Source organism: Streptomyces sp. NPDC005775 (assembly GCF_042871565.1).
Taxonomy (GTDB): Bacteria; Actinomycetota; Actinomycetes; order Streptomycetales; family Streptomycetaceae; genus Streptomyces.
Genome location: NZ_JBIAIU010000001.1, coordinates 223297 through 280967, shown reverse-complemented (window position 1 = coordinate 280967; position 57671 = coordinate 223297). Strand labels below are relative to the sequence as shown.

The window sequence follows — 57671 nt, the reverse complement described above, 5'->3', positions numbered from 1 at the left end:
CGGGCACCGGCCACATGCTCGGTCTGGACGTCCATGACTGCGCGCAGGCCCGGCACGAGGAGTACGTCGGCGGCGCCCTGGAGCCCGGCATGGTGCTCACCGTCGAGCCCGGCCTGTACTTCCAGCCCGACGACCTCACCGTCCCCGAGGAGTGGCGCGGCATCGGTGTCCGGATCGAGGACGACCTGCTCGTGACCGCGGACGGCCACGAGAACCTGTCGGCCGGCCTGCCGCGCTCGGCCGAGGACGTCGAGGCGTGGATGGCCCGGTTCGCGGGCTGAGCAGGGGCACGACCCCCGCCCGCGCCGACGGATCTGTTCGCCGGCGCGGCCGGGCCCCTCGTACGCTGTGTCCCGTGTCAGCCTCCCGTCTTCACCGCACCGCCGTCCTCGTCCTGGAGGGCGCGAAGCCGCTCGATGTCGGGATCCCCGCGCAGGTGTTCACCACGCGCGCGAGCATGCCGTACGAGGTACGGGTGTGCGGCGCCGCGCCCGGCCTCGTGACCGGCGGTGACGGGCTGTCGTACCACGTCGCCGACGGTCTCGACGCGTTGGAGTGGGCCGACATCGTCTTCATCCCCGGCTACCGCTTTCCGGACCGCGACGACCCGCCGCAGGCCGTCGTCGACGCACTCGTCGCCGCCCACGACCGGGGCGCGCGGCTCGCGGCCATCTCCACCGGGGCCTTCGCGCTCGCCGCCACGGGCCTGCTCGACGGCAGGCGGGCGACGACGCACTGGCACTACGCGCGGGCGCTCGCGGCGAAGCACCCCCTCGTCCAGGTCGACGAGAACGTCCTGTTCGTCGACGAGGGCAGCGTCCTGACCTCCGCCGGCGCCGCCTCCGGGATCGACCTGTGCCTGCACATCCTGCGCGGCGACCTCGGCGTGGCCGCGGCCAATCACGCCGCCCGGCGCCTGGTGGCGGCGCCCTACCGCAGCGGCGGCCAGGCGCAGTACGTGCCGCGCAGCGTGCCCGAACCACTCGGCGAACGGTTCGCCGCCACCCGCGAGTGGGCGCTGCACCGCCTCGGTGAGCCGCTCACCCTCGACGCGCTCGCCCGGCACGCCGCGGTCTCGCCGCGCACACTCTCGCGGCGCTTCGTCGAGGACACCGGCTACACGCCGATGCAGTGGGTCATGCGGGCCCGCGTCGACATGGCCCGCGAGCTGCTGGAGCGTTCGGAGCAGAGCATCGAGCAGATCGCCGCGGAGACCGGACTCGGTACGGGGACCAATCTGCGGCTCCACTTCCAGCGCATTCTCGGCACCACACCGAGCGAGTACCGGCGCACGTTCGCCCGTGCCGGGTAGCCCCGCGCCCGGTGGCGTGATCCTTTCGAACCGTGGCGCTCACGCCGCTGCCACGACAGGGGTGCGGCGAGCGAACCTTGGTGGCGAACCGCAGGGACGAAGGGACACCCCATGACTCGCATCGCCATCAACGGATTCGGCCGCATCGGACGCAACGTGCTGCGCGCACTGCTGGAGCGCGACAGCGACCTCGAAGTCGTCGCCGTCAACGACCTCACCGAGCCCGCCGCCCTGGCGCGGCTGCTCGCGTTCGACTCGACCGCCGGCCGGCTGGGCCGCCCGGTGACACTCGAGGGGGACGTCCTCGTCGTCGACGGCCGCCGCGTCAAGGTGGTCGCCGAGCGCGATCCGGCGCGGCTTCCCTGGGCCGAGCTCGACGTCGACATCGTGCTGGAGGCCACCGGCCGTTTCACGTCCGCGAAGGCCGCTCGCGCCCACATCGACGCCGGCGCGAAGAAGGTGCTCGTCAGCGCGCCGTCCGACGGTGCCGACGTCACGCTCGCGTTCGGGGTCAACACCGACGCGTACGACCCGGCCCTGCACACGATCGTCTCGAACGCCTCGTGCACGACCAACGCCCTCGCGCCGCTGGCCCAGGTGCTCGACGAACTCGCCGGGATCGAACACGGTTTCATGACGACGGTGCACGCCTACACGCAGGAGCAGAACCTGCAGGACGGCCCGCACCGCGACGCCCGCCGTGCCCGCGCCGCCGGTGTGAACATCGTGCCGACCACGACCGGCGCCGCCAAGGCGATCGGCCTGGTGCTGCCCAACCTCGAGGGCAAGCTGTCGGGCGACTCGATCCGCGTACCCGTGCCGGTGGGCTCGATCGTCGAGCTCAACACGACGGTGGCCCGCGACGTCTCGCGCGAGGACGTGCTCGCGGCCTACCGCGCCGCGGCGGACGGGCCGCTCGCCGGGGTCCTGGAGTACTCCGAGGACGCACTCGTCTCGTCCGACATCACGGGCAACCCGGCCTCGTCGATCTTCGACTCGGAGCTCACCCGGGTCGAGGGCCGGCACATCAAGGTCGTCGCCTGGTACGACAACGAGTGGGGCTTCTCGAACCGTGTCATCGACACGCTCCAGCTCCTCGCCAACGGCTGACCCGCAGCGGGGCCCCGGGCAGGCGCTGAGCGCCGCCCGGGGCCCCGGCCCGTTCGTGGAGGACGCTCAGGAAGCGATCGCCATGTCGAAGAGGTGGACGTTCCCGTTCGCCGGCAGCACCACGAAGTCCACCGTCCTGGACGGGTCCAGTGCGATGGAGTGGGCGAACACGCTGTACTTCACGGTCTCGTTGCCGTACCCGTCGGGCCGGTTGCGGCCGTCCGTCGACTTCACCGGAGTCGCGCCGTGGGCGTCGAGCGCGTCGAACGACCAGTTGGGGAAGCCGAACGACCCCGTGGTCGAGGTGCCGTCGGTGTAGAAGACGGTGGCCGTGCCCGTGGCGCCGCTGCCGACCCCGGAGCCGAGGAACACCAGCTCGGAGCCCTGGCCGGCCAGCGACACGGCCTGCCCCGCGCTCGCCACGTTGTCCTTGGTACCGGCCGGCACGTCCGGCCACGTGAGGGTGGCGCCCAGCGCGTCGACCTTCGCTCCGGGTGTCAGGCCGACCGCGGCGAGCTTCTGCGCCGAGAAGCTGTTGCCCTCGCCGTCGTAGTTCCCCGGCGTCGTGGCGGACTCGTCGGTGATCGCCACCCCGTTGTACGCCGCCGCGAGGTTCGCCTGCGGTGAGCCGGAGCGGTCGGTCCGGGTGCCGGTGGCCGTGTTGAGGCCGTCGCCTCCCTGGTACGTCGCCGTCGCGGTGAACGTACGGATCACGAAACCGGACCGCTTCTCCGGCACCTGGATGCGGAACGTCACGGAGGCCGAGGCGCCCGTCGCGAAGGACCCGGACACGCTCTGCACGGAGGGCTGGACCGCCCATCCGACGGGGCCGGCGAACGCCACCTTGAGTGAACGCAGGCGCTGCGGTGCGGAGTTCTTGACGGTGACCTTCACCGTGGAGATGACCGGTCCGTCGAGGTCCACGGGAGAGACGGTCACCTCGGTCAGCGACGTGGCGGCCGCGGCCGGCGGGGCGGGCGCCGCCGATGCGCCCTGCGCGGGAACGAGCAGGACCGCTGCCGCCACGGCGGCGGCTCTGAGCGGGTTGATCAGTCGGGCCGTTCTCATGGCGTGCTCCTTGCGGTGGGAGGTCGTCAGGCGACGGGGGGCATCTCGGTGGTGCGCGAGTCGAGTCCCATGCGCAGGTTGACCCAGGAGCCGCGGGTGAAGTCGGGGATCTCCACCGGACGCCCCTTGGCGGCGAGGGACATGACGCTCAGCGGCACCGGCGCGCACCACGAGGCGGAGTCGTACACGTCGATGTCGGGCACCAGCCCCGCCCGCATCAGCTGGACCGTCCGCCACTGCAGGACGTAGTCCATGCCACCGTGACCGCCGTTGTTCTCGGCGTCGTCACCGATCGTCTTCCACAGCCAGTGGTCGAACTCCTTGCGGTACGTCTCGAAGTCGCGCCAGGTGTCGCCGCTGTGGTCCGGCTCGAAGTAGACACGCGCGTCGGTGGAAGAGGTGCCCGCGTAGTCCTCGAAGATGCCGCGGCTGCCGACGAGCGAGTTGATCCGGCTGTACGGGCGAGGCGCGCTCACCGCGTGCTCGGCCCGGATCGTCCGGCCGTTCGCCGTCCGGATCTGGCAGGTGACCAGGTCGCCGTTGATGTACGTCTCGTTCCAGGACGGATGCGACTTCGGCATGAAGCGCTCGCGGTAGTCGGCGAGTCCCCTGGGCGCCGTCGCGGTCGCCGTCAGCGTGGTCATCCGGTCGCCGCGGTTGATGTCCATGGCGGCGGCGATGGGGGCCAGACCGTGCATGGCGTAGAAGGACGCGGTGGAGCGGGTGTGCCACTGCCGACGCCAGGTGTCGGTGTAGTAGGTGTCGGAGAACAACAGGGAGCGCAGGTCGTGGAGGTAGCCGCCGTGACCGTTGGTGAGGTCGCCGAACACGCCCTCGTGGGCCATCTTGAGCATGGCCAGCTCGTTGCGGCCGTAGCTGCAGTTCTCGGACAGCATCAGGTTCTTGCGGGTGCGCTCCGAGGTGTCCACGAGGTCCCAGAGCTCGTCGAGCTCCGTCGCGACGGGAAGCTCGACGACCACGTGCTTGCCGGCCAGGAGTGATGCCTTGCCCTGCTCGTAATGGAACTCCCAGGGCGTCGCTATGTAGACGAGGTCGATGTCATCGCGCTCGAGCATCTTGGCGTAGCTGTCGGCGGAGCCTCCGAACTCCGCCGGACGCGGCCTGCCGGCCGCCTCCAGCCCGTCGGCGGTGCGCTTGGCACGGTCCGCGCGGATGTCGCAGACCGCGGTCACGACGCAGCCGGGGACGGCGGCCCAGCCCGGGGTCATGCCGGAGCCCCGGTTGCCGAGCCCGATCACCGCGACCCGGACCGTCGCGTGGGGCTCGAAGGCGACGTTGACCATGGACTTCTGGCCCGCCCGCCGACGGGGAACGGCTGTTGCGGTGAGTACGGAAGCCGCGGCGGAACCCGGGGCCGCCGAGGCGGGTGCGGCCGCCCCGAGCCCGACGGCGAGCGCCCCCGTGGCCAGCGATCCTCCCAGAACCGAACGGCGTGAGACTGCAGGGATTTCAGGCATGCGACAACGCTCCTCGCTACGCGACCGGCATCACTGGCGGGGACGACTCTCGCGGGAATGGCAGTGGCATGTCAAGAGTTGTTCGTCATCGCCGACTTTCGAGCATTAGCGAGCAAGTGATCGTGGTGGAGCCGGGGCCGGGAATCCGAACTGCCCGGAAGTCGACAGTGGTTCGTCGCAATCAGGGCTCGCGCAGGGGTTCGTTCGTACCGTCCGACTGCCTCAAGAGGCAGCGCCGGATGCCCCGGGCCCGTCGGGGGCGGGCTGGACGGGGCAGGGAAACCGGCGCGAAGGTGGGGGCCCGGTAGGGGCGGACCACCGCGGTTGCGCGCGGTGCGGCCCCATTGCGGTGCGGTCAGGGAGACGACGATGAACGCACAGGACCACGACCATGAGCACGAACACGATCCCGAACGGGACCACCACACTCCGCCGGGGGAGAGCGAACACGGCCCCCACCGGCCGCACGGGGGGCACGCGCACGGCGAGGCTTCCGTCGCCCAGAGGGTGCCGGAGACCCATGAGACCGGAGCGGACACGCACCACCTCTTCCGGGCGGCGGCCACCGGCCGGGCGGATGTGGTGGGGACAGCCGGCATGGGTGTACTCCAGCGGAGTGTCGGCAATGCCGCGCTCGGCCCGATGATCCAGAGGTCCAGGGCCAGCACGGCGGAGCGGACCGAGGACGAGCAGCGGTCGCCCGTCCACGACGTCGTCTCCTCCGGCACGGGCTCGCCCCTGGACACCGAGACCCGCACGGATCTCGAGAGCCGTATGGGAGCCGACTTCTCCGACGTGCGCATCCACAACGACTCCTCCGCGCACGAGTCGGCCAAGGGTGTCGGCGCGCACGCCTATACCGTGGGCAACAACGTGGTCTTCCAGCGCGACGCGTACGACCCGTCGTCACCGCAGGGCCGCACGACGCTGGCGCACGAGCTGACGCACGTGATCCAGCAGCGCAGCGGGCCGGTGGACGGCACGGAGGCTCCCGGTGGCATCCGGGTCAGCGACCCGTCGGACCGCTTCGAGCGGGAGGCCGTGGCGAACGCGGACCGGGTGCTGTCGGACCCGGAGCCGGCGCCTGCGCCGGCCTCGTCCCCGTCTGTCACCGCCCCGGCCGCGCCCGCGGTGCAGCGGGCGGCCACGGAGGACGAGGACGAGCAGCCGGCCGATGTGCAGGGCTCGTTCGTGCAACGGGCCGAGGAGAAGAACCCGGAGGAGGACGAAGAGGCCCCGCCGGCCTGAGGTGCCGGCTTACGGGCGCGTGCCGGACTGGCACGCGCCCGGCCCTGACTGGTCAGTCCGTGGAGTCGGGACGCATCGTGCCGCCGAGGAACAGCGACTCCGAGCATCGCGAAGGCGTGCGCGCGCCGACCGGCTTGCCGATCTTCCGGCAGTCGATCGTCATGGTGACCCTGCCGCCCGCCGGGACGAGGATCGGCGTCACGAAGTGGTAGTCGGAGTCACGGAAGTTCTCCAGCCCGAGGCTCAGCACACTCCTGTTCGCGCCCGCCGAGATGACGACGGTTCCGGCGTCACCCTGCGGGTTCTGCACCACGATGTCGGTCAGCTGGAAGGTGTGGCCCTTCGGCACCGTGAGGGCGGTCCCCGTATTCGTTCCGCCTCCCACCGAGTCCCTGACCCGGACCTGCGCACTCGTCGGAGTGGCCGCCGCGTCGCCCGCCCCGGCTCCCGGGCTCGCACTCGCCTCGGGCTCCGCCGCCGCGGAAGGGCTCGGCGTCGGCTTCGACGCGCCGGCGCCGGCGTCCGCCCCGGCGGTGTCTCCGGTCCCGGCGGTGGCGCCCGCCGTAGCGCCCCGGTCCGGTGCGCTGCTCCTGTCGGCGGCGGCCGCGGAGCGTACCGCCTCGGGCGTGATCGCCTCCCGCGCCGCGGACTTCACGGCTGGACGCAGCAACGCGTACCAGACCCCGGCCAGGGCGATCAGCAGCACGGCGGCCGTGATCAGTGCCCGGGGCAGCCAGCGCGGCAGGAGGGGTTCCTGCTGGTAGGAACCATCGACGAGGACCGGTGCCACCGGTTCCCCGCCCTCGGCCACCTGGGTGGCGGCGAAGACCTGGAAGGGGTGCGTCACCGGCGTACCGCGCCACATCCGCTTCGCGGGCCGGACCCGCAGGCTCCCGAACTCCGCTTGGCCGGGCGCGACCCGGAGCTCGGTCACCGCGAAGGCGACACGTGCGAGCTCGCTTCCCGGCTGGGCGCCCAGCCGGACCGTGACCGGTGTGTTGCCCCGGTTGTCCACGGCCAGCTGGTGCCGTCCACGCAGGGGGCCGTGCGAGCTGCGCGGGACCAGCTCCGCCGTCGTCGCGGTGAACGGCAGCACGGTCACCCGCCCCTCCGGCACCACCGTTCCGTCCTGCTCACCGGTGGGCACCACCCGGACCCCGAACGGCGTCTCACCCGCCGGAACAGTCGCATCGCGCGGCGGGCGCAGCATGAGCGAAACGGTCCGGGAGTCACCGGGGTACAGCGAGAGGACCGGCGGTTCCACCGACGACCAGGCGGCGCACGCACCGACCACCTCGAAGCGGTACTCCTCGACGGTCGCGCCGGAGTTGCGGACCTGGAGCGGGACAGCCGTCTCCTCGCCCGGTGCGGCGCTGACGGACGTTGCGTCGAGACTTGCCGTGAGACTCATAGGGCGGACCGTAGAGTCGTCGCGGAGGGCGGACATCGGCCTCGAAGGAACACTTTCGGGCAGATCCGCTGCCCCTGACACCCTTTTAGTTTCCTTGTCGGTAAACAAGGGAATCTTCCGTCCGCCTCATAACCAATGAGGCGGACGAGCACGGCTGCGAGGCGTGTGTCTGTAGTGGCCTTCCAGCTGTTGCCCAGGGGGGAGCATCGGCATGGAACGGATGGAACGTACGACGGTCGCGTTACGGGCCCAGGACCCGATTTCGCAGGCGGGGGTGTCCAGCCAGTTACGGGCCCGCCCCGAAGTGAACGTCGTGGAGTGGGGCGAGGACGAGACGGCGCCCGAGGTCGTCGTCATGGTGGTGGACACGGTCGACGAGGACGTGCTGAGGACGCTGCGCCGCATTCAGCGCACCAGCGAGTCCCGCGCCGTGCTGGTCACCACGGAGATCGACGAGCAGAAGCTGGTGAGCGCGGCGGAGTGCGGCGTCGTCGGTGTGATCAGGCGCGCGCAGTCGACGCCGGAACACCTGGTGCAGGTCATAGAGACGGTGGCGCGCGGCGAGGGGCACCTCCCCTCCGATCTGCTCGGCAGGCTCCTCGCGGAGGTGGGCCGGCTCCAGGGGCAGGTGCTCGGGCCGCGCGGGCTGCACTTCACCGGACTCGCGGCCCGCGAGGTGGACGTGCTGAGGCTGGTGGCGGAGGGGTACGACACGGCGGACATCGCCACGAAACTGGCCTACTCCGAACGTACGATCAAGAACGTGCTCCACTCGGTGATGACCCGGCTGCAACTGCGCAACCGCTCTCACGCGGTGGCGTACGCGATGCGGCAGGGCCTGATCTGATAACTCGCTCGGCCATCGCACGGTCTCGGGGCGCACCTTCCCGGCGGCGGCCGGGTGTGCTGTGGTGCGGGGTTGCCCCAAAGGGCAGTTCCGCCTTCCCGGGGAAGTGACTCGTCTCCCGCTGCGGCGGTTCCGTGCCCGCGCGATCGTGTGGGCGCTGTTCTTTCGGTGGGAGTTCCGGGTGCGGGGGAGAGAGTCGGTGCGGTGGATGCGGTCGGCGAAACGGTCACGTGGACTCACGGGTGCGCGCCGTTCGGCGGCGCTCGTCCTGCTGTTGCTGGCCGCCGGTCTCGGCCCTGCCTCGGCAGGGGCGGGCACGGCCACGGCCGTCCCCGTGCCCCCGGACCCGTGGGTCACTCCGGCGAGCCTGCACGAGGCGCTCGACCCGGGCGGGTCGACAGGGGTGGACAAGGCGGTGCGTACACCGGCCATTCCGCCGAAGCCGGATGTGGTGCTGCTGGTGGACGGGACAGGCAGCATGGGTGTCCCCATCGACGATGTGAAGACCGGCCTGAAGGACATCACCGCCACGGTCCGCGCGGAGCAACCGGACTCCTGGTTCGCCGTGGCTACCTACGGCGACGAGAAGGACGACCCCACGGCGGAGTTCAAGGTACTCCAGGGACTGACGGACGATCTGGACGCGGTGCAGAAGCAGGGCGTCAACGAACTGGACACCTCACGCGGGTTCAAGAGCAGTGGACCGTCGGAGGACTGGATCTACGCCCTGTGGAAGTTGGCCGACGGTGCGAATGGGGAGACGGTGTTCCGGGAGGGCTCCAGCCCGGTCATCGTCCTCGTCGGAGACGCGTCGAGTCACAACCCCAGTAACGGGATCTCGTACGAGGAAGCGGTCTTCGCGCTCCAGGACAAGGGCGTGCGGATCATCGCCGTCGACGTGACGACCGAGAACGGCGACGGTCTCAACGGCTTCGGCTACAAGAGCCCCACTTACGAGGACCCGTATCACGAGCCGGACCAGGCCAAACGGATGGTCGCAGCCACCAATGGCCGCATGCTGAACGGCATTCCCGGCAACGGAGTGACGGACGCGATCGTTGAGGGCTTGAAGAACCTCCCCACCTCCGTCGGATACCGCCTCGACAACTGCGACCCCCACCTCACCGTCTCCCTCGACCCACCCACCCGTCAGCTGACCAGCGGCGAGACCGCTCACTTCGCGGAGAACATCGACGTTTCCGCCGACGCCCCGCAGGGCACCACGCTCACCTGCACGGTGCAGTTCCTGCTCGGCACCCAGGTGCCGGGGACGGACACGATAGGGCCCGCCGCAGCAGCCGACCCCGACTTCCAGCAGCAGATCACCGTCGACGTGAACGACATCGAAGCCCCCGTCGTCACCGTCGACGACCGCATCGCCAGGCCGGACAACGACGACGGCGCGCGGATCAGGTACACGGCGACGGCGATCGACGCGGAGGACGGCTCACTGCCCGTGACCTGCACCCCCGCGACCGGTTCCTTCTTCCCCGTCGGAACGACCACGGTCACCTGCTCGGCCACGGACGCGGCGGGCAACACCGGAACGGACACCGCGCACTTCGAAGTACTGGCGCCACCGCCGCCGTCCGGACCCCCGGCACCACCGGGCCCGATGCCACCCCTGTCGGAGGTCGCGGTCAAGGTCGACGTCAGCCCGGACCGTACGTACGTCACCCGCCCGGCTCACGCGCGTATCACCGTCACCAACGCGGGCCCGGACACCGCCAGGGATGTCGTCATCGGTACGTCCTGGCCGGCCCCGTCCTCGTCGAAGGACCGCAGCCTGCAACCTCTCACCCGCTGCACGGCGGCCAAGCCGTGCACCATACCGCCAGGCGGTCGGATCGAGGTGACACAGACGGCGACGTACCGCGCTGCCATCACCGGAGACGTACACGCCACGGCGCGCGGCACGGTCCCGGACCGCAGCACGGCCGACAACCAGGACAGGGACCGGCTGCGCGTGCTGAAACCCTCCCTCACCGTCACCCCGCAGGTCGCCAAGCCGGGGCAGCCCGTACTGGCCCGCGGCAAGGACTACCCGCCCGGCGAAACCGTGACCCTCACCTGGAACGTCGGGCTCACGGCGGACCGGTCGGGCGTGCGGGTGGGCCGCGACGGCACGTTCGAGGTACAGATGCTGGTCCTGCGCAAGGACACCCTCGGCCCCCGCGTGCTGCGCGCCGGCATTCGCGGCCTTCCCCGGCTCCAGAAACCGGTCCTGGTGGTCCAACGCAATCTGCAGCCACCTGACTTCAAGGGCCGGACGTGAGAGGGGCGACCAGCGGATGATCCATGAGGTGGACGACGTACTGCGCTCCCTGATCCGGGCGGAGGTGCTCGAGGGCGGCCAGATCGCGGTGGTCTTCGACGCCCCGACCCGGGAATGGGCGGCCAAGGTGAACGCCCCGATGGTCAACCTCTACCTCTACGACATCCGGGAGGACATGCGGCGCCGGGAGCGCGGACTGCACAATCAGTACGACGAGCGTGGCACCGTCGTCGCGCGACGCCGCCCGCCCCGCTACTTCAAGCTGTCGTACCTGATCACCGCCTGGACGAAGCGCCCGGAGGACGAACACCGGCTGCTGTCGTCCCTGCTCGCCTGCCTGCTGGCGTACGAGGCACTGCCTCAGGAACGACTGGCCGGGACACTCGCCGAGATCGGGGCCGCCGTTCCGATGTCGATCGCTCTCCCACCGCCGGAGGACCGCTCGTTCGCCGACGTGTGGAGTGCGCTGGGCGGTGAGCTGAAGCCCTCGCTGGACCTGGTGGTCAGCGTCCCCGTGACCGCCTCGCCGACGTACACGGCGGGACCGCCGGTCGGCGAGGAAGGGCTGCGGGCGCACTTCGCAGACGTACCGCCCCCCGCCGAACCGCAGCGCGATCCGATGCCGGGACGCGGCGGCCTGCCGGTGTACGGCAGCCGCCCGGGGCGCCCCGCGCCCGAGAGAGTTCCCGGCTCCGACGAGCCCCGCCGGGGCCTCGCCCTCCGCATCACCGAGAACCGGCGCCCCCCGGACGGCCGTACGGAGGACAGCACCGCATGACACCCCCGGGCCACCCTGACGACGACCCGAACCTGCGCCACCTGCTCGCCCGTGCGATCGGCGTCGAGCAGCGCGTCCGCCACGCGGTCGAGGTGCGGCAGCGCACGGATCCGGACCCGGAGAACGAGTTCCGGGGGCTGTACCTCGCGGACGAGAACATCGCGCGGCTGCTGGACGAGGACGGGGCGCGGGGCTTTCCCGCACCGGTGCCCGGGGAAGGTGACCCGGTGGAGGTCCCCGCATCCCGACTCACCGCCCTCCAGGCCGACTTCGGACTCACCGCGCTCGACATCGAGATCCTGCTCATCGCGCTCGTCCCGGATCTGGACGACCGGTTCGAGGCGTTCTACGGCTACCTCAACGACGACGTGACCCGCCGCCGCCCGTCCGTCGGCCTGGCGCTCGGCCTCTGCGGGCTGTCACCGGCCGACGCGGTGGCACGGGGCCGGCTGGCCGCGCGCGCCCCGCTCCGTCACACGGGCCTGCTCCTGGCCGAGGACCTCGACCGCCCCTTCCTGAGCCGAGCGCTGCGCGTCCCGGACCGCGTCACCGCCCACCTCCTGGGCGACGACACCGGCGACCCACGCCTCGCCGACCTGCTGGCACCCTGGCACGCGGTGGCGGGCGTCGGTGACCCCGAGCCGCTGGGACGAGTCCTCGCCGGCGGGCTACAACTGGCCTACCTGAGCGAGGACCAGGGCGGGGCGGGCACGGCCCTCGCCGCATCGGCGCTCACCCGGGCCGGCCGCACGGTCCTGGGGCTGGACCTGGCCCGCCTGGCGGAGGACCCGGCGCCGGCCGATGCCGTACGTTCCCTGGTCCGCGAGGCCCGGCTGACACACGCGGGCCTGGTCTGCGCCCCGCTGGACGCGCTGTCCCGCGAACACCCGCACCTGCTGAGGCTGCTCACGGCCACTCCCGTACCGACGGTCATGGTGGGCAGAGTGCCGTGGGACGCGTCCTGGTCGACGACCCCGCCCCTGCTCCTGCACGCCCCGCGGGTGGAGCCTTCGGCGCGCGGCGCGCTGTGGAGCGACGCGTACGAGCACACGACCTCGGCCCCCCTCCCTGCCACGATCGACCCGGACCACCTGCTCGCCCCCTTCCTCCTCACCCCGGAACAGGTCACCGGCGCGGCCCGCAGTGCGGCCCAGACGGCGCAGCTCGACGGCGGAACCCTCACCCCCGCCCACGTACGCCAGGGAGCGCGTGCCCAGAACGCGGCCGGTCTGGACCGCCTGGCCCGGCGCATCGAGCCCGCGGTGACATGGCACGACCTGGTCCTGCCACCCGACGCCCACGCCCAGCTCCGCGAACTCACCGCCCGGGCCCGCCACCGCGACCGGGTCCTGGGGGAGTGGGGCATGCGCCCGGGAGGAGGCCGGGGCCGGGGCGTGTCGGCCCTCTTCGCGGGCGACTCCGGCACCGGCAAGACGATGTCGGCGGAAGTGATCGCGGCGGACCTCGGTCTGGACCTCTACACGGTCGACCTGGCCACGGTCATCGACAAGTACGTGGGCGAGACCGAGAAGAACCTGGAGCGCATCTTCACCGAAGCGGCGGGCGTGAACGGCGTCCTGCTCTTCGACGAGGCGGACGCGATCTTCGGCAAGCGCTCGGACGTGAAGGACGCGCACGACCGCTACGCGAACGTCGAGAGCGCGTACCTCCTCCAACGCATGGAGTCCTTCGACGGCCTGGCCATCCTCGCCACCAACCTCCGCGCCAACCTGGACGACGCCTTCACCCGCCGCCTGGACCTGGTCATCGACTTCCCCGTGCCGGACCCGGAGCAGCGCCTGCTGCTCTGGGAACGCTGCCTGGGCCCGCTGCTCCCACGCGGCACGGACCTCGACCTCGCCTTCTGCGCCGAGAACTTCGAGCTGGCGGGCGGCAACATCCGCTCGATCGCGGTGACGGCGGCGTACCTGGCGGCGGACACGGGGGGCGCGGTGACGATGACCACCCTCATCCACGCGATCCAGCGCGAGTACCAGAAGCTGGGACGACTGACGCTGGCTTCGGAGTTCGGGCCGTACCTGGGACTGGTCCAGGGGTGAGTGGCCTGCCCCCCGGCCGACTGCGCGAGGCCCCGTGTGTGCTCTTGCGCGGACCGACGGTTGGCGCCACCGTGGGGGGCGGGCTGCTGACCTGACCGCCAGATCACCGCCGTACCGTGACAGGAGCCAGCGTGACCGCATTGTCCGTACTGCCTCATACCCTGCACGGCGACGGCCCCCACAAGGTGATCGCGGTACACGGCTGGCTCGCCGACCGTTCCGCATACGGCCCGGTGCTGCGCGACCTCGACGCCGAATCGTTCCAGTACGCGGTGGTAGACCTGCGGGGATACGGCGAGGCGAGGGACGCGGACGGCGCGTACACCACGGCCGAGGGCGCCGCGGACGTGCTCGCGCTGGCCGACCGGCTCGGCTGGGACCGGTTCTCCCTGATCGGCCACTCGATGGGCGGCTCCGTCATCCAGCGGACGCTGGCCGCCGCGCCGCAGCGGGTGCGCAGAATCGTCGGTGTGTCGCCGGTCCCCGCATCCGGCCTGCCGCTGCCGCCCGAGCAGTGGGAGCTGTTCGCCGGGGCTGCGCAGAACCCGGACAACCGCCGGGTCATCCACGACATCACGACCGGCGGCCGGCGCCCCGCGGCCTGGCTGGACCGCATGGTGCGCCGCTCGGTCGAGTGCAGCGACGCGAAGGCCTTCCGCGCCTGGCTCGATTCCTGGGCGGGCGAGGACTTCCACGACCGGATCGAGGGTTCGCCGGTGCCGGCCCTGGCGGTCGTGGGGGCGCTGGACCCGGCGCTCTCCGCCGACCTACAACGGGCCACCTGGATGCGCTGGTTCCCGCGCGCAGAACTGGTGGAGCTGCCCTCGTGCGGCCACTACGCCATGGATGAGGCCCCGCTCGATCTGATCCGGGTGGTGGAGGACTTCCTGCGGGCGGACGTGGAGGGCGACGAGGCGAAAGCGTGAGCGTGGTGCCGGATGTGTTCGACCCCAGGCAGTACGGGCGGGGCCTCCCGCACGACAGCTACCGCTTCCTGCGCGACCACCACCCGGTGGCCTGGCAGGAGGAGCCGGAGGTGCTGGGCTGGCCGGCGGGCCCCGGTTTCTGGGCGGTCACCCGGCACGAGGACGTGGCCCGGGTCCTGAAGGACTCGTCCACGTACTCCTCGTACCTCGGAGCCACCCAGATCCGCGACCCGGACCCCGCCGACCTGCCGTTCATCCGCCGCATGATGCTCAATCAGGACCCGCCGCACCACCGACGGCTGCGTACGCTGGTCAGCCGCGCGTTCACCCCGAAACGGATGGACCGCTTCGAGACGGTCGTACGGGGGCGGGCCCGCGCCCTGCTCACCCGTGCCGTCACCGAGGCGCGGGCAGGCGACGGCACCTGCGATCTGGTCACCCAGGTCACCGACGACTACGCCGTGCTCAACCTCGCCGATCTGCTGGGCGTACCGGACACCGACCGTGCACTCCTGCTGCACTGGACCCGACGCGTCATCGGTTACCAGGACCCCGACGAGGCCGGTACGCCGGCCCTCGGCCCGGACGGCAAGCCGGTCAACCCGCGCTCCCCGGCGTCGCTGCGCGACATGTTCGACTACGCACATGACTTGGCGGCCCACAAGCGCGAACGCCCCGCCGACGACGTGATGACGGCCCTCGCCACCGACCCCGAACTGACAGCGCCGGAACTGGAGATGTTCTTCTTCCTGCTGGTGGTGGCGGGCAACGACACGGTACGCAGCGCGGCCCCCGGCGGCCTGCACCTGCTGGCCCAGCACCCCGATGCGTACGACCGCCTGCGCAACGGTGAGGTGGGGTTCACCACCGCAGTGGACGAACTGCTCCGCCGCCACCCACCGGTCCTGGCCTTCCGCCGCACGGCGACCGAGAACACGGACCTGGCCGGCACGCGCATCCGTACGGGCGACAAGGTGGTCGTCTTCCACGCCTCGGCCAACCACGACGAACGCGTCTTCCCCGACCCGTTCACCCTGGACCTCACCCGCTCCCCGAACCCGCATGTCTCGTTCGGGGACGGCCCTCATGTCTGCCTGGGCGCGCACTTCGCGCGGTTGCAGTTGCGTGCGTTGTACGAGGAGGCGTGCCGCGTACTCCCACCAGGCCCGTTCCGTCCCTCGGCCCCGCCACGTCGACTGGTGTCGAACTTCATCAACGGACTGAAGTCGCTGCCGGTGCGGGTGGCCGATGAGTGACGTCGGATGCCTCCCCGGCCCCCCACCGGACGCGCGTCCGTGTCGCACGTCCGCCGCCGGGACTCTCTGCGTGCGTGGTGTGATCGACGCTCAGGGATTTGCCAACGTAGGTACAAGGTCCTTGCGTTCGAAGATGCCAGCCAGAGCCTCGTGATCGTCTGTCACCATCCGGCTCAGTTCATCAGGGCCGATCTTGATGTGGTCCGCCTCAGGCATGTCGGTCAGACTCAGGCCTGGCCGGGACAGGCGGTGGCTGTCGCCCATCTGGTAGTAGGAGTAGGGAAACCCGATGCTCCGCATGCGGAGCATCAGATCGCGCTCCTGAATTGCGGGGACCACCAAATTTACACCCCGCCGCCTAAGTTCCGGGAGGGCGTCTCGATACGTCGCGTCCGAGAGAGGGTTACCCCGGACATCCAAACTCTGCAGTTGAGGGCATCCCAGCAGCGGAGAAAGGTCCTCGATGAAGTTCCGTGGAAGATCCACGGTGTGCAGTCCCTGTGCCACTTCGATTCCATCGACTGTGCGAACGTCGCTGTCGGAGACGCCGAGTTGAACCAGACTGCGATGCGTGTCAAGCGGAGGAAGCATGGATGTGCTGCACCCGACCAGAATGAGAAATCTGAGCGCCCGGCACTCCTCCAGGCCGTTGTATGTGCGTGCATGTCTCACTTTCAGGTAAGAAATGTCGGTGACTCCGAGCGTTTCAAGTGAAATAGCTCGTGCGATCTGTGGGTCGGGGGTCTCGCTCATCATCCCTCCCGTTCCGTCTTCTCTATTTTGGTCTTGACGGTTATGAACGAATCACGTATTTCATTGAAGGCTTGCTCCTGTCGGTCGGCGAGATCGCCGAGTTCCAGTTCCCGTAAATCCCCTCGTCCGGCTCGAAATCGGGCTCCGAGTTGTTGATCCCTGGAGAGGCCGGTGATGTTTCCGGACCACAGTAGTCGGACGTTGCCTGGTAAAGCGTTCTTGTCTTTGTCGAGGATACCTATGAGGATCGCGACGAAATCGGAAGCTTTCCCGCTTTTGTGTTCATCGTACAGTTTTCGCAAGTTGTCATGAAAGGCGACGGTCCCGTCCGTGAATGCGGCCTTACCCTTTTCATCGTAGAACGTGCCCACGTGCGCGCCGGGCGAAAGGCGACCCTGTCCATCGACTATGCGCCAGATCACGCGATTCGTACTCGATCGAAGCGCATGATGCAGTGCAAGCCAGGCAAGTGCGTCGTTCGTTCCGTCGCGCACGGTGGACTTCATGTGGTGAGTGATGGCACTCTCCAGTACGTCTTTGATCTGGTCGGTCGGAATCCACTCGTGCATACCATCACTTACGCTTCGAAATCTGTTCTTGACAAAGTCTCGACTCGCACTGTCGTTGTCCCAGAGTTCGACAAACGTCTCCCAGTTGACCTTTTCGACGTTCTCGTGCAGAACCATATTGCGAAGAAAGTTGAGAATCTGCGGTTTCTCTTGTTCGTTGATTGCCGCGACCAGATCGGCATCTGCATCCTTCTCCGTGGAAGGGAATGGATCCCAGATCCCGTACGGGGCGTGCGTGCGAGAAGCTGGGTGGAAATCCATCTCCTCAAGCGTAGATAGTAGTTCTGCATCCTCCTTGACTTCAGGCTTTCCGGTCACGGCCTTCAGTTGGGGTAGGGCCCCTTCTGTCCCCCCTGCCAGTCGTAAAAATTCCTGTCGAACTCGACCCTGTGTGCCGAATAGATACTGCCAGAAAACCGAGTCGTAGGAGCTATTCGGCTTGGCCTGGGGATGCTTTTTCCTGAACCCCTTCGCGAGGGAGGCGGCGTCCCCCTTAAGGGATTCAATGGCCGTTTCCTCGGTCCCGTTCAGAATGGTGGAACTCCAGAGCTTCCCTGACCCCAGGCTTGGCTTATCAATCAAGCGGGACCAGGCTGGATGAACGAAGTTTGAGATGAATATGTGACCCACCTCGGGAATTGCCTGAGTGATGTCTTCGGGAAGCGGCTCTCTCTTCGTCTCATCCTCGGATTGGTCGGCGACCGGTGCCGACGTTCCCTGCTGATCTGTGGGGTTAACCTCGCCGCGTACCGCCCAATACTGTCCGGTCGGCACGGGCGACAGGCTCTTGAGCCCGTACCTGCGTCGGATAACTGCAAGAACTGAGTTCAGTGCAGCACGCCCGACGGGGCGATCCTTGAACTTTCCCAGAGCCGTTACAGCAGCGCGCATCGCCTTGTCGAGCCGCTGTTGCTTGCCCGCTGGGGAGTCGTCACCTCCGTGCCTCTTGTTCTTGAGCTTCGACCACAGGTCCTTTCCCTTCTTCGCGATGAAGCCCACGATCTTGTCGATCGCCCGGTTCACCGGCCGCGCCACCGCATGGAAAACGCTCTTGACCTTGTTGGCCAGGCTGCCGATGCCCAGCAGCGACGCCAGGAACCCGATCAGGAGTGGCACACTCGCCGCCAACGCGACCTCGACCATCTTCGGGACGCCTGCCTGACCGCCGTTGGCTATCGCCACCACCGCGTCCAGTACCGAGTTGACGAACTCCACGATCTGGGCGCCCTGGGTCACCACGAACGTGACGATGTCGATGATTCCCTTGACCGCGCGGATGAACGCCGACGCCGGGTTGAGCAGGGAGAGGATCCAGGTGATGCCCGCGATGATCACCGTCGGGATCAGGTAGCTCGTCAGTTTCTGCAGGATGGTGGCCTTGAGGTCACCGGCCTCTGCCTGGATTTCCTTGGCCGCGCCGGCCGGGCCCTCACGGGCGATGTTCTTCGCGACCGGGACCGACGTTTCGACCGCCGCCATCGCCTCGTCCGGGACACCCTTGCGGGTGACGCGGGCCTTGATGTTGTCCCAGGTGAGGCCCAGCAGTGAGCCGATGAGCTGGATGATGCCCTTCATGTCGAACTTCTGGGGGAGTTCGAGGCCCGCCTTGACGGCCGTGCCGAGCAGCCAGGAGACGACGCCTGTTTTGAGGTGCTCGGCTATGTTCGTGATGAAGAGGTTCAGACCCGCGCCCACCGCGCGCACCAGGTTCCCCAGGAAGCCGATGGGGTCCTTGATGATCTTCATGATCGCGCCGGCGGCCTTGGCGAGGATGCCGAGGAGGAGGTTCTTCAGTTCGTTGATCGTCTTGATGACGCCGACAATCGCGTCCTTCGCCTTGGCGATCAGGCCCTTGTTGGCTTCCTGGAGCTTCTTGATCTCCTCGTCGATCTTGTTCAGGGCTGCCGTGTACTTCGACGCCAGGTCCTGGACCAGTTGTTCCGACTTCTCGTTGACCGTGGCTTCCAGATCGTCGAACTTGCCCGCGAAGTCCTTCGCCGCCTCCTCGCCGAACTGCTTCAGGTCCGCGGGGAGTCTGTCGACCTCCGTCTTGAGTTCCTTGCGGCCCTTGGCGATGCGGGCCTTCGCCTTGCCGAGTTCCGCGCCGATGAGGTCGGCGACCGACGAGATCACTGTCTGCATCTGGGAGACGTAGAGCTTGCGGGCCTCCTGGTAGAGGTCGTTCGCCGCCTTCGGGAGGCCGGCGAACTTGTCCTTCACCCAGCGGGCCTTCCCGGTGAAGCCCGAGTAGCGCTTGCCCTTGTACTTCTTCATCCGGCGCTTGTGGTCCGCCGTGAACGCGTCCCGGGCCGACTTCTCGCCCGCCGTGAACGCCGTGTCGACCTTCTTGTCCAGGTCGGAGAGCGTCGTCTCGACGTCCTTCTTCGTGCCGTCGTAGACCTTCTGGAGCTTGGCCGTTACCTCGGCGCGCTTCTTCTCGTCCTTCGACTTCGTTTCACCCTTGCCGCCGTCCACCTTCTGGCCCGCCTGCGTGCGGGTCGCTGTGAGGGCGGTCATGGCGGCGGCGCCGGAGGCTGCCGCGCCCGCCTTGGCTGTGGTGAGTTGTCGGCTCTCGGCGGACCTGCCCTTCTCGGGGGCCTTCTCGGAGTCCGTTTCGGCTGTCTTCTTCGCCGACAGTGCCTCGTTGAAGTCCGGCTCGTTGCTCTTGGCCAGTTGCTCCTCGGTGACCTCGGCGTCCGCCATCTCCTTGTCGTTGGCGGCCGGTCCCTCGGAGAAGTCCGTGACGGCAGGCGGCTGCTTCGCCGGGATCGCGTCCGCTGCCGAAGGGGCGCCCGGGTTGCCGGGTGGCTGGTCCGGGGTGAGGGGGGTGACCGGCTTGTCCTTGGCGGCCGAGGTGTCCGGCGGGGCCTTAGTGGCCGTGTCGATGTCCTTGGCCGACGACTCCTTGCCGTCCGAGACCTTGCCGTCGACCTCCGCCTTGACCTTCTCCGCCCTGCCGGACTTGGAGAACTTGTCGGCCTCGTCGAGGTTCTTCGGCGCCTGCGCGTCGATCGCCTTGTTCACCGCGTCGACGAACGCCCTCTTGTCGAACTCGCCGGGCTTCGCCGCGTTCATCTTTTCGGCGTTGGCCGCTTTGCCCTGAGCTTCCTTGTCGTCAGGGGGTGCGACCGCCGCGTCCTGGGACGCCTTGGACTCCGCGGCGGCGGGAGGGTGGACAGCGATCCGGGTCTTCTTCGCCGCCACGGTCGCCTTCATGTCGCGGAAGGCGGGAGCCTGGGCGGGCGACGGCTTGACCGGGGCCGTGTAGCGCTGGGCCACCAGGCGGGAGACCGCCGCGTTGCCGGCCGCCCGTTGCAGGCGTTGGATGCTTCGGCGGTCCGGGGCCGGAGCGGAGGGAACGGGTGCGGGTGCGGCCTCGTCCGTGCGGGGGGTGGCGTCGGTGCGGGTCGGCGCGGTGGGAGCCTTCTCCGGAACCGCCTTCATCCGCCCCTCCCACCAGCCATGCATCCGCCCGGACGTGGTGTGTCAGGCTGCCGCGCGCGGTACGGGCGGGTGGAGCGTGAGCAGGACGTGGCAGGGGCACGTTCGCGTGGGGCGTGCGGCGCTGTCGGATTGCCTCTTCGGGCAGCCGCCGGTGCACGGCGGGGCGGCCGAGTATCCGTTCCCGGTGATCGCGCCAGTGGCGAGAATTGCCCGCGTTCCCCGGCCTGGAACGGGGCGAGGAGCACGTCGAGGAGCGCGTCAAGGAGAGGCTCATATGCCGTCGTACCTGTCCCCGGGCGTCTACGTCGAAGAGGTCGAGTCCGGGTCCCGGCCGATCGAAGGGGTGGGCACCTCGGTTGCCGCCTTCGTCGGCTTCGCCCAGCAGGGCCCGTTCGACGAGCCGACACTCATCACGAACTGGAGCCAGTTCGTCAGCACCTTCGGCGACTTCGTCGACGGTACGTACCTGGCGTCCTCGGTCTACGGCTTCTTCGCCAACGGGGGCGGCATCTGCTACGTCGTGCGCATCGCCGAGGGAGCGGATGCCGAGGCCGGGGACCTGGCCGCCGGGGCCGAGGTCCAGATCGGGCCGTACGCCGTCAAGCCCCGGGCGGGCGTCGTCGGAGAGATCAGCGTCGAGATCGCGGCGGCCGAGGGCGACGACCCGCCCTCCGACGTGTTCCAGCTGATCGTGAAGCGGGACGGGCAGGTCGCGGAGACGTACCCCTCCGTCACCACCAAGCGCAGCAAGGAGAACGTCGCCACCCGGGTCAACGCGAAGTCCGAGCTGATCGAGATACGGGAGACGGGGCGCGGCGCCGCTCCGGCCAAACCCGATGTCCAGTCGGTCGCGCTCGCTCCCGCCGCACCCGTCGCAGGCGGCGCCGGTGCGCTCGCACCGGAGGTGTACGTCGGTGACGCCGACCGGCGCACGGGGCTCGCCGGTCTCGAAGCCGTGGACGAGGTCACGATGATCGCCGTGCCCGATCTGATGGGCGCGTACCAACGCGGTCTGCTCGACCTGGAGTCGGTCATCGCCGTCCAGCAAGGGCTCATCAGTCATTGCGAGTTGATGGGCGACCGCGTCGCCGTCCTCGACCCGCCGCCGGGCCTCTCGCCGCAGCAGATCAGGGGCTGGCGCATGGACCGCGCCAACTTCGACTCCAAGTACGCCACTCTCTACTACCCCTGGATCAGCGTCGCGGATCCGGCCTCCGGCCGCGCCACCCTCGTCCCGCCGAGCGGGCACGTCGCGGGGATCTGGGCGCGCAATGACGACACGCGCGGGGTGCACAAGGCGCCGGCCAACGAGGTGGTGCGCGGGGCCGTGGCGCTCCAGACGCAGCTCACCAAGAGCGAGCACGATCTGCTCAATCCCATCGGGCTGAACTGCATCCGCTCCTTCCCCGGGCGCGGCATCCGGGTCTGGGGCGCGCGGACGCTCGCGTCGGATCCGGCCTGGCGTTACCTGAACGTCCGGCGGCTCTTCAACTACCTGGAGGAGTCGATCCTCGCCGGCACGCAGTGGGTCGTCTTCGAGCCGAACGACGACGCGCTGTGGGCGCGTATCCGGCGTACGGTCTCGGCTTTCTTGGTGAACGAGTGGCGCAAGGGTTCGCTGTTCGGGCTCACACCGGACGAGGCGTTCTACGTGAAGTGCGACCGCGAGACCAACCCTCCCGAGAGCGTCGACGCGGGACAGGTCATCTGCGAGATCGGCGTCGCGCCCGTCAAGCCCGCGGAGTTCGTCGTGTTCCGGCTCTCCCAGCTGACCGGCGGCACCGGAGGTGTCGACGAGTGACCGGGGCGCAGGCAGTGCCGGTACTCCGATCAGTGACCCGCCCGTCCTCGAACCTGGCGTAAGGAGCCTGTTGTGCCGCTTCCCGATCTTGACAGTTCCGTCGGGCATTCCTTCGGCCTGGAGTTCGACAGCGTCATCATCAAGCAGATCACCGAGGTCAGTGGTCTGAAGATGGAGCAGGACGTCATCGAGCTGAAGCAGAACACCGCCGACGGCAAGTACGCCATCAAGAAGCTGCCCGGCCGGCCGAAGGCCGGCGAGGTCACCGTCACGCGCGGCCTCACGGAGGACAACAGCTTCGAACGCTGGATCAAGGACTCCCGCTTCGGCCGCATGATGAGCGCCCGGCGCAACGGAGCGGTCATCGTCTACGACTACGAGGGCCTGCCCATCAAGCGGTACAAGCTGATCAACGCCTGGCCGAAGTCCCTGGAGATCGGCACGCTCAAGGCCGGCGACACCTCGGTCCTGACGGAGAAGCTGTCGATCACGTACGAGAGCATGGAGCTCGACTGATGCGGCGTTCGGTCCAGTTCCAGCCTCCACAGGGGGAGCTGGGGGAGCGGGAAGGCTCAGGCCGGCCCGAGCCGTTGCGTACGGAGTTCGCGTTCGACCTGCCGCGCGGGTACGTCGACGAATCGGGCACCGTACACCGCTCCGGGGTCATGCGGCTCGCGACCGCCCGCGACGAACTCGTGCCGTTGCGCGACGACCGGGTACGGGAGAACTCCGCGTACCTTTCGGTCGTGCTGATCTCCCGGGTGGTGACCCGCATCGGAACGGTCGAGGACATCCACCCGGGAGTCATCGAAGACCTGTTCGCTTCCGACCTGGCGTTCCTCCAGGACTTCTACCGCCGGATCAACGCGGAGGGGCACACCCGCGCCGCCGTCTCGTGTCCGTCCTGCAAGGAGGAGTTCGCGGTGGATCTCGCCGGCGGTCGCCTGGGGGAATCCTGACGTACGCGACCGACCTGCTCTACGAGGAGGTCGCGTACCTCGCCTACCACTTCCACTGGCCACTGGACGACCTGCTCGACCTGGAACATCCGGAACGACTGAAGTTCGTCGCACAGATCGCTCGCCTCAACGGGCAGTAGCGAGGAGCGCGGAGAGGGCGGGAGATCCATGGGGCTGATGTCCTGGCTGCGAGGTGGTCGCTCCACGAGCAGCGCCCCGTCTCCGGTGCCTGCGGCGGCCCCGGGGCCGCGGGACCGAGGCGACCGCGTCGATGTGAGTCGCCTGGAACCCGTCCAACGATCTGTGACCGGGCAGGACCTCGTCATCGACCCCGGTGGTTTCCAGGCCGGGCTGACCACACGGCAGGAGACGGCACTCGGTACGCCGCTGGGGCATCTGGTCAGCCCGGACGCCCCCGCCGGGCTGGTGCACGGCGTCGCGCTCGCAGCGCCGGGCAGCCCCGCCCCCGCGGTCCAGCGAGCCGTCGACATGCCGCTGCGCCCCCGGAGCGGGACCGCCCCGGCGGCTGTTCAGCGTGCGTACGGGGGTGGCGCACCGGCCCTCACGTCGGCAGGGGGATCGCCGGCCGCGGCCGCGCTGCCCGTACGTCGACTGGTCGGCGAGCAGCCGCTCGTCCAGCGGGTGGAGCCCCCGGAGGAGAGCGGTGCCCGGGCGGGCGCGGATGCGCAGGCGTTGCCGGACGCGGTACAGCGCACAGGCGCGCCACCTCCGCCGCGGCCGGCCCCGCGCACGCCTGGACTCGGGGCGCCGCTGGCCGGCCTGCCGCCGAGCGCTCAGCGGCAGACCACTCAGCGGCAGACCGATCGGTCGCCGGCCGCGCAGCCACCCGCAGCCATGCCCCCGCCGGTGCAGAGAGAAAGCTCCCCCGTGGTGCCGGCGGGCCATCCGCCCGCTCCGTCGGAGGGCGGGACGCCGGTAATTCCTGAGGTCCCGGAGACGTCTGCCGTGTATGAAGGGGCCGAAGTAGCCGAAGCCGCGCAGGTGGAGACCGTGGCCGAGCCCGTCGCCCCGCTGCTCGGTGATGCCCCGTTGGCGGGGACGCAGGCGGAGAGCGTGACCGCGGAATCCAGGGCTTCGACGGCTCAGGAGTCAACCGCCCCCGTGCAGCGCTCGGTGTACGCCCCGGGCCCCACCCCCGTACCGCCGCCAGCCCCCGGCCCCACCGCGCCCCTCCTCGGCGAGCGACCGCTGTCCCTCCGCAACGCCACCGGCCCGGCCGATCCGGGACCTGCGGGCGAGGCGGTCATCCAGCGCACGTCCGGCGGTGGCGACGGGGCTCGGCGGACGCCTCCGCCCGGCGGCCCGTCCAATGCTCCGCCCCACGCGGAGCCCGTACGCTGGATCACCCCCGACCCGGGAATGCCGTCCGGCCTTCCGCCCGCAGCACCGCTCCAGCGCACGGTGCCGCCCGTACAGCGGCAGAGCGGCGGAGCGCCGCCCGTACCCCGCTCCGTGTCCCGCCCCACCGGCCGCGCCGCCTTCCCCACAGCCGGGTCCGTCGCCGTGGCGGCCGGGGTGGCCCAGCGGATGGCCGACGGGAGCGTGGTGTTCGGGGCAGCGCCCCCGCACGGCACGTCACGGCCGGTCATCCAGCGGGACGCGGAGATCGCCGAGGAGCCGCCTCCGCTACCGGAACCCGAACCGCCCCCCGTAACGGAAGGGGAACCGGTACCCGAAGAGGCGGAGGGGCCGGGGTCCGCGCCCGCGGCCCCTGACGCGCAGAACCGTGCGGGATCAATGACGGGGCAGGGGGGCCCGCCCGTGACGGACGAGCTCGTCCGGGCGCTCTACGGACCCCTCAGCCGGCTCCTCAAGGCCGATCTCCGGCTCGAACGCGAACGCGCCGGCTTCCTGATCAACACCCGCCACTGATGCCCCGCCCCGCTCCTGAGTCACCGATCGAGAGGCATGTGCGATGGCCACCTCCCCGGACGACGACCCCGCCGTCAGCGTCTGCTTCGTCGTGACGATCGACGACATCGAGCTCGGCTCGTTCAACACCTGCGACGGGCTGGGCTGCGAAGTCGTACTGGAGACCAGGGAGGAGGGCGGCAACAACGGCCACCTGTGGCAGCTGCCCACCCGGTTGAAGTACTCCAACGTCAAGCTGTCCCGCCCGCTCACCCGGGAGACGGAGAAGGTCGCGCGCTGGTTCGCCACCATGACGACCGGCTTCAGCCGCAAGACGGCGCACATCGAGGCACGGACCGGCGACGGGCGGAAGGTGGCCCAGTGGGGGCTGCTGGAGGTGGTGCCTGTGCGCTGGACCGGCCCCTCGTTCACTCCCGAGTCGCCCAAGGTCGCGATGGAGACGATCGAGATCGCCCACCACGGCTATGTGATGGAGGGCTGAGCGGCGTGAGCGGCGCGGGACCCATCGCCTTCAGTGCCGCCGGTACGTCCGGGGTGGCGTCCGCGGCGAAGGGCGGCTCGGCCAGGCCCAAGCTCGAGCACGCCTACCTGGAGCTGCGGACGCCGCCCACCGGTGGCGGGCTCACGCCCGGTGGCCCGTGCGGGCGGATCGACTTCCAGTTCAATCCCAAGGAGCTGAGCCTGACCAAGGCCGCGTCCTGGAAGCGCACCCCGGCCAAGGGCGCGAAGAGTTCGGGCCCTCCGGAGTACCAGGGCTCGCAGCCCAGCAAGCTCACCGTCGAGATGTTCTTCGACGCCAGCGACACCCAGGACACCCGGGTGGTGACCTCGGTGGAGCAGCTGTTCGCGTGCTGTGTACCGACGAACGAGACCCGGCAGCAGCAGCGCTCGTCACCACCGTGGGTGGTCTTCCACTGGGGCGGGCTCACCGGTTTTCCCGGGTACGTCAGCCAAGTGGCCGCCAAATACACCCTGTTCACGACGTCCGGGGTGCCGATCCGGGCCGTCTGCCAGGTCACGATGGAGGAGATCAGCGGCGAGACGCCCGGCCAGAACCCCACCTCCGGGGCGTTGGCCGCCCGGCGTGTGCACCGGGTGGCGTCAGGGGACTCGCTTCCGTCACTCGCCCACCGGGAGTACGGGGACGCCGGCGCCTGGCGGGTCATCGCCGAGGCGAACCGCATCGACGACCCGCTGCGACTCGCGCCCGGGACGACGCTGCTGCTGCCCGCCCTCGACGAGCTGAGCAGGCTGGACGACGACAGGGAGCGGGGGCCGCGCCGATGAGTCACCAGGGCGTCGCCACCGCGCTGGTGCTGGAGTTCAACGGCACCCCGCTCCCCGCGAAGTTCGTGAACACCCTGGTCGAGGGGTACGTCGACGACAGCCGTACGCTCCCCGACCTGTTCCTGCTGCGGTTCCGGGACCCGGAACGCGTCCTGCTGGCACAGACCGGGCTGAAGATCGGCAGCGAGGCCCGGCTGCTGGCCAGGGCCGGCGGTGACACGGCTCCCGAGCCGCTGCTCGAAGGAGTGGTCACGGCGCTCGAGGTGGAACTCGACGAAACCGGGACGTTCACCGTCGTACGCGGTCTCGACGAGTCGCACCGGCTGCTGCGGGGGCGCAGGGTCGCCAGCTACCAGAACATGACGCTCGCGGACATCTGCGGCCAGGTCGCCCAGCGGGCCGGACTGAAGCCCGGAACGGTGGACGTGGCCGGACCCGTGATCGAGCACATCGCCCAGCCCAACGTCACCGACTGGGAGTTCGTGCGCGGGCTCGCCGAGGAGGCCGGCGCGCAGGCGTACGTACGTGACGGGCAGCTGCACATCACCCGCCCCTCCGAGGCGAGCGGGGCGCCGGACGGATCAGCGCGCGCCGACCGCGACCCGCTCGTCCTCGAACTGGGCGACAACCTGCTGCGCTGCCGCGCCGGGGTCTCGGCAGCCGAGCAGGTGTCCGAGGTGGAGGTGCGCGGCTGGGATGTCGGGGCGAAAGCGCCGGTGGTGGGCAGGGCCCCGGCCGGCACGTCCTCCACGCTGGAACTCGGGGTGACGGCCGGGGAGGTCTCCGCCCCGTTCGGCGAAGCACGGTACGTGGTCACCGACGCCGCGTACGGGGCGCAGGCCGAGGTCGACCGCGCGGCGAAGGCGCTGGCGGAGCGGATCGCCGGGTCGTTCGCGGAGCTGGAAGCGGTGATCCGGGGAAACCCGGCGGTCAGGGCGGGCAGCGCGGTGGCGCTGAACGCGGTCGGCGCCCCCTTCGAGGGCCGGTACACCGTCACGTCCTCGCGGCACGTCTTCGATGCCGTACGCGGGTACGAGACCTGGATCACCGTGTCCGGACAGCAGGAACGGTCGTTGTTCGGGCTCACCGGAGGCGGCGGACAGGGGCCGGTGGGCGCGTCCGGCCGATGCGCCGGGCTGGTCAGCGGGACGGTGACGGACACGCACGATCCGCAGGGGTCGGGCCGGGTGAAGGTCCGGTTCCCCTGGTTGTCGGACGAGTACGCGAGCGACTGGGCGCGTACGGCCCAGTCCGGGGGGACGGGCGGTGGCGAGGCCTTCATCCCGGAGGTCGGGGACGAGGTGCTGGTCGGCTTCGAGCACGGACACCTGGACCGGCCGTACGTGCTGGCCGGGCTGTACAACGGGAAGGACCGGCCGGGGGGAGGCGGCACCACGGCCCCCGCCGGAACTGCGGGCGCCGGCACGCCCGCTGACGGCGGCGACCTCGTCGATCCCACCACGGGAGCGGTGAACCGTCGCGCCTTCGCGTCCAAGAGCGGAAACCAACTGGAACTGCTGGACGCGGCCGACGGCCCCCAGGGGGTCAGGCTCCGCACCGGCGACGGAAAGCTCACGATCGACCTGGACCGGCGGGGCACGGCCGTCGTCATCAACAGCGACGGCAGCGTGACGATCGAGGCCAAGGAGAAGGTCTCCGTCAAGGCGGCCCGGGGCGTCGCGCTGGACGCCGGACGCGGGGCGCTGGAACTCACCGGCGACAGCGTCACGGTGACGTCCCGCAGCGGCGTCGCACTCGACGGCGGGAACGGCAGGGTCGCCCTCTCCACCGGCGGCGCGGTCGAGGTCCAGGGCGGCCAGGTCACGGTCAACGGCACCCAGCGCACGGATGTCCGAAGTGGTGGCTCGGTGGCCGTCAACGCACCGATGATCACGCTCAACTGACATACAGGACAGGCGGGACAGGCAGACAGGCCAGTCCGGCCAGGAGAGGACCGAGGACCGCATGCCGTCAGCAGCATCCGCAGCCGCCCGGGTCACCGACCCCACCGGACATCCCGGCATGGTCGGCCCGCCCGGGGTGCCGTCGGTCCTGATCGGCGGGAAGCCCGCCGCCACGGTGGGCACCGCGCACCAGTGCGCGTCCCCCCTCGCCCACCCGCCGTCCACGATCGCACCACCCGGCAGCTCCACCGTGCGGTTCGGCGGCCGCCCCGCCGCCCGCGTCGGCGACCGGAGCGGCTGCGGATCGCCGATCGTGTCGGGGTGCCACACCGTGCTGATCGGAGGCTGAAGCGGGATGGGACAGCAGTTCATCGGAGCCGGCTGGGCCTTTCCGCCCCGCACGGACGCCACCGGGTCCATCGCGCTGGTGCGCGGCGAGCGGGAACTGGAGGAGTCGATCCGGCTGATCCTGGCGACCTCCCCCGGCGAGCGGCCGATGCGGCCGGAGTTCGGCTGCGCCGTCAACGACTACGTGTTCGCCCCCGCGGACGCGGGGACGGCCGGCCAACTCGCCTACGAGGTACGGCTGGCGCTGGAGCGCTGGGAGCCCCGGATCGAGGTCGCCGAGGTCACCGTGCGGTTCGACGAGGCAGACGACGGAGTCCTCTACATCGACATCGGCTACGCGGTACGCGGCTCCAACGACCCCCGCAATCTCGTCTTCCCGTTCTACGTGATCCCGCAGCACGCCCAGGAGACGAGCCCCGACGACGAGGAGGCCGGCGCGTGACGCTGCCCAGTCCCCATCTGGACGACCGCCGCTTCCAGGGCCTGGTGGACGAGGCCAAGCGCCTGGTCCAGCAACGCTGCCCGGAGTGGACCGACCACAACGTGTCGGATCCGGGCGTCACCCTCATCGAGGCGTTCGCCACCATGGTCGACCAGCTCGTCTACCGCGTGAACCGGGTGCCGGAGAAGAGCTACCTCACCTTCCTCGACCTGATCGGGGTCCGGCTGCACCCGCCCACGGCCGCGCACACCGACGTGACGTTCCGGCTCTCCGCGCCCCGGCCCGACCCGGTCGTGGTGCGGGCCGGGACGGAGGTCGCCACCGTGCGTACGGAGACGGAGGAGGCCGTCGTCTTCACGACCGCCGAGCAGCTGACGATCACCCCCTGCGCCTTCGCCCATCTCGCCACCTGGCCGGTGTCGGGGGAGGCGGCGGACCGTACGGAGGAGCTGGCGATCGGGCGGGACGTGACGTGCTTCGGGGCGACGCCCGCGCCCGGCGACTGCCTCTATGTCGGCCTGTCGGCCGCGGTGCCGGCCGGCGTCGTCGCCCTGCGGCTCGACTGCAGGGTCGAGGGAGTCGGGGTCGATCCGCTGCGGCCGCCATTGGTCTGGGAAGCCTGGGACGGCAACGTCTGGACGGCCTGCGAGGTCGAGAAGGACGACACCGGAGGCTTCAACCGGTCCGGCGAGCTGATCCTCCACCTGCCGAGGACGCACACCCCGGCGGCCCTCGTGCGACGCACCGGGGGCTGGCTGCGCTGCCGCCTCATCGAGGCGGAGGACGGCAGACCGACCTACCTGGCACCGCCGGTCGTCCGCCGGATCACCGCCTTCACCATCGGCGCCACCGTGGCCGCCGAGCACGCCGAGACCATCACGGACGAGGTGCTGGGCGCGGCGGAAGGGGTTCCCGGACAGACGTTCGTGCTGGCCCGTCCGCCCGTGGTGCCGGGCGACTTCGTGGTCGAGGTGGCCGACCCCGCCGGCGGACCGGACCCGGAGTACACCCGGTGGAGCAGGGTCGACGACTTCGCGCACTCCGGACCGGAGGACCACCACATCACCCTCGACCCGAACACCGGCCGGGTCGAGTTCGGCCCCGCCGTACGGGAACGGGACGGCTCCGTACGCCACTACGGCGCGGTCCCCGCGAAGGGCGCCACCGTCCGGGTCCGGTCCTACCGCACGGGCGGCGGACTGCGCGGCAACGTGGCCAGGTCGACGCTGAAGGTGCTCCGCAGCGCGATCCCGTACGTGGCACGGGTGGAGAACCGCCGGCCGGCCCTCGGCGGAGTCGACGGCGAAAGCGTCGACAGCGCCCGGGTGCGCGGGCCGATGACACTCCGCACCCTGCACCGTGCAGTCGTCCCGCACGACTACGAACTCCTCGCCCGCGACATCGCGCCCGACGCCGCCCGCGTGCACTGCATCCGCGCCGGCGGGAGCGAGGACGGGGACGATGACGACGGCTCCGCCCAGGGGGTGCGGCTGCTCGTCGTCCCGGCCGGACGCAGCGACGAGCAGGGCAGGATCGAGTTCGACGAACTCGTCCCTCCCGCGCACACGCTGCGCCTCATCGCCGGGCATCTGGAGGCCCGCCGCCCGATCGGGGCCCGGCTCGTCGTCGAGCCGCCGTTCTACCAGGGAGTCACCGTCGTCGCCTCGGTGCAGGCCGAGCGCGGCGCGGTCGCGGAACGCGTACGGGAGGCGGCGCTGGCCGCGCTGTACGGGTACTTCAACGCGCTGTCCGGCGGGCCCGGCGGACAGGGCTGGCCGTTCGGGCGGCCGGTCCAGTCGGGCGAGGCGTTCGCCGTGCTCCAGCGAGTGCCCGGGGTGGACCTCGTGGAGGATGTACGTCTCTACCGCGCCGATCCGGTCACCGGTGAACGCACCGACGCCACCGCCAAGATCCCACTGGACCGGCACGCGCTGGTCTTCAGCTACGAGCACCAGCTCCGGGTGAGGGGAGCCTAGGCCCATGCGTACAGGTGTCACCGGACTTCCGACCCCGCACCCGTTGATCGACCAACTGCCCGCCGTCTACCTGGAGCAGGACTTCCTCCGGCGGTTCCTCGCCGCGCTGGACGACGTGCTCGCGCCGGTCCTGCTCACCATCGACAACCTGCCCGCCCATCTGGACCCGCGCAGCGCCCCCGAGGACTTCCTCGCGTGGCTGGCCCAGTGGGTCGCGGTGGAGCCGCACGAGGACAGTCCGGTCGAGCGGCGGCGGGACACGGTACGCGGGGCGGTCGCCCGTCATGCCCGGCGCGGGACCGCGGCCGGTCTGGCCGACGCCGTACGGCTGGAGACGGGCGCGGAAGCCGAGATCAGCGAGAGCGGCGGGACGGCGTGGTCCACCGGTCCGCACACGGTGCTGCCCGGCCGGGCACGCCCCTGGGTGACGATCCGGGTCAGGGAACGGCCGGGGCAGGGGATCGACCGGGTGCGGCTGGAGGAACTCATCGGCACCGAGGTCCCGGCCCACGTGGGTTACACGCTGGAGATCCTGCCTCCGGCCGGAAACGCGGGAGGCGGTGCGCAGTGATCTGCGAGACGTGTGGTCACCGGAACGCGGCGGGGAGGGAGTTCTGCGCCTCCTGCGAGGCGTTCCTGGCGTGGGAGCCGGATGGGACGGACGGGGCGCAGCCCGGCCCGGCGGGCCCGGGCAGACCCGAGCCCGTGGCGCCGGCGGGCGGCCGACAACCCGCTCCGCCGACCGCTGTTCCGCCGACCGCCCTTCCCGTCGCCCCCTCTGCCGCCGCTCCGGCACCCGGTCCCGTACGGAACCCCACCGCACCGGCCACTCCAGCGCCCTCTCTGCCACGGCCCTCTCCGCCGCCCCCTCCTCAGCCGGCGACGGCCGCTCCACGGCGACCCGGGGACGCCCCGGACGGGCCCGCCCCCGGCCCCGACGCGTGGGCGCCCGGGCAGGAACCCGGCGCTCCCGGCCCCCCGGGCCCGTCGCCCGGCGCCCCCGTGGTCTGCCCCAACTGCCACGCCGAGAACGCCCCGGAGCGCGCCCTCTGCGTACGCTGCGCGCTGCTCCTCGACCCGGGGGCTCCTCCCGGCATCCGCCCTCCGTGGTGGCGCAGGATCCTGCGCCGGGGGCCGGGGAAGGTCCATGCCGCCGGCGCGCGGCCACGGCGGGGGCGGCGCAGGCCGCGGGTCGCCCTGCCGATCGTCGCCCTTCTCCTGCTGGCCGGAATCTGGTTCGCGCTCCCGCACCTCTCCGGCCTGCTCGGCTTCGCCAAGGAGGAGACGGGGGCCCCGGAGGCGGTCGTCCCCTCCACCTTCCTGAGCTCCAGCGCGGCTTCGGGGCACCCGGCGAGTTCGGCCTTCGACGGGTTCAACAACCGGTACTGGGCCCCGCGGGAGAGCGGCGACGGCGTGGGCGAGTACCTGGAGTGCGCGTTCCAGCAGCCGGTCCGGCTGATGAAGATGGTGGTGTTCTCCGGCACCTCGGCGCGGAAGGACGAATTCCTCACACAGGCCAGGCCGGCGCGGATCACGGTCGTCCTCACCTCGAAGGACGGCGAGGAGACGAAACGGTCGATCCGGCTGGCGGACCAGGCGGGTCAGCAGACCTTCGACGTGCGGGGATCGGAAACGGTCGGCGTGCGGCTCACGGTCGATGCCGCGTACGGCGCCGGCAAGGGGCGCCGGGTGGCCGTGGCGGAGGTCGAGTTCTTCGGCCACGAGTCCTGACGCCCGGGGTGCGGCCCCGACCGCGGTAGCGGTGCCGTCAGGGACGGTTCGCGTCGGTCCGGCCTGCCGGATGCCGGACGAGGCGGCACAGGCGCAGGAGCAGCTCGTCGTCGCCGAAGCCACCCGCCTTGATGAGGACGGGGAGTGAGTGCGGCACGGCCGGGGTTCCGCGGGCGACACCGGGCTCGGGTTCGTCGAGCAGGTCCACACGGTCGATGCCGATGGCCTGGAGCACGGTCGTGGCGGTCTCACCGCCGGTCACGACGAGCGCGTCGACCAGCCGCTCCTCCGCCAGAGCTCGTACGACTGCGGCCAGGGAACGGGCGAGCGCTCGCGCGGTTCGTGGCGTCCGGCGTTCGTCGGGTGTCTGCAGAGTGAGGACGGGGGACGTCAGGGCGCGCAGTGCTTCCACCGTCGGCGCGGGGTCGTCGCCGACAGTGAGACCCCGCACGTCGGCCTGCGCCCGGAGCGCGGCCAGTTGGCGCCGCGTCGCAGGGTTGGCGCTGCCGACGACGACGAGGGGGCGGCGAGCCGGTGCGGGTGTGCGGACCATCGCTCGGTCACTGCGTGCGCACCGTCGTGCCAGGGCGGCCGCCAGCCCCGGGGAGCCGACCCACAGCACGTCGTCGAGGTGCGGGACGGCCGCCACGAGGCGGTCGAGGTCACCGTCCGTCGCCGCCGAGCACACGATCAGGGCGCCTCGGTCGATCAGTCCGGGCAGTGCGGCCGCCCGTTCCGGTCCGAGCGGAACGGCGTCCGGGAACACCGCGGTGAGATCCGCGCACCGCACCGGATGCACGGGGTCACGGGAGAACTCGCTCTCGTGGACCGGTACACCCCACACGTACTGGACCGCTTCCCGCGTCACCCTGCCCTCCGCGGGGAAGGCGGGAGCGATGACGACGGCTCGTCGCCGCGATCCCGCCCACGCGGCCCGGACCTCGGCCGCGACATGGCCGCGCAGGGTCGAGTCCACCGTCTTGAACAGGAGCGCGGAGCCGGCGAACAGACGGGCGGCCTGCCCGGTACGCGTTGCGGCGGAGGACTCGTCCAGCAGCCGGGTCCCGAGGTCGACAGCGGTCACGCCCGGGGCCTGCGGGAGTGCAGTCGCCGGGGTGGACAGGAGGATCCGCGCCTCATGGCCGGTCCGGCGGAACGGGGCGGCACCGTCCCCGGCGCTGGTGAGATCGTCCGCGAGGATGCCGATGTCCTGCCGGGCGGCCTTGCCGGATGTCATGCCGTACCTCTCCGTCGACCACTGATGTGTGCATGGTCGATGACATCGAGGGCGCGGGGCAATCGCTTCGGCAGACGGGACTCGGTGCCGCAGCGAACTGACCAGCACCGGCCGCGGTGCACCCGTGCCCGCCGTGTGGCGCGGACCGCGCTTGCGGCGGCGGTGCGGTCACGGCAGGGTTCCGGGTGTGGCTACCTTGTTGATCGTGCACCACACGCCCTCGCCGAACTGCCAGGCACTGTTCGAAGCCGTCGTCTCCGGCGCGACCACGGACGAGATCGAGGGCGTCCGGGTCGTACGGCGCGCCGCGCTCGCCGCGACGGCGTCCGACGTGCTCGCCGCCGACGGCGTTCTGCTCGGGACCCCGGCGAACCTCGGCTACATGTCGGGCGCCCTCAAGCACTTCTTCGACCAGGTCTACTACCCGTGTCTGGACGCCACGCAGGGCCGCCCCTTCGGGTACTACGTACACGGCGGCAACGACGTCACCGGCGCGGTGCGGGCCATAGAGTCGATCACGACGGGTCTGGGCTGGCGCCGTGCGGCCGACGCCGTGACCGTCACCGGTGAACCCGCCAGGTCCGACATCGAGGCGTGCTGGGAGCTCGGGGCGACCCTCGCCGCCGGTCTGACGGATTGATGGTCCGAACGCGTTCCCTCCCTCTGCGTTCTGAGCATCGAGACCCGGCACCGCGGCCTTCGTCGGCTCGGCGGCCGCCGTCTCCCCGGACGATGAGCGGGCGGCGTTGCTCAGTGGCCTCGGCCTTCCGGAACAGCCGCTGGCCGAACTCTTCGCGATGACGCAGCCGGAACAGCACCTGGAACGGGCACTCGCGGCGGGCGAAGCGGCGCTCGACGATGGCCCATGCGAAGGTGCGACGGTCCTGCTGGATACGATCGCCAAGGCGGCGAAGGCGTGCAACCCGCTGTCCGCTCGGGCGAGATGGGCCACGGCCAGGCGAGGGGGACGGCTCGTGAGACGCCCGGGCCGGCCGATTCATCCGACGCACTGTGACGAGGATCAGCCCATGGGAAACAGCACCAGGATCCGCCTGATCGACCCCGGCGATGCCGCCGCGATCGCCGCGCACCGGGTGCGGGACTTCGAGGCCTTCCGGCGGTGGGAGCCGGCGCAGCCGGCCGAGTTCTTCACCGAACAGGGCCAGGCGACCCGGATCGACAGCCTGCTGGCCGGATACCGGGCGGGCACGCTCTGGCCGGGCGTGGTGCTCGCCGACGACCAGGTGATCGGACAGATCACCGTCGGAGGCATCCTGCCGCAGCCGCACCTGCGCCGCGCTTCCCTCGGCTACTGGATCACCGGTCCCGCCCAGGGCCGAGGGCACGCAGGGCGCGCCGTCGGGCTCGCAGTCCGGGTGATGACGGACGACCTCGGGCTTCACCGCGCCGAGGCGTCGACCAATCTGGAGAACCTGCCGTCGCAGCGGGTGCTGCGCCGCAACGGGTTCAGCCCGTACGGCGTCGCGCACGCCGCGATCCTCCTCGACGGGAGCTGGCGGGACGGGCTGCTGTGGGAGCGGATCCTCAGCGACTGAGGAGGGGCACACCGATGCTCCGGGGGGTGGGGGAAGGGCCGCGCGAAAACACCTGGCGAGCACGGGGGCGGGCCGCTAGGCTGCCTCGCGATGACGACACACACGAATCACAGATCGGGGGGACCCGTCCGCGCAAGGTGAGTGCTGATGCTCACTGAGAACGCGAATCGGGACCCTTTCCTCTCCTTCTGGCTGCGCGTGCGCGAGTTCGCCGTGCCGCCCTCCATGATCGAGACCGCGACCGCCCGCCGCCACACCGGCGACTGGGCAGGTGCCTGCGCTGCCGCGCGCATCGACGTCGATCTCCCATTGCGCTCGCTGGCGCGCACCCACGGCCGGGAACTCAGCGCCCGGGTACGGGCCGACCTGCGGCACCTGGTGCCGGATCTGCTGCGATGGCACCTGCCGAGGATCGCTCCGCACGGGCTGCTGCGCCCCGGGCTGACGATCGCTCTGGCACGGTACGACGCCGGAGAACCGGACGCCCCCGGCCACCCCGTGCATCTGGTGGTGCGGACCCCGCCCGCCTGGGCCGACGCCGGACAGCGGATCAGCCTCGCCCTCTGGGACGGAACCCGCTCCGAGGCGGGCACCCGCCGCCATCCGCACCCCCGCCCCAGCCGGCGCTTCCGCCTCGACCTGCATCGCCACCTGTGGGACGCGCGCCGGACGGGCGAACTGCTCGCCCGGTCCGGAGGGGACGGCCCCCGCGCCGACGCCGTCGACCCGGCCGTGTGGGACCAGGTGCCGCCGGGGCGCCGTTGCGCCGCCGGACGATGGGCGGCCGAGGCGGCCCTGCTGCTGGAGGACGGGGGGCCGGCCGCCGGAACCTTCGTCGTGCGGCTCGGGGGCCGGCACCGGCTGCTCCTCGAACTGGACGCGGACGGCGACGGCCCCGGCCCGCCCGCGCTGCGGATCGCGGAGGCGTCCGCGGAGGGCGCCGGTTCCGTGCTGCCGGTTCTGCCCGACGCCGCGACCTGGGCGCTGCCCGACCTGGAGCTGATCCGTAGCGGGGTGTTCGAGGCCGACCGGCTGCACCCGCTGGTCGTCCGGGCGTTGCTCCCGGAACATGTGCCGGCCGGGCCCGCACCGGTTCCCGACGCGGCCGGACAACCACGCCTCGTGGAGTGCCGTGGCGCGCGGCACCGGATCGGCCTCGTCGACGGGGCGCTGGCCCCACTCGACCACGACCCGGCCGAGCTCCGACGCGAGGAACTGCTCGCCGCCCTGACCGGCACACCCATGCCCTGCCTCCAGGCCATCGACGAGGCCCACCGCCGCCCGGACTGCCTCGCCGGTGTCCGTGAACGCCTGGACCACGGCGACATCGCAGGTGCGCTGGCTGTCGTCGAAGGCCTGCTGGGCCCCGGTGCGATCCTGCGCGGAGGCCCGCTGCGGGACGAGCTGGAAACCGCGGCGCGGCGGCGGATCTCCTACGGACTGTTCCGGGCGGACCTCGCCGGGTCCGGGGCCCGTCAGCCCCGTCCGCAGCTCCGGCGCTCCCGGGACCGCCGCCCGTTCCGGCGTCCGTCGCACGCGACCGTCCGCTGACTTCAGAACGCCTCCATCCACGTGTTCTTCCGCTGACCCGGGGGCCGTCGTCCCCGCGCTCCAGGCCGTACCCACGCTCGTACCGAGACCCTCAGGTGATCACACATGCCCACACGCACCCTTCCCGCCCCCGCCCACGGTCCGGCTTCCCCGCTGGACGTCGCCGGCCAGCTGATGGCCCTCCTGCGGGACACCACCACCGAACCGCGCCCCGACACCCAGCTGGAAGCACTCACCCTGGCCGTCGCCGCCGACCTCCCCGTACTCCTGTGGGGCGAGCCGGGTATCGGCAAGAGCGCGGCCCTCACCCAGCTCGCCGAGTCGCTGGAACTTCCGCTGACCACGGTCATCGCCAGCGTCCACGAGCCGTCCGACTTCTCGGGGCTGCCCATCGTCGGTGACGATCCGGCGGAACAGGGTGTCCCGATGGCACCGCCGGACTGGGCGGTGCGCCTGGTGCGGGCCGGCCGTGGGCTGCTGTTCCTCGATGAACTGTCCACCGCCCCGCCCGCCGTACAGGCAGCCCTGCTCCGTCTCGTGCTGGAGCGACGGATCGGCGCGCTCCAGCTCCCGCCGGGTGTGCGCATCGTGGCAGCCGCCAACCCCCGCTCGTCGGCGGCCGACGGCTGGGAGCTGAGTCCGCCGCTCGCCAACCGGTTCGTGCATCTCCAATGGGTCCACGACCACGACGTCGTGGTCCGCGGCCTGGGCGGGACGTGGCCGCGGGCGACGCTGCCGCGGCTAGCCCCCGAACGGCTGGCGCAGGCCGTGGACTTCGCCCGCCGGGCGGTGTGCGGCCTGCTCGCCGCGCGCCCCGCACTCGTCCACCGGCTGCCCAGCGGGGAGACGCGCCGGGGCGGAGCCTGGCCCTCGCCTCGGAGCTGGGAGATGACGCTGCGCCTGATCGCGTTCGCGACGGCGGCCGACGTCTCGCGCGACGTGCTCTCCCTGCTGGTCAGGGGCACGGTGGGGGACGGGCCGGGGCTGGAGTTGCTCGCGAGCCTGGACCGGATGGACCTGCCGGACCCGGAGGCCCTGCTCGCCGACCCGGCGGGCTCCGACCTGCCCGAACGGGGGGATCTGCGCCAGGCCGTGCTCGACGGCGTGGTGGCGGCGGTCCGCCGGACGCCGGAGAAGCCGCGCTGGGACGCGGCGTGGGCCCTGCTGGTCAGGGCGCTGGAGACCGGGGCACCGGATCTGGTCGTCGTCCCCGCGATGACACTCGCCTCCCTGCGGCAGCAGGACTGGGACGTGCCGGAGGCGATCGAGGCCCTCGCCGGAACGGTGTCGCTCTCCCGGCGCGCCGAGCAGGCGGCGGCCCGTGCCGCGGTCGCCACCAAGGCCGGCCGGTGACCCGGGGCGCACCCGGGGCACTGGACCTCGACAAGCTCTTCGCCGCCCGGCTGCAGGCGGCCCGGGCCCGTCCCTACCTGGCGACCGCGTTGTACGCCCTGCACACCGTGGAGTCCCGGCGGGTTCCGACGATGGGCGTCGACCGGCACTGGCGGTGCTACGTCTCGCCCGCCTTCGTGGACCGGACACCGGTGGAGGAACTCGCCGGCGTATGGGTGCACGAGGTGTCGCACCTCCTGCGCGACCACCACGGGCGCAGCGACCGCTTCGTACGGGCACACGGTCCGGCCGGTCCGGCTGAGCGGCTGCGGATGAACATCGCCGCCGACTGCGAGATCAACGACGACGTGTTCGGTGACGGACTGGTCCGGCCCGCAGGGGCCGTGGAGCCGCGGCATCTGGACCTGCCCGAGGGGGAGCTCATGGAGGACTACCTGCGGCAGTTCCGCCTCGGACCGCGTACCGAGCACCTGGCCTGGCTGGACTGCGGAAGCGGTGCCGACGGGCTGGAACGCGAGTGGGACCTGGGGCCGGACGGCGCACACGGCCTCAGCGAACAGGAGCGGGACGCGGTGCGTTTCCGGGTGGCCCAGGGCATCATCGGCCGGCCGGGGAACGCCTCGAAGGGGTGGCGTAGATGGGCGCAGGAGGCGTTCCACCCACCCCAGCCCTGGCGGCAGTTGCTGGGGGCGGCGCTCCGGTCGGCGGTGTCGGGGCCGGGGGCGGGCGAGGACTACACCTACGGCCGTCCGGCCCGGCGTGCGGCCGGGGTGCCCGGCGTCGTGCTGCCGAGCCTGCGGCGCAGGCCGCCCCGGGTCGCGGTGGTCGTTGACACGTCCGGTTCGGTCAGCGATGCCGAGCTGGGCAGCGCGCTGCTGGAGGTCGCCGCCATCTCCCGTGCCGTGGGCGGCCGGCGTGATCTGGTCACCGTCCTGGCGTGCGACGCGGCGACCCGGGTCGTGCACCCTCTCTGCCGTGCCGAGGGGATCGGGCTGGTCGGCGGTGGTGGCACGGATTTGCGCGCGGGCTTCGCCAAGGCACTCCGTTCGCGGCCCCGGCCCGACGTCATCGTGGCCCTCACCGACGGTCAGACCCCCTGGCCGAGCACGCCACCGCCGTGCCGGACGGTGGTGGGCCTGTTCGACCGGCCGCAGGCGCGGGGATGGGACGAGGATTCCGAGTACGTTCCGGACGCACCACCCGTGTGGGCACGCACGGTGGTCATCGGGGCGGCTGCCGCGTGAACCGAACGGGGTCTACGGCTGCGCCGTCGCTCCGCCCGGACCGGGCGCCCCCGCCCGCAGCCCGTCCATCACCAGGTCGAGCAGGCGGGCGGCCTTCGGCTGCCAGTCGCTGTGCGGGTCGAGCTGCCAGAGGCCGGCGATGGCGAGCAGGAAGTCGTCGTGACTCACCCCCGGGCGGATGGTGCCCGCCTCCTCGTTCGCCCGCAGCAGGAGCGTGAGCCCGCGGGTCACCGGACCATGGCCCAGTTGCTTCAGGCTGCCGTAACTTCCGGCGGTCGCGCGCAGGGCGACGGCCAGACCCGCCTTGGCCATGGCGTACTGCGCCAGCCGGTCCATCCACTCACGCAGCGCCCGGTCGGGCGTACGGGTCCTGAGCAGTTGGGCCGCGGTGTCGGCGACCTGTTGCATCTCGTAGCGGTAGACCTCCAGGACGAGCGCCTCCCGGTTGGGGAAGTTGCGGTAGAACGTCCCCTGGCCGACACCGGCCTTCTTCGCGATCGCGCTCACCGGCGCGTCCGCCGCCCGGGTCAGCTCCACCAGCGCGACCGCGAGGATGCGCTCACGGTTCCGTTGGGCGTCCGGACGCTGAGGCGTGCTCTTCTCCTCGTCCACGCCTCCTCCTTCCCGGAACACGGCCACGACGGTCTTGCTAAGCGGACAACTGTCCACTAGGTTCGACAGATAAGCGGACACCTGTCCGTTTCCCCCATCCTAGCGGTAGATCCGGCCAATGTGGCCGACCGGTGTGCCCGGTCGCCTGCCCCCACCCGCACCGCCCTCTCGCTCCGCTGCCGGTACGGCTGCCGGGAGCGTCTCGTTCGACGCGCATAAGCAATGCGAAAGAAGGCTGATCATGGCCCCATCGACGTCCAGTGCCATCACCCTGAACATCAATGGCGAAAAATACACGTTGCCCGTCGACCACCGCACCACCCTGCTCGACGCCCTGCGCGAGCGTCTCGATCTGACCGGCACCAAGAAGGGCTGCGACCAGGGGCAGTGCGGTGCCTGCACGGTGCTGCTCGACGGCCGGCGGGTCGTCTCCTGTCTCCAGCTCGCGGTCGCGGCCGAGGGGCGCGCGATCACCACCATCGAAGGCGTCGCCGACGGCGACCGGCTGCATCCGGTGCAGCAGGCCTTCCTCGACCTCGACGGCTACCAGTGCGGCTACTGCACCCCGGGCCAGATCTGTTCGGCGCTCGCGGTGATCGAGGAACACGCGGCGGGATGGCCGAGCGCCGTGACCGACGACGTACGGCCGGAGGCGGGGGTGCCCGCTCTCACCGCGGAGGAGATCCGGGAGCGGATGAGCGGCAATCTCTGCCGCTGCGGCGCCTACATGTCGATCGTGCAGGCCGTGGCGCGCGCCGCCGAAGAGTCGGCGGCCGACGCCGAGGAGGCCGTCGCATGAGGGAATTCTCCTACCGGCGCGCTCTCGACGTCTCCGGGGCCGTGGCCCTGCTCGCCGAGGACCCCGGCGCCCGCCTCCTCGGCGGCGGCACCAACCTCGTCGACCTGATGAAGGCCGGTGTGGAGCGGCCGACTCTCCTCCTGGACGTCCAGGAACTCCCGCTCGGCGACATCGTGTTCACGCCCGACGGCGGACTGCGGATCGGCGCGACCGTCACCAACAGCGACCTCGCCGCCCACCCCGAAGTCCGCCGGCACTACCCGGCTCTGGCGCAGGCCGTGCTGGCCGGAGCCTCCGGACAGCTGCGCAACATGGCCACCGTCGGCGGAAACCTGCTCCAGCGGACCCGCTGCGGCTACTTCGCCGACCTCGCCAAGCCGTGCAACAAGCGCACCCCCGGCAGCGGTTGCCCCGCACGGGTGGGCGAGCACCACAACCACGCGATCCTCGGAGCCTCCGAGCACTGCGTGGCGACACACCCTTCTGACATGGCGGTCGCGCTCGCGGCCTTCGACGCCGTCATCTCGTACGAAACGGCCGACGGCCCGGGCGAGTTGCCGCTGGCCGACTTCTACCTGCCCGTGGGGGAGACCCCGCACATCGAGACGGCCCTTCCGTCCGGGGCGCTGATCACCGGTGTGACCGTGCCGCCCGCCGCCGTCGCCGCGCACTCCCGCTACCGGAAGGTGCGGGAGCGGGCCTCCTTCGCCTTCGCCATCGGCTCCGTCGCCGCGGCGCTCGACATCGAGGACGGTGTCGTACGCGAAGTGCGCCTGGCCCTCGGCGCGGTGGCGTCCCGGCCCTGGCGGGCCCGCGTGGCCGAACGGGCCCTGACCGGCGGCCCGGCGGACGCGGAGGCGTTCGCCGCGGCGGCGGACGCCGAACTGGCGGCGGCCGAGCCCCTTGCGGAGAACGGATACAAGGTGACCCTGATGCGCAACCTCGTCACGGCCGTGCTCACCGAACTCGCCGAGGAGGCCACCCGATGACCACCACGACCGAGAACAGCACGGTGACGGCAGCGGTCGGCTCCGCCCGTACGCGCGTGGAGGGCAGGGAGAAGGTCACCGGCGCGGCCCGTTACGCCGGAGAGATCCCCTTCGCCGAACTCGCCCACGGCTGGCTGGTGCTGTCAACCGTGGCCCGTGGGCGGATCCGCTCCGTGGAGGATGCTCCGGTCCGGGCCATGCCCGGGGTGCTCACCGTGCTCCACCACGAGAACGCGCCGCGTGTCGACACCGCGTACATGGGCATGCTGGGGCCGCCCAACCCGGTGGTCGGGCTCTTTCAGCACGACCGGGTGCCCTTCATGGGCTGGCCCGTCGCGCTGGTCGTGGCCGAGACGTCCGAGGAGGCCAGGGAGGCCGCCGAGGCGCTGGTGGTGCGGTACGACGAAGAGCCGCACGATGTGGGGTTCCATGCCGCACACTCCGGTGCGTACGTTCCCGGGGCGAACGCGATGGCGCAGGCGGAGACGGAGAAGGGGGACCTGGAGGCCCGGCTCCGGGAGGCCGCCTTCGTCGTGGACGAGGAGTACTCCACCCCGGAGGAGCACCACAACTCCATGGAGCCGCACGCGGCTACGGCCCGGTGGGAGGGCGGCCGGCTGGACGTCCTCGACTCCAACCAGGGCACCTTCTGGGTGGCGAGCGAACTCGCGTCGCTCTTCTCCCTCGATCCGGCCTCGGTCCGGGTGCGCTCCGAGCACGTCGGCGGCGGCTTCGGATCGAAGGGCCTGGCCCCGCACCAGGTGGCCGCGGTGATGGCCACGACGCTGCTCCACCGCCCCGTCCGCGTGGTACTGACACGCCGTCAGATGTTCTCGCTCGTCGGATACCGCAGCCCCACCGCGCAGCGGGTCACGCTCGGCGCCGACGCGGGCGGCCGGCTGCGGGCCTTCGACCACCAGTCGACGAGCCTCACGTCGACCGTGCACGAGTTCGTCGAACCGGGCGCCAGTGTGGGACGCACCATGTACGACGCCGACGCCCATCGCACCGGGCACCGGCTGGTGCGCCTCGACGTGCCGACCCCGACCTGGATGCGGGCGCCGGGTGAGACGCCCGGTTCCTTCGCCCTCGAATCGGCCATCGACGAGCTGGCCGAGAAGTGCGGCCTCGACCCGGTCGAGCTGCGCAGGCGCAATCAGCCCTCGGTGGGTCCTGTCTCGGGGCTGCCCTTCAGCCGCCGCAACCAGCTCGCCTGCTTCGAGGAAGGCGCCCGCCGCTTCGGCTGGGCGGGCAGGGACCCGCGTCCCGGACTGCGCCGCGAGGGACGCTGGCTGCTCGGGACCGGTATGGCGGCGGCGTCCTTCCCCGCGGGCGTCGGCCCGTCCACGTCGGCCGTGACCGCGGAACAGGACGGCAGCTTCACCGTACGGATCAACGCGGCGGACATCGGGACGGGTGCGAGGACCGCGATGCTCTCGGTCGCCGCGGACGCGCTCCGGGTGGACCCCGCCCGGATTCGCGTACGCCTCGGGGACAGCGACCTCGGCCTGGCGTGGATCGCCGGAGGGTCCATGGGCACGCGCTCCTGGGCCTGGGCGGTGCGGCTGGCCGCGGACGAACTGCGCGAACTGCTCGCCCTCGGGGGTTCCATTCCGCCGGAGGGCCTCACGACCCGCTCGGACACGAGCGACGCCATCGGAGCCCTGGCGCAGAAGGAACGGCACGCCTACGGGGCGCAGTTCGCCGAGGCCGCCGTGGACGTCACCACCGGCGAGGTGCGCGTGCGCAGGTTGCTGGGCATCTTCGCCGCCGGCACCATCGTCAACCCGCTGACCGCGCGCAGCCAGCTCGTCGGCGGAATGACCTGGGGGCTCTCCATGGCCCTGCACGAGGAGGCGGTCCGCGACGCGGCATCCGGCGGATACGTCAACGGCGACCTGGCCGGCTACCACGTCGCCGCCCACGCCGACGTGGAGCACGTCGAGGCGGACTGGGTCGACGACCACGACCCGGAGGACCCGGTCGGGATCAAGGGCATCGGCGAGATCGGCATCGTCGGTGTCGCCGCCGCGATCGCCAACGCCGTGTGGCACGCGACCGGTGCCCGTCACCGCCGCTTGCCGATCCGTCCCGACCGCGTCCTCGCGGCTGCGGAAGAGGTACGACAGCGGGCTGCGGAGGAAGCCCGGGGTGCTTGACATCGCGGAGGCCCTGCACCGCTGGTCCCAGGAGGGCCGCGACTTCGCCGTCGCCACCGTGGTCGCTGTCGACGGCAGCGCGCCACGGGCCCCGGGCGCGGCCCTCGCCGTCGACAGCGAAGGCACCGCCATCGGCTCGGTCTCCGGCGGCTGTGTGGAAGGTGCCGTGTACGAACTGTGCGTCCAGGCGCTGCGGGACGGCCGGACGGTACGGGAGCGGTTCGGGTACAGCGACGAGGACGCCTTCGCCGTGGGACTCACCTGCGGCGGCGTCATCGACGTCCTCGTCGTGCCGGTCCGCTCCGAAGAGCCGGTGCTGCGGGCGGCGTTGTCGGCGGCCGGCCGCGACGAGCCGGTGGCGCTCACCCGGGTGGTGCGCGGGCCGGACGCATTGCTCGGCCAGGCATTGCTGGTCAGGGGCGACGGATCGTACGAGGGCAGCCTCGACGGACCTCCGTCCCTGGACGGCAGGGCGGCAGCCGAGGCCCGGGCGCTCCTGGACGCAGGCCGCACGGGCACCGTGGAGATCGCGGAGGACGGGACGAGCTGCCCCGGCGGCCTGACGCTGTTCGTGGAGTCGAGCGTGCCGCCGCCCCGGATGATCGTGTTCGGCGCGGTGGACTTCGCCACGGCACTGGTGCGGGCGGGCAAGTTCCTCGGCCACCACGTGACGGTGTGCGACGCCCGGCCCGTCTTCGCCACCCGCGCCCGCTTCCCCGAGGCGGACGAGGTGGTGGTCGACTGGCCGCACCGGTACCTCGCGGGCACCGTCACCGACGAGCGCACCGTCCTGTGCGTGCTCACCCACGACGCCAGGTTCGATCTCCCGCTCCTGGAGGCGGCGCTGCGCCTGCCGGTCGCGTACGTCGGCGCGATGGGCTCGCGCCGCACGCACGAGGACCGCAACCAGCGGCTGCGCGAAGCCGGTGTGTCCGAGGACGAGTTGGACCGCCTGCATTCCCCGATCGGCCTCGATCTCGGCGCCCGTACGCCGGAGGAGACCGCCCTGTCCATCGCGGCGGAGATCGTGGCGGAGCGCCGGGGAGGCACGGGCGCTCCGCTCACCGGGGCGCGGACGCCCATTCACCACGATGTCGACGGCGGGCTGCGGGCCGCGCTGCGGTGAATGACGGCGGATGCGGTTGAGTGCCGTCATGGTCGAAGCCGCGTTCATCGAGACCGTCGGGTAGCACCTCCGCCACGCGCTCGGGCCCGCTCCCGCGTCCCGTCCGGCCGTCCTCCTGGACGTGCCGGACGGGACGGACTTCCGGGAATTCGCCGATGCGCCGGCCGCACAGCGGCCCACTGCTTCGTGGACTGCGAGTGACGGATGCCTCGGCGGTGACCGGAGCCGGGTGCCACGGGGTTCCGCAAGCTTCGACATGGGCATGCCATGGCATGGCTCGGTCCGGCAGGCGTGAACCTGGAGGCAGCAGTGAAGAACAAGGGACGGCTCCGTAAGGCTTCTCTCACCCTGGCAGCCGCCGCGGTACTGGTCGTCGCCGCGTCCGGCGACGCGTTCGCCGCCGTGCCGGGCGCGCTGCCCGCGAACGCCGACGGGCTGGAGCAGACCTTCCAGCCCGCGTTCGACTACGACGGGGACGGCTGCTATCCGACGCCCGCCATAGGCGCCGACGGGGCCATCGCTCCGGGACTGAAGACCACGGGCGCCGTCAACGGCAGTTGCCACGACTCCTGGGACCTCGACAACACCAACGGCTACGCGCGCTCCCTGTGCAACAACGGCTGGTGCGCCATCATGTACGGCCTCTACTTCGAGAAGGACCAGGCCGTGGCCGGAAGCGGTCTCGGCGGACATCGTCACGACTGGGAGCACGTCGTGGTGTGGGTGCAGGACAACGAGGCGAAGTACGTCTCCACCTCCGCCCACGGCGGCTTCAACGTGTACGGCCGCGACGGGATGCTGTGGGACGGGACGCATCCCAAGGTCGTCTACCACAAGGACGGGATCGGGACGCACTGCTTCCGCCGCGCGACCACGGGCGACGAGCCGCCGGAGAACCACTACCACCAGTGGCAGTTCCCCGACCTGGTCGGCTGGAACGGCTACCCCGCCGGCATCCGGGAGAAGCTGGTCCAGGCCGACTTCGGCAGTGCCGTCTTCGGTCTGAAGGACGGCAACTTCGCCGCCCACCTGGACAGGGCGAAGCCCGCCGGGATTCCTTTCGACCCGTACGCCTGAGCCGCCACCGCGGGGGCGGCGAGGCGCATCGCCGCCCCTCCCGTACCGAGAGGACACACGGCATGACCCGCAGCACCGCCCGCATCGCACACCTGCGCGCGGCAGGGGTGAGCTTCGTCGTCGAGCTCCGCACCCCTCTGCCCCGCGTCCTGCACTGGGGCGAGGACCTCGGGGAGCTGGACGACGAGGGTCTGGCGTCCCTGGCACTCTCGGCGGACGCCGCCTCGCTCCATTGCGCGCTCGACGAGCCACGGCAGTTCACGGTCTGGCCCACCCAGGCCGACGGCTGGTCGGGCACCCCCGCCCAGGAGGGTCACCGGGCCGGGACGGCCACCACGCCCCGCGTCGCGATGACCGGTGCCGAGGAGAGGCCGGGCGCACTCGTCATCGCACTCCGGGACGCCGACGCCGGACTCGACCTCACCCTCACCTACCGGCTCGACCCGTCCGGCGTCCTGGGCGTGCGCACCCGGATGTCCTCCCCGGCCGACGCCCCCGGCCCCGCCCCGTACGACCTCGCCGCCACCACCGCCCTGCTCCCGCTGCCGAACCGCGCCCAGGAGGTCCTGGACTTCACCGGCAAGTGGTGTCGCGAACGCACTCCGCAACGCGGCCGGCTCGCCTTCGCCGGCCATGTCCGCGAGGTCCGCAGAGGACGCCCCGGGCTGGACGCGCCCCACCTGCTGACGGTCGGTGTGCCCGGTTTCGGATTCCGTACGGGCGAGGTCTGGGCCCTGCACGTCGGCTGGAGCGGCAACCAGCGCTGGCTGGCCGAGCGGCTGCCCGAGGGCGCCGGGGTGCACGGCGGCGTCCTGGGCGGGGGCGAGCTCCTCTCACCCGGAGAGATCCGGCTCGCTCCCGGCGACAGCTACACCTCGCCCGAGTGCTGGTTCGCCTGGTCCGCCGAGGGCCTGGACGGTCTCGCCGGCCGCTTCCACACCATGCTCCGCTCCCGCCCCGGGCACCCGTCGTCGCCGCGTCCGCTGACGCTGAACACCTGGGAGGCCGTCTACTTCGACCACCGGCCCGAACGGCTCCTCGCACTGGCCGACACCGCCGCGGCCGTCGGCGTGGAGCGCCTGGTCCTGGACGACGGCTGGTTCCTCGGCCGCCGCGACGACACGGCGGGACTCGGCGACTGGACGGTCGACCCGCAGATGTGGCCCGACGGGCTGACCCCGCTGGCGGACCGGGTGCACGACCACGGCATGCAGTTCGGGCTCTGGGTGGAGCCGGAGATGGTGAACCTCCGCTCGCGCCTCGCGCGTGAGCACCCAGAGTGGATCCTGGGCCCGTCCGTGGGTCTGGGCCCGAGTTCCCGCCATCAGTACGTGCTGAACGTGGCGCACGAGGAGGCGTTCGCGTATCTGCTGGAGTCGCTGGACGCCCTGGTTGACGCGTACGGCATCGACTATCTGAAGTGGGACCACAACAGGGAACTGCACGAGGCGGTCCACCGCGGCGCGCACGGCGGTGACCGGCCGGGCGTGCATGGGCAGACCCGGGCCCTGTACCGGCTGATGGACACGCTCAGGTCCCGCCGGCCCGGCCTGGAGATCGAGTCCTGCTCCAGTGGGGGCGGACGCGTCGACCTCGGCGTCCTCGCCCGTACGGACCGGGTGTGGGCCTCGGACTGCAACGACCCCGTGGAGCGCCAGGCCATCCAGCGCTGGACGGCGCAGCTGCTGCCGCCCGAGCTGATCGGCGCCCATGTCGGCGGGCCGCGCAGCCACACGACGGGCCGGGTCACCGACGACTCGTTCCGCCTGATCACCGCGCTGTTCGGACACGCGGGCATCGAGGACGACCTGACGGCACGCACACCCGCGGAGCGGGAGGCCCTGGCCCGGTGGGCGGCGCTGTACAAGGAGGTACGAGGCCTGCTGCACGGCGGACGGGTCGTCAGGGCGGACCTCGACGACGAGGCGACGTACCTGCACGGAGTCGTCGCCCCGGACGCCGGCGCCGCGCTGTACTGCTGGGCGCGTACGGAGACCTCCGCGCCGGCCCAGTCGGGGCGCGTCCGCCTCCCCGGCCTGGCCCCCGGCCATGGCTACCGGGTCCGCGTCCGCACCGAGGCCGGACTGCCCTCCATGCACCAGGTCCTCGCCCCGGCCTGGTACCGGGCGGCCGTCAAGGGCTGGGTACCGATGGCCGGCACGGTACTGACGGGCGCGGGACTGCCCATGCCGACGCTCAACCCGGGGCAGGCGCTGCTGATCGAGGTCGCCGGACCGGAACCGGCGAGTTGACCTCGCCCCCGGACGTCACATCGCCGGCACGCGGACGTACCGTTCGGTGATGTGCAGGTCGGCCTCGATGCGTCCGACCGCCTCGCGCAGCCGGGGCAGCACGTCCGTGACGCACTCCTCCAGGGTGCGGCTGCTGCTGTGCATGGCCACGTTGACCGCCGCCACGACCGTGCCGCGACGGTCGTGGACGGGGACGGCGACCGAACGCAGCCCCACCTCCAACTCCTCGTCGACGAGCGCGTATCCGTCGGCCCGGGCCCGGTCCAGGGTGGCGCCGAGCTCGTCGGGAGACAGGACGGTGTACGGGGTCAGGGCGTGCGGTCGTGTCCGCGCGAAACGGCTCTCGCGCTCCGCCGGCGGCAGGGCGGCGAGCAGGACACGGCCCATCGAGGTCGCGTGCGCGGGAAAGCGCGTGCCGACCGTGATGTTGACGTTCATGATGCGCCGGGTCGCCACGCGTCCGGTGTACTGGACGTCGTCGCCGACGAGGACCGCGAGCGAGGCGGAGTCCCGGACCTGCCCGGTCAGCGCGGCCAGGTGGGGCTGGGCGATCTGCGGCAGCGTAGCGAGGGACAACGGCGGGTAACCCAGGGCCAGTACGCGCGGGGTGAGGTGGTACGCCCGGCCCCGTGCGGTGACGTAACCGAGGTGCTCCAGGGTGATCAGAGCCCGCCGGGCGGTCGCCCTGGCCAACCCCGTTCCCCGGGCGACCTCGGCCGACGTCAGGGCGTCCCGGCCCTCGCCGAAGGTGGCCAGGACGGTCAGCCCGCGTGCGAGCGACTCGTTGAACCCGCGGCCCAGTTCCTGCTTCGAGGCGCCGGTCCAGGAGGCCAGCGGGGCGGGGGAGTCGGGGGCTGCGGCGGGCGGGGCTCGGTGGAGGTCCTGCTCCATGGCCGCGGCGGCCGCCAGCACCCGGGGCAGCAGGGTGTCGCGCAGCGAGACCGCGGTGTGCCGGCTGGTGTGGCTCACGACGCTGACGAGACACACCACCGCACCGTCGGAGGAGCGGACCGGCACGGCGAGGGCGACGAGGCCGGGCTCGATCAACTGGTCGTCGAGAGCCCAGCCGTCGTGGCGCGCCCGCTCCGCGCGCGCCACGAAGTCCTTCTCGTCCGGAGGCGTGTGGGGAGGGGCGGCCGTGAAGACCAGACCTTCCGGGTCCGCGGCCTGCCGCTCCCGCCACCGCTGCCACTCGCTCGCGTCCCAGTCGGCTGCCAACAGGGGTCCGGGAGCGGTGCGTTCGGCGGGCAGCAGATCCCCGATGCGGAAACTCAGCGACATCGCGCGACGCCGGGTGGCCTGATGGATGAAGCGGATGCCGTCGCCGTCGCCGACCGCGAGGGACACCGACTCGTCGAGCTCGTCGGCCAGGGCGTCGGCATGCCGGCCGAGCAGCGACGGGAGACGGAGGGCGGAGAGATAGGCGTTGCCCAGTTCCATCAGGCGCGGAGCGAGCGTGACGTCGCGTCCGTCCACCCGTACGTACTCCATGCGGGCCAGGGTCGCGGTGATCCGGTCGACCGTGGACCGGGCCAGGCCGGTGGCGCGCTCGATGGCGCTCGGGCTCATCGCCCCGCCCTCGTCGGTGACCCGGCGCAGGACCGCGATGCCGCGCATGAGCGGGGCGACGGCTTCGGCCGGTTCCGGCGACTCGGCCGGCTGGAGCAGGTGGGTCGGTGGCATCGGCTCTCCGTCGTGCGTCGTGGGAACACAGTAATGAACACCGCCCGGCTGCGGTGGAACGCCGACCGTTGACAGGGCTCCGGACGGGCGGCAGACTCCGTGCCGAGAATAGTGAAAGAAACTTCACTCTGCGAACTCTTTGCGAACAAGTGAGGAACGGTCCCATGGACAAGGTGGTCGCCTCCGCCGCGCAAGCCGTGGCCGACGTGCCGGACGGTGCCTCCATCGCGGTGGGCGGCTTCGGACTCAGCGGCGTCCCCGACGCGCTCATCGCGGCCCTTCACGAACGGGGCTCCGGGGACCTGCGCGTCGTCTCCAACAACTGCGGCGCGCAGGACTCCGGGCTCGCGGTGCTGCTCGCCGCCGGCCGGATCAGCCGGGTCACCGGCTCGTACATCGGCGGCAACAAGGAGTTCGCCCGCCAGTACCTGGCCGGCGAGCTGGAGCTCGAACTCATCCCGCAGGGCACCCTCGCCGAACGGCTGCGCGCCGGCGGGGCGGGCATCCCGGCGTTCTACACCCCCGCGGGGGTCGGCACCCTCGTCGCCGACGGCGGAATGCCCTGGCGCTACGACGGGAACGGCGGTGTCGCGCTCACCTCGCCCGCCAAGGAGGTGCGCGACTTCGACGGCACCCCGTACGTCCTGGAACGCGGCATCCGCACCGACTTCGCCCTCGTCAGGGCGGCAAGGGGGGACCGGCACGGGAACCTCGTCTTCAACAAGTCCTCCCGCAACTTCAACCCGCTCGCCGCCATGGCCGGCCGCATCACCATCGCCGAGGTCGAGGAACTGGTCGAGCCCGGCGAGATCGACCCCGACCACGTGCACCTGCCCGGCATCTTCGTCCGGCGCGTCGTCGCGCTGAGCCCGGAGCAGGCCGCCGACAAGAGGATCGAGCAGCGCACCGTGACACCACGGACCAACCCGGACGAGGGCGGCCACCGATGAGCTGGAACCGCCAGGAGATGGCCGCCCGCGCGGCCGCCGAACTCCGCGACGGCGAGTACGTCAACCTGGGCATCGGGCTGCCGACGCTGATCCCCAACCATCTGCCCGAGGGCGTGCACGTCGTCCTCGAATCCGAGAACGGCATCCTGGGCACCGGCCCGTTCCCGTACGACGAGGACGTCGATCCGGATCTGATCAACGCCGGCAAGGAGACGGTGACCGTCCTGCCGGGAGCCTCGTTCTTCGACTCGGCGCTCTCCTTCGGCATGATCCGAGGCGGACACATCGACACCGCCGTGCTCGGCGCCATGCAGGTCTCGGCCCGCGGCGACCTCGCCAACTGGGCAGTCCCCGGCAAGCTCGTGACCGGGATCGGCGGCGCGATGGACCTCGTGCACGGCGCCCGCCGCGTCATCGTGACGATGACCCACACAGCGAAGGACGGCAGCCCGAAGATCGTCGAGGAGTGCGGCCTCCCGCTCACGGGCCGCGCCTGCGTCCACCGGATCATCACGGATCTGGCCGTTCTCGACGTGACCCCCGACGGGCTGGTCCTGGTGGAGACGGCACCGGGCGTCGACGTCGCCGAGGTGCTCGCCAGGACCGCCGCCCCGGTCCGCGTCGCCGAACAGACCATGCCGTGAGACCCGGCCCGCCCGCACCGCCCACCGCCGCCCCCGTACAGGGAAGGAAGCACCCACGTCCATGAGCTCCCCCTCCGCCCCGGCCGCACCCCGAGCACTCGACCAGGCCGACATCACCGCCGAGATCACCGATGCTCACGAGAAGTACGCCACGTCCCTCGCCGCCGGCGCACCCGCGCGCCCGCACCCGGCCCGGGACTACGCCCCCTACCGCAGCAGCACCCTGCGGCACCCGAAGCGGCCGCTGATCGCCATGGGCGCGGACCCCGAGGCCGTCGAACTGTCCGGCCCCGTCTTCGGCGTCACCGACATCACCGAACTCGACCACGACCTGACCAGGCAGCACCACGGGGAGCCGCTGGGGGAGCGGATCACGGTCACCGGGCGGGTCCTCGACCGGACGGGCCGTCCCGTGCGCGGCCAGCTCGTCGAGATCTGGCAGGCCAACGCATCCGGCCGCTACGCGCATCTGCGCGACCAGCACCCCGCCCCCCTCGACCCGAACTTCACCGGCGTCGGCCGCTGCCTCACCGACGCACAGGGCGCGTACTCCTTCGTCACCGTCAAGCCCGGCGCCTACCCGTGGCGCAACCACACCAACGCCTGGCGCCCCGCGCACATCCACTTCTCGCTCTTCGGGGCCGCGTTCACCCAGCGCCTGGTCACCCAGATGTACTTCCCGGGCGACCCGCTCTTCGCCTACGACCCGATCCTCCAGTCCGTCACCGACGACGACGCCCGCGGCCGTCTCGTCGCGGCGTACGACCACGACCTGTCCACCCCCGAATGGTCGCTCGGCTACCGCTGGGACATCGTCCTCGACGGTCCGTCCGCCACCTGGATCGAGGAGGGCCGCTGATGTCCGCCGCCATACCTGCCGCCGTAGCCGTGCCCGCACCCGGCGAGCTCCCGCCCACCCCGTCCCAGACCGTAGGCCCCTTCTACGGCTACGCCCTGCCCTTCGCGGGCGGCGGCGACATCGCACCGGCCGGCCGGCCCGACGCCGTGGTCCTGCACGGCCACGTCCTCGACGGGGCCGGTGCCCCGGTGCCCGACGCCCTCGTGGAGGTATGGCAGCCCGCACCCGACGGGTCCCGGCACGGGGCGCCCGGATCGCTGCGCCGCGACCCCGTGACGGGGGCGGTCATCGGCCGCCACCCCGTCGCGTTCACCGGATTCGGCCGGGTCGCGACCGACGCCGACGGGCACTACACCGTCACGACGCTGCCGCCGGGCGGCGCCCCGTACCTCGCGATCGTCGTCTTCGCGCGCGGTCTGACGCACCACCTGCACACCCGCGCCTATCTGCACGACGCCCCCGGCCTGACCCGGGACCGGCTGCTCGCGGGGCTCCCCGAGGCGCGGAGGGCGACCCTCGTCACCACGCCGGAGGACACCCGCATCCACCGATTCGACATCCGTCTGCAGTACGACGGCGTACATGAGGAGACGGTCTTCCTTGACTTCGGGTGACGCACGGGGTGACGCGGCGGCCGACGTCGGCCTGCTGGCACCGGTCAGCGCCGGCACGGCGGTCGAGGAAGCGACGGGCGACGCGGCGTACGTACGCGCCCTGCTCGACGCCGAGACGGCGCTCGTCCGCGCCCAGGAAGCGCTGGGGCACGCCCCGCCAGGGGCGGCGGACGCCGTCGCCTCGGCGGCCGCCGACACGGCCCGGTTCGACCCGCGCTCCCTGGCGCTGCGGGGCCGGTCGGGCGGCAACCCCGTCATCCCGCTGGCCGCCGACCTGACGGCCGCTGTCGCCGAACGGTCCCCGCGGGCCGCCGCCCACGTCCATCGGGGTGCGACCAGCCAGGACATCCTCGACACGGCCGCCATGCTGGTGGCGTCCGAGGCCCTGCACCTGATCCTGGCCGACCTGGACCGGGTCGCCGCCGCCCTCGCGCTCACCGCCGCCGAGCACCGTGACACGCCGATGGCGGGCCGCACCCTCACCCAGCACGCCGTGCCGACGACCTTCGGCCTCAAGGCGGCGGGCTGGCGCAGCCTGGTCCTCGACGCCCACGACCGGATCGTAGCGGTCCGGGCCGCCCTCCCGGTCCAACTGGGCGGCGCAGCCGGGACACTGGCGGCCTTCGCGGTCTTCGCGGAGTCGGAGGACGACGCGGATGCGGGAAAGGCCCGCGACGCCGCCCTCGGCCTCGTCGAGGCCTACGCCTCCGCGACCGGGCTGGCCGCCCCGGCGCTGCCCTGGCACACCCTGCGCACACCGGTCGCCGACCTCGCGGGAGCGCTGGCCTTCACCGCCGGGGCCCTCGGGAAACTCGCCGCGGACGTCCTCGTCCTGTCCCGTACCGAGATCGGCGAGGTGGCCGAGAGCACCGGCGGCGGATCGTCGGCGATGCCGCACAAGGCCAACCCGGCCCGCGCCGTCCTCATCGCCGCTGCCGCCCGCCAGGTCCCCGCGCTCACGGGGATCCTGTACGCGGCCCTCGCCGCAGAGGACGAACGCCCGCCCGGGGCGTGGCACGCCGAATGGCAGCCCCTGAGGGAAGCGCTGCGCGCGGTCGGCGGAGCCGCCGACGCGGCGGCCGCCCTGGCCGAAGGGCTGCGGGTCCACCCCGGGCGCATGCGCGCGAACCTCGACGCGAGCGGCGGACTGATCGTCAGCGAACGGCTCGTCGCCGTCCTCTCGGCGAGGACCGGACGGGAGCGGGCCCGCACGGCGGTGACCGAGGGCGCCGCCCGCGCGGCCCGCGAGGGAACCCCCCTCCACCAAGCACTGGCCCAGGACCCGGCACTGGCGGACGTGACGGCGCCGGACGAACTGAGGACCCTCACCGACCCGTCCGCGTACACCGGATCGGCCGGCCCCCTCGTCGATCGCGCACTGCGCCGCCACAGCGGGGGGACGGTTCCGCGATGACGCGCGGACCGCACACCACGCCCCCGGCACGCATCGGCTGCCCGGCGGCCGCAGCGCACCCACACCGTGACCGTCCGGCAGCTGCCGCCGGCCACTCATCGCACCCGGCACCGGCCGGCCCAGGAGCCCCATGACCACCCCGAACACACCCACGGCACGGCTTCTCCACCACCAGGTGGACGGCCCCCTCGCCGCGCCGCCGCTCATCCTCGGCCCGTCCCTCGGCACCACACTGTCCGTCTGGGACGCCCAGATCCCCGCCCTGGCCCGCGGCCACCGCGTCGTCCGCTGGGACCTGCCCGGTCACGGCGGCACCCCCGCCGCACTGTTCCCGGCGGACGGTGACGTCGCCGAACTGGGCCGTCAGGTCCTCCGCCTCGCCGACGCCCTCGGCATCGACCGGTTCGCGTACGCCGGCATATCCCTGGGCGGAGCGGTCGGGACATGGCTGGCCCTCCACCACCCCGACCGGATCACGTCGCTCGCGCTCGTCTGCTCCTCGGCGCGCTTCGGCGAACCGGCGGCGTGGCGCGCACGCGCCGCCCTCGTACGGACCCAGGGCATCGGCCCGGTGGCCGACACCGCGGCGGCCCGCTGGTTCACCGCGGACTTCGCCGACAGCCCCGCCGCCCGCGCCGCCCTGGCCGGCCTGCGGCACGTCGACCCCCTCGCGTACGCCGCCCTGTGCGACGCCCTCGCCGCCCACGACCTGCGCGGCGCACTCGCGCACATCACCGCCCCCACGCTCGTCGTGGCGGGCCGCGACGACCCCGCGACCCCGGTCGCCCACGCGCGCGAACTGGCCGACACCATCCCCGGCACGACGCTGGTCGAGCTCCCGGGAGCCTCGCATCTGGCCCCCATCGAGCGGCCCGCGCCCGTGACGTCGGCGCTGCTCAGCCACTTCGCGGCCGCGACAGCCACCGATGACGCGTCCCGACGCGGCGCGGGGCTCGCCGTACGCCGCACTGTCCTCGGCGACGCGCACGTCGACCGGGCCATCGCCCGGACCACGCCCTTCACCGCCGTCTTCCAGGACTTCATCACCCGCTACGCCTGGGGCGAGGTGTGGACCCGGCCCGGACTCGACCACCGGACCCGGCGCTGTCTCACACTCACCGCCCTGGTGGCCCGCGGCCATCACGAGGAACTGGCCATGCACCTGCGGGCCGCGCTCGTCAGCGGCGACCTCACACCCGAGGACGTCCAGGAGGTCCTGCTCCAGGCAGCCGTCTACTGCGGAGTCCCGGCAGCCAACGCCGCGTTCGCCGCGGCGGACCGGATCATCGCCGAAATCAGCCAAACCGCGGAGGAGAAGTAGTCCATGCACACGACCGTGGGAATCATCGGCGGCGGACCGGCCGGGCTGCTGCTCGCCCGTCTGCTGCACCGCTCGGGGATCGACTGCGTGGTCCTGGAGAGCCGCGACCGCGCCTACGTCGAACAGCGCCAGCGCGCCGGAATCCTCGAACAGCCCACCGTCGACGCGCTCCGCGAGGCCGGTGCCGCCCGACGCCTCGACGCCGAGGGACTGGTGCACGACGGCATCGAACTGCGCTGGGGCGGCCGGTCCCACCGCGTCGACTTCCCCTCACTCACCGACGGCCGCCGGGTGTGGGTCTACGCCCAGACCGAAGTGGTCAAAGACCTCATAGCCCTGCAGCTGGAAGACGGCGCACCGCTGTTCTTCGACGCGAAGGTCACCTCGGTCGAAGACGCCGACACCGACCGGCCGACCGTCCGCTATTCCCACGAGGGCCGCGAGGCGCTGCTCACCTGCGACTACGTGGTGGGCTGCGACGGATTCCACGGAGTCACCAGGACCGCGATCCCGGCGGCAGCGCAGCGCACCTACGACCGGGTGTACCCGTACTCCTGGCTGGGCATCCTGGCCGACGTACCGCCGTCCTGCGACGAACTGATCTACGCCCATTCGCCGCGCGGCTTCGCCCTGCACAGCATGCGGTCGCCCGAGGTCAGCCGGCTCTACCTCCAGGTGCCCAACGGCACAGACCCCGCCGACTGGTCCGAGACACGGATCTGGGACGAACTCGACGCCCGCTTCGCCGTGGACGGGGACTGGAAGCTGCGGCGCGGCCCCATCACCTCCCAGTCCGTCCTGCCGATGCGCAGTTCCGTCACCGAACCCATGCGGTACGGCCGGGTGTTCCTCGCCGGGGACGCCGCCCACATCGTTCCGCCGACCGGGGCGAAGGGACTCAACCTGGCGGCGGCCGACGTCGTCGTGCTGGCCCGCGCCCTGGCGCACCGGCACGCGACCGGATCGTCCGACCTGCTGGACAGCTACTCCGACACCTGTCTGAGCCGGGTGTGGCGGGCCGAGCACTTCTCGTACTTCATGACCACCACGCTCCACACCGACCCGGAACAGAGCGGCTTCGACACCCGGCTGCAGATCGCGCAGCTGGACAGGATCGCCGCCTCGCCGCTCGCCGCCGCCGAACTCGCGCAGAACTACGCGGGACTGCCCCTGCCATAGGGTCCGGCGCTCCCTGGACCAGCACCTGCGCCGGCACTTCTGCGACTGGGTGAAGACGGCCGAAGTGGCCCACGCGAGTGGCGCTGAATTGCCCCACACGCGTGAGCCGCCCGTTGCGTAACGTCAAGGCCATGCCGAACCCACTGCCACCGACCGGGCCTCAACGCACGCTTGCA

Annotated in this window: 50 protein-coding genes (2 of these 50 only partly in view); 42 read left to right on the top strand and 8 right to left on the bottom strand. The window is 71.7% G+C overall.

Going from position 1 to position 57671, the window contains the following annotated elements:
* The 3 genes from ACFYPA_RS01280 to gap form a co-directional block, all read left to right on the top strand.
* Positions 1 to 281 carry the final stretch of an aminopeptidase P family protein gene (locus tag ACFYPA_RS01280; protein WP_359079969.1) on the top strand. Its footprint begins 1132 nt before the window's first position, so 281 of the gene's 1413 nt are visible here — the last part of the coding sequence; its start codon lies beyond the left edge, outside the window; its stop codon occupies positions 279 to 281.
* A 74-nt stretch (positions 282 to 355) separates the two neighbouring features.
* Complete coding sequence (locus tag ACFYPA_RS01275; RefSeq protein ID WP_359079971.1) at positions 356 to 1312, top strand: helix-turn-helix domain-containing protein; 957 nt, start codon at positions 356 to 358, stop codon at positions 1310 to 1312.
* Between the two features lie 111 nt (positions 1313 to 1423).
* The gene (gene gap / locus ACFYPA_RS01270) at positions 1424 to 2422 is read left to right on the top strand and encodes a type I glyceraldehyde-3-phosphate dehydrogenase (RefSeq protein ID WP_359079973.1); all 999 of its coding nucleotides are present in this window, start codon (positions 1424 to 1426) and stop codon (positions 2420 to 2422) included.
* 66 nt (positions 2423 to 2488) lie between these two features.
* Here the strand turns inward: gap and ACFYPA_RS01265 are convergent, their stop codons facing one another.
* Entirely contained in the window at positions 2489 to 3490 is a 1002-nt protein-coding gene (locus tag ACFYPA_RS01265) for an NEW3 domain-containing protein (protein ID WP_359311979.1), read from the bottom strand.
* A 26-nt stretch (positions 3491 to 3516) separates the two neighbouring features.
* Entirely contained in the window at positions 3517 to 4968 is a 1452-nt protein-coding gene (locus ACFYPA_RS01260) for a Gfo/Idh/MocA family oxidoreductase (RefSeq protein WP_359079977.1), read from the bottom strand.
* 369 nt (positions 4969 to 5337) lie between these two features.
* Here ACFYPA_RS01260 and ACFYPA_RS01255 point away from each other — a divergent pair, with 369 nt between their 5' ends.
* The gene (locus ACFYPA_RS01255; protein WP_359079979.1) at positions 5338 to 6216 is read left to right on the top strand and encodes a DUF4157 domain-containing protein; all 879 of its coding nucleotides are present in this window, start codon (positions 5338 to 5340) and stop codon (positions 6214 to 6216) included.
* Positions 6217 to 6268: 52 nt separating this feature from the next.
* Here ACFYPA_RS01255 and ACFYPA_RS01250 read toward each other — a convergent pair whose 3' ends face one another.
* A complete protein-coding gene (locus tag ACFYPA_RS01250) occupies positions 6269 to 7627 on the bottom strand; it encodes a hypothetical protein (protein ID WP_359079981.1) in 1359 nt (452 codons plus the stop codon).
* Positions 7628 to 7847: 220 nt separating this feature from the next.
* On the opposite strand from ACFYPA_RS01250, the gene ACFYPA_RS01245 reads away from it, so the two are divergent.
* The 6 genes from ACFYPA_RS01245 (at position 7848) to ACFYPA_RS01220 (ending at position 15769) form a co-directional block, all read left to right on the top strand.
* Positions 7848 to 8474: a response regulator transcription factor gene (locus ACFYPA_RS01245; protein ID WP_359080480.1), complete on the top strand. Its 627-nt coding sequence runs from the start codon at positions 7848 to 7850 to the stop codon at positions 8472 to 8474.
* Positions 8475 to 8682: 208 nt separating this feature from the next.
* A complete protein-coding gene (locus ACFYPA_RS01240; protein WP_359351869.1) occupies positions 8683 to 10749 on the top strand; it encodes a VWA domain-containing protein in 2067 nt (688 codons plus the stop codon).
* A gap of 16 nt (positions 10750 to 10765) precedes the next feature.
* Positions 10766 to 11527 (top strand): DUF4255 domain-containing protein, encoded by a 762-nt coding sequence (locus ACFYPA_RS01235; protein ID WP_359311991.1) that lies wholly within the window; start codon positions 10766 to 10768, stop codon positions 11525 to 11527.
* Entirely contained in the window at positions 11524 to 13587 is a 2064-nt protein-coding gene (locus ACFYPA_RS01230; RefSeq protein WP_359311994.1) for an ATP-binding protein, read from the top strand. The genes ACFYPA_RS01235 and ACFYPA_RS01230 overlap by 4 nt, the downstream gene beginning before the upstream one ends.
* Before the next feature lie 131 nt (positions 13588 to 13718).
* Positions 13719 to 14513 (top strand): alpha/beta fold hydrolase, encoded by a 795-nt coding sequence (locus ACFYPA_RS01225; RefSeq protein WP_389128637.1) that lies wholly within the window; start codon positions 13719 to 13721, stop codon positions 14511 to 14513.
* A complete protein-coding gene (locus tag ACFYPA_RS01220) occupies positions 14510 to 15769 on the top strand; it encodes a cytochrome P450 (RefSeq protein ID WP_389128634.1) in 1260 nt (419 codons plus the stop codon). Before ACFYPA_RS01225 ends, ACFYPA_RS01220 begins: the two co-directional genes overlap by 4 nt.
* A gap of 90 nt (positions 15770 to 15859) precedes the next feature.
* On the opposite strand, the gene ACFYPA_RS01215 is transcribed toward ACFYPA_RS01220, so the two are convergent.
* Positions 15860 to 16525 (bottom strand): hypothetical protein, encoded by a 666-nt coding sequence (locus ACFYPA_RS01215; RefSeq protein WP_389128631.1) that lies wholly within the window; start codon positions 16523 to 16525, stop codon positions 15860 to 15862.
* The gene (locus tag ACFYPA_RS01210) at positions 16522 to 20535 is read right to left on the bottom strand and encodes an HPC2 multi-domain protein (protein WP_389128628.1); all 4014 of its coding nucleotides are present in this window, start codon (positions 20533 to 20535) and stop codon (positions 16522 to 16524) included. Before ACFYPA_RS01210 ends, ACFYPA_RS01215 begins: the two co-directional genes overlap by 4 nt.
* Before the next feature lie 274 nt (positions 20536 to 20809).
* On the opposite strand from ACFYPA_RS01210, the gene ACFYPA_RS01205 reads away from it, so the two are divergent.
* From ACFYPA_RS01205 to ACFYPA_RS01145, 13 genes are all read left to right on the top strand, one after another.
* Positions 20810 to 22336 (top strand): phage tail sheath subtilisin-like domain-containing protein, encoded by a 1527-nt coding sequence (locus tag ACFYPA_RS01205; RefSeq protein WP_359312014.1) that lies wholly within the window; start codon positions 20810 to 20812, stop codon positions 22334 to 22336.
* A 72-nt stretch (positions 22337 to 22408) separates the two neighbouring features.
* Positions 22409 to 22852, top strand: a complete 444-nt coding sequence (locus tag ACFYPA_RS01200; protein ID WP_148016754.1) for a phage tail protein — start codon at positions 22409 to 22411, stop codon at positions 22850 to 22852.
* Positions 22852 to 23295 (top strand): hypothetical protein, encoded by a 444-nt coding sequence (locus ACFYPA_RS01195; RefSeq protein WP_359080006.1) that lies wholly within the window; start codon positions 22852 to 22854, stop codon positions 23293 to 23295. The genes ACFYPA_RS01200 and ACFYPA_RS01195 overlap by 1 nt, the downstream gene beginning before the upstream one ends.
* Positions 23292 to 23435, top strand: a complete 144-nt coding sequence (locus ACFYPA_RS01190) for a DUF6760 family protein (protein ID WP_359080482.1) — start codon at positions 23292 to 23294, stop codon at positions 23433 to 23435. The genes ACFYPA_RS01195 and ACFYPA_RS01190 overlap by 4 nt, the downstream gene beginning before the upstream one ends.
* 163 nt (positions 23436 to 23598) lie before the next feature.
* Positions 23599 to 25188, top strand: coding sequence for a hypothetical protein (locus ACFYPA_RS01185; RefSeq protein WP_389128625.1), 1590 nt, complete (start codon positions 23599 to 23601; stop codon positions 25186 to 25188).
* A 43-nt stretch (positions 25189 to 25231) separates the two neighbouring features.
* A complete protein-coding gene (locus tag ACFYPA_RS01180) occupies positions 25232 to 25669 on the top strand; it encodes a phage tail protein (protein WP_148016756.1) in 438 nt (145 codons plus the stop codon).
* 5 nt (positions 25670 to 25674) lie between these two features.
* The gene (locus ACFYPA_RS01175) at positions 25675 to 26475 is read left to right on the top strand and encodes a peptidase M23 (protein WP_359080010.1); all 801 of its coding nucleotides are present in this window, start codon (positions 25675 to 25677) and stop codon (positions 26473 to 26475) included.
* The gene (locus ACFYPA_RS01170) at positions 26472 to 28379 is read left to right on the top strand and encodes a VgrG-related protein (RefSeq protein WP_389128622.1); all 1908 of its coding nucleotides are present in this window, start codon (positions 26472 to 26474) and stop codon (positions 28377 to 28379) included. Before ACFYPA_RS01175 ends, ACFYPA_RS01170 begins: the two co-directional genes overlap by 4 nt.
* Before the next feature lie 61 nt (positions 28380 to 28440).
* The gene (locus ACFYPA_RS01165) at positions 28441 to 28728 is read left to right on the top strand and encodes a PAAR domain-containing protein (protein ID WP_359080014.1); all 288 of its coding nucleotides are present in this window, start codon (positions 28441 to 28443) and stop codon (positions 28726 to 28728) included.
* A 6-nt stretch (positions 28729 to 28734) separates the two neighbouring features.
* The gene (locus tag ACFYPA_RS01160) at positions 28735 to 29169 is read left to right on the top strand and encodes a GPW/gp25 family protein (RefSeq protein WP_359080016.1); all 435 of its coding nucleotides are present in this window, start codon (positions 28735 to 28737) and stop codon (positions 29167 to 29169) included.
* Positions 29166 to 31145: a putative baseplate assembly protein gene (locus ACFYPA_RS01155; RefSeq protein ID WP_389128619.1), complete on the top strand. Its 1980-nt coding sequence runs from the start codon at positions 29166 to 29168 to the stop codon at positions 31143 to 31145. Before ACFYPA_RS01160 ends, ACFYPA_RS01155 begins: the two co-directional genes overlap by 4 nt.
* A 4-nt stretch (positions 31146 to 31149) precedes the next feature.
* Entirely contained in the window at positions 31150 to 31716 is a 567-nt protein-coding gene (locus ACFYPA_RS01150) for a phage tail protein (RefSeq protein WP_359080019.1), read from the top strand.
* A gap of 431 nt (positions 31717 to 32147) precedes the next feature.
* Positions 32148 to 32876, top strand: coding sequence for a discoidin domain-containing protein (locus ACFYPA_RS01145; RefSeq protein ID WP_359080021.1), 729 nt, complete (start codon positions 32148 to 32150; stop codon positions 32874 to 32876).
* Positions 32877 to 32913: 37 nt separating this feature from the next.
* Here ACFYPA_RS01145 and ACFYPA_RS01140 read toward each other — a convergent pair whose 3' ends face one another.
* On the bottom strand, positions 32914 to 34113 hold the full coding sequence (locus tag ACFYPA_RS01140; protein WP_389128615.1) for a four-carbon acid sugar kinase family protein: 1200 nt from the start codon (positions 34111 to 34113) through the stop codon (positions 32914 to 32916).
* 187 nt (positions 34114 to 34300) lie between these two features.
* Between ACFYPA_RS01140 and ACFYPA_RS01135 the strand changes: the two genes are divergently transcribed.
* The 5 genes from ACFYPA_RS01135 (at position 34301) to ACFYPA_RS01115 (ending at position 39817) form a co-directional block, all read left to right on the top strand.
* Positions 34301 to 34753 carry an NAD(P)H-dependent oxidoreductase gene (locus tag ACFYPA_RS01135; RefSeq protein ID WP_359080025.1) on the top strand — a complete coding sequence of 151 codons (453 nt, stop codon included), beginning with the start codon at positions 34301 to 34303 and terminating at the stop codon, positions 34751 to 34753.
* A 388-nt stretch (positions 34754 to 35141) separates the two neighbouring features.
* On the top strand, positions 35142 to 35669 hold the full coding sequence (locus ACFYPA_RS01130) for a GNAT family N-acetyltransferase (protein WP_389128611.1): 528 nt from the start codon (positions 35142 to 35144) through the stop codon (positions 35667 to 35669).
* A 147-nt stretch (positions 35670 to 35816) separates the two neighbouring features.
* On the top strand, positions 35817 to 37220 hold the full coding sequence (locus tag ACFYPA_RS01125; protein WP_359351832.1) for a hypothetical protein: 1404 nt from the start codon (positions 35817 to 35819) through the stop codon (positions 37218 to 37220).
* 105 nt (positions 37221 to 37325) lie between these two features.
* Positions 37326 to 38573 carry an AAA family ATPase gene (locus ACFYPA_RS01120; RefSeq protein ID WP_359351828.1) on the top strand — a complete coding sequence of 416 codons (1248 nt, stop codon included), beginning with the start codon at positions 37326 to 37328 and terminating at the stop codon, positions 38571 to 38573.
* Complete coding sequence (locus tag ACFYPA_RS01115) at positions 38570 to 39817, top strand: VWA-like domain-containing protein (protein ID WP_359312024.1); 1248 nt, start codon at positions 38570 to 38572, stop codon at positions 39815 to 39817. Before ACFYPA_RS01120 ends, ACFYPA_RS01115 begins: the two co-directional genes overlap by 4 nt.
* Positions 39818 to 39829: 12 nt before the next feature.
* Here ACFYPA_RS01115 and ACFYPA_RS01110 read toward each other — a convergent pair whose 3' ends face one another.
* A complete protein-coding gene (locus ACFYPA_RS01110) occupies positions 39830 to 40429 on the bottom strand; it encodes a TetR/AcrR family transcriptional regulator (RefSeq protein ID WP_359080035.1) in 600 nt (199 codons plus the stop codon).
* A gap of 241 nt (positions 40430 to 40670) precedes the next feature.
* Between ACFYPA_RS01110 and ACFYPA_RS01105 the strand changes: the two genes are divergently transcribed.
* The 6 genes from ACFYPA_RS01105 to ACFYPA_RS01080 all read left to right on the top strand — a co-directional run bounded on the left by ACFYPA_RS01105 (position 40671) and on the right by ACFYPA_RS01080 (position 48831).
* On the top strand, positions 40671 to 41228 hold the full coding sequence (locus ACFYPA_RS01105) for a (2Fe-2S)-binding protein (protein WP_389128607.1): 558 nt from the start codon (positions 40671 to 40673) through the stop codon (positions 41226 to 41228).
* Positions 41225 to 42217 (top strand): xanthine dehydrogenase family protein subunit M, encoded by a 993-nt coding sequence (locus tag ACFYPA_RS01100; protein WP_359351821.1) that lies wholly within the window; start codon positions 41225 to 41227, stop codon positions 42215 to 42217. The genes ACFYPA_RS01105 and ACFYPA_RS01100 overlap by 4 nt, the downstream gene beginning before the upstream one ends.
* A complete protein-coding gene (locus tag ACFYPA_RS01095) occupies positions 42214 to 44376 on the top strand; it encodes a xanthine dehydrogenase family protein molybdopterin-binding subunit (RefSeq protein ID WP_359351818.1) in 2163 nt (720 codons plus the stop codon). The genes ACFYPA_RS01100 and ACFYPA_RS01095 overlap by 4 nt, the downstream gene beginning before the upstream one ends.
* The gene (locus ACFYPA_RS01090; protein ID WP_359080042.1) at positions 44369 to 45502 is read left to right on the top strand and encodes an XdhC/CoxI family protein; all 1134 of its coding nucleotides are present in this window, start codon (positions 44369 to 44371) and stop codon (positions 45500 to 45502) included. The genes ACFYPA_RS01095 and ACFYPA_RS01090 overlap by 8 nt, the downstream gene beginning before the upstream one ends.
* Before the next feature lie 267 nt (positions 45503 to 45769).
* Positions 45770 to 46579, top strand: a complete 810-nt coding sequence (locus tag ACFYPA_RS01085; protein ID WP_389128604.1) for an NPP1 family protein — start codon at positions 45770 to 45772, stop codon at positions 46577 to 46579.
* Positions 46580 to 46641: 62 nt separating this feature from the next.
* On the top strand, positions 46642 to 48831 hold the full coding sequence (locus tag ACFYPA_RS01080; RefSeq protein ID WP_389128601.1) for an alpha-galactosidase: 2190 nt from the start codon (positions 46642 to 46644) through the stop codon (positions 48829 to 48831).
* Positions 48832 to 48846: 15 nt separating this feature from the next.
* Here the strand turns inward: ACFYPA_RS01080 and ACFYPA_RS01075 are convergent, their stop codons facing one another.
* Positions 48847 to 50514, bottom strand: a complete 1668-nt coding sequence (locus ACFYPA_RS01075; protein WP_389128599.1) for an IclR family transcriptional regulator C-terminal domain-containing protein — start codon at positions 50512 to 50514, stop codon at positions 48847 to 48849.
* Positions 50515 to 50678: 164 nt separating this feature from the next.
* Between ACFYPA_RS01075 and ACFYPA_RS01070 the strand changes: the two genes are divergently transcribed.
* The 8 genes from ACFYPA_RS01070 to ACFYPA_RS01035 form a co-directional block, all read left to right on the top strand.
* A complete protein-coding gene (locus ACFYPA_RS01070; protein WP_359312037.1) occupies positions 50679 to 51464 on the top strand; it encodes a CoA transferase subunit A in 786 nt (261 codons plus the stop codon).
* On the top strand, positions 51461 to 52108 hold the full coding sequence (locus tag ACFYPA_RS01065) for a CoA transferase subunit B (RefSeq protein WP_359312040.1): 648 nt from the start codon (positions 51461 to 51463) through the stop codon (positions 52106 to 52108). The genes ACFYPA_RS01070 and ACFYPA_RS01065 overlap by 4 nt, the downstream gene beginning before the upstream one ends.
* A 61-nt stretch (positions 52109 to 52169) precedes the next feature.
* The gene (pcaH, locus tag ACFYPA_RS01060; protein WP_359080052.1) at positions 52170 to 52967 is read left to right on the top strand and encodes a protocatechuate 3,4-dioxygenase subunit beta; all 798 of its coding nucleotides are present in this window, start codon (positions 52170 to 52172) and stop codon (positions 52965 to 52967) included.
* The gene (pcaG, locus tag ACFYPA_RS01055; protein ID WP_359080054.1) at positions 52967 to 53581 is read left to right on the top strand and encodes a protocatechuate 3,4-dioxygenase subunit alpha; all 615 of its coding nucleotides are present in this window, start codon (positions 52967 to 52969) and stop codon (positions 53579 to 53581) included. Before pcaH ends, pcaG begins: the two co-directional genes overlap by 1 nt.
* The gene (gene pcaB, locus ACFYPA_RS01050) at positions 53550 to 54995 is read left to right on the top strand and encodes a 3-carboxy-cis,cis-muconate cycloisomerase (protein ID WP_389128595.1); all 1446 of its coding nucleotides are present in this window, start codon (positions 53550 to 53552) and stop codon (positions 54993 to 54995) included. The genes pcaG and pcaB overlap by 32 nt, the downstream gene beginning before the upstream one ends.
* A 130-nt stretch (positions 54996 to 55125) precedes the next feature.
* Positions 55126 to 56316: an alpha/beta fold hydrolase gene (locus tag ACFYPA_RS01045; protein WP_359312046.1), complete on the top strand. Its 1191-nt coding sequence runs from the start codon at positions 55126 to 55128 to the stop codon at positions 56314 to 56316.
* Positions 56317 to 56319: 3 nt separating this feature from the next.
* Positions 56320 to 57495, top strand: coding sequence for a 4-hydroxybenzoate 3-monooxygenase (locus ACFYPA_RS01040; RefSeq protein ID WP_389128592.1), 1176 nt, complete (start codon positions 56320 to 56322; stop codon positions 57493 to 57495).
* A 131-nt stretch (positions 57496 to 57626) separates the two neighbouring features.
* A protein-coding gene (locus ACFYPA_RS01035; RefSeq protein ID WP_389128589.1) for an MFS transporter crosses the window boundary here: on the top strand, positions 57627 to 57671 show its 5' portion. Its footprint extends 1185 nt past the window's final position; the window shows 45 of its 1230 coding nt (coding positions 1–45); its start codon is at positions 57627 to 57629; its stop codon lies beyond the right edge, outside the window.

Bases quoted from the DNA above. Each gene is read 5' to 3' on its own strand.
- gap (WP_359079973.1), top strand. From the start codon at position 1,424: ATGACTCGCATCGCCATCAACGGATTCGGCCGCATCGGACGCAACGTG.
- ACFYPA_RS01265 (WP_359311979.1), bottom strand. From the start codon at position 3,490: ATGAGAACGGCCCGACTGATCAACCCGCTCAGAGCCGCCGCCGTGGCG.
- ACFYPA_RS01260 (WP_359079977.1), bottom strand. From the start codon at position 4,968: ATGCCTGAAATCCCTGCAGTCTCACGCCGTTCGGTTCTGGGAGGATCG.
- ACFYPA_RS01255 (WP_359079979.1), top strand. From the start codon at position 5,338: ATGAACGCACAGGACCACGACCATGAGCACGAACACGATCCCGAACGG.
- ACFYPA_RS01250 (WP_359079981.1), bottom strand. From the start codon at position 7,627: ATGAGTCTCACGGCAAGTCTCGACGCAACGTCCGTCAGCGCCGCACCG.
- ACFYPA_RS01245 (WP_359080480.1), top strand. From the start codon at position 7,848: ATGGAACGTACGACGGTCGCGTTACGGGCCCAGGACCCGATTTCGCAG.
- ACFYPA_RS01240 (WP_359351869.1), top strand. From the start codon at position 8,683: ATGCGGTCGGCGAAACGGTCACGTGGACTCACGGGTGCGCGCCGTTCG.
- ACFYPA_RS01235 (WP_359311991.1), top strand. From the start codon at position 10,766: ATGATCCATGAGGTGGACGACGTACTGCGCTCCCTGATCCGGGCGGAG.
- ACFYPA_RS01230 (WP_359311994.1), top strand. From the start codon at position 11,524: ATGACACCCCCGGGCCACCCTGACGACGACCCGAACCTGCGCCACCTG.
- ACFYPA_RS01215 (WP_389128631.1), bottom strand. From the start codon at position 16,525: ATGATGAGCGAGACCCCCGACCCACAGATCGCACGAGCTATTTCACTT.
- ACFYPA_RS01210 (WP_389128628.1), bottom strand. From the start codon at position 20,535: ATGAAGGCGGTTCCGGAGAAGGCTCCCACCGCGCCGACCCGCACCGAC.
- ACFYPA_RS01205 (WP_359312014.1), top strand. From the start codon at position 20,810: ATGCCGTCGTACCTGTCCCCGGGCGTCTACGTCGAAGAGGTCGAGTCC.
- ACFYPA_RS01195 (WP_359080006.1), top strand. From the start codon at position 22,852: ATGCGGCGTTCGGTCCAGTTCCAGCCTCCACAGGGGGAGCTGGGGGAG.
- ACFYPA_RS01180 (WP_148016756.1), top strand. From the start codon at position 25,232: ATGGCCACCTCCCCGGACGACGACCCCGCCGTCAGCGTCTGCTTCGTC.
- ACFYPA_RS01170 (WP_389128622.1), top strand. From the start codon at position 26,472: ATGAGTCACCAGGGCGTCGCCACCGCGCTGGTGCTGGAGTTCAACGGC.
- ACFYPA_RS01165 (WP_359080014.1), top strand. From the start codon at position 28,441: ATGCCGTCAGCAGCATCCGCAGCCGCCCGGGTCACCGACCCCACCGGA.
- ACFYPA_RS01160 (WP_359080016.1), top strand. From the start codon at position 28,735: ATGGGACAGCAGTTCATCGGAGCCGGCTGGGCCTTTCCGCCCCGCACG.
- ACFYPA_RS01150 (WP_359080019.1), top strand. From the start codon at position 31,150: ATGCGTACAGGTGTCACCGGACTTCCGACCCCGCACCCGTTGATCGAC.
- ACFYPA_RS01140 (WP_389128615.1), bottom strand. From the start codon at position 34,113: ATGACATCCGGCAAGGCCGCCCGGCAGGACATCGGCATCCTCGCGGAC.
- ACFYPA_RS01130 (WP_389128611.1), top strand. From the start codon at position 35,142: ATGGGAAACAGCACCAGGATCCGCCTGATCGACCCCGGCGATGCCGCC.
- ACFYPA_RS01125 (WP_359351832.1), top strand. From the start codon at position 35,817: ATGCTCACTGAGAACGCGAATCGGGACCCTTTCCTCTCCTTCTGGCTG.
- ACFYPA_RS01120 (WP_359351828.1), top strand. From the start codon at position 37,326: ATGCCCACACGCACCCTTCCCGCCCCCGCCCACGGTCCGGCTTCCCCG.
- ACFYPA_RS01105 (WP_389128607.1), top strand. From the start codon at position 40,671: ATGGCCCCATCGACGTCCAGTGCCATCACCCTGAACATCAATGGCGAA.
- ACFYPA_RS01100 (WP_359351821.1), top strand. From the start codon at position 41,225: ATGAGGGAATTCTCCTACCGGCGCGCTCTCGACGTCTCCGGGGCCGTG.
- ACFYPA_RS01095 (WP_359351818.1), top strand. From the start codon at position 42,214: ATGACCACCACGACCGAGAACAGCACGGTGACGGCAGCGGTCGGCTCC.
- ACFYPA_RS01085 (WP_389128604.1), top strand. From the start codon at position 45,770: ATGGCATGGCTCGGTCCGGCAGGCGTGAACCTGGAGGCAGCAGTGAAG.
- ACFYPA_RS01080 (WP_389128601.1), top strand. From the start codon at position 46,642: ATGACCCGCAGCACCGCCCGCATCGCACACCTGCGCGCGGCAGGGGTG.
- ACFYPA_RS01075 (WP_389128599.1), bottom strand. From the start codon at position 50,514: ATGCCACCGACCCACCTGCTCCAGCCGGCCGAGTCGCCGGAACCGGCC.
- ACFYPA_RS01070 (WP_359312037.1), top strand. From the start codon at position 50,679: ATGGACAAGGTGGTCGCCTCCGCCGCGCAAGCCGTGGCCGACGTGCCG.
- ACFYPA_RS01065 (WP_359312040.1), top strand. From the start codon at position 51,461: ATGAGCTGGAACCGCCAGGAGATGGCCGCCCGCGCGGCCGCCGAACTC.
- pcaH (WP_359080052.1), top strand. From the start codon at position 52,170: ATGAGCTCCCCCTCCGCCCCGGCCGCACCCCGAGCACTCGACCAGGCC.
- pcaG (WP_359080054.1), top strand. From the start codon at position 52,967: ATGTCCGCCGCCATACCTGCCGCCGTAGCCGTGCCCGCACCCGGCGAG.
- pcaB (WP_389128595.1), top strand. From the start codon at position 53,550: ATGAGGAGACGGTCTTCCTTGACTTCGGGTGACGCACGGGGTGACGCG.
- ACFYPA_RS01045 (WP_359312046.1), top strand. From the start codon at position 55,126: ATGACCACCCCGAACACACCCACGGCACGGCTTCTCCACCACCAGGTG.
- ACFYPA_RS01040 (WP_389128592.1), top strand. From the start codon at position 56,320: ATGCACACGACCGTGGGAATCATCGGCGGCGGACCGGCCGGGCTGCTG.